42 protein-coding genes are annotated in these 46,639 nt (G+C 56.2%); 28 read left to right on the forward strand and 14 right to left on the reverse strand.

Going from position 1 to position 46,639, the window contains the following annotated elements:
- Positions 1-447 precede the first annotated feature (447 nt).
- Genes QZN75_RS09585 through aroC form a run of 8 tightly spaced genes read left to right on the forward strand, consistent with a single transcriptional unit; the run spans position 448 to position 8,274 of the window.
- Positions 448-1,239, forward strand: a complete 792-nt coding sequence (locus QZN75_RS09585) for a 2-amino-3,7-dideoxy-D-threo-hept-6-ulosonate synthase (RefSeq protein WP_292427960.1) — start codon at positions 448-450, stop codon at positions 1,237-1,239.
- A gap of 13 nt (positions 1,240-1,252) precedes the next feature.
- A complete protein-coding gene (locus QZN75_RS09590) occupies positions 1,253-2,035 on the forward strand; it encodes a 2-amino-3,7-dideoxy-D-threo-hept-6-ulosonate synthase (protein ID WP_292427964.1) in 783 nt (260 codons plus the stop codon).
- A 1-nt stretch (position 2,036) separates the two neighbouring features.
- A complete protein-coding gene (locus QZN75_RS09595) occupies positions 2,037-3,029 on the forward strand; it encodes a 3-dehydroquinate synthase II (protein WP_292427967.1) in 993 nt (330 codons plus the stop codon).
- Positions 3,030-3,031: 2 nt separating this feature from the next.
- Positions 3,032-3,856, forward strand: a complete 825-nt coding sequence (locus tag QZN75_RS09600) for a prephenate dehydrogenase/arogenate dehydrogenase family protein (protein WP_292427970.1) — start codon at positions 3,032-3,034, stop codon at positions 3,854-3,856.
- Complete coding sequence (locus tag QZN75_RS09605) at positions 3,853-4,641, forward strand: prephenate dehydratase domain-containing protein (protein WP_292427973.1); 789 nt, start codon at positions 3,853-3,855, stop codon at positions 4,639-4,641. Before QZN75_RS09600 ends, QZN75_RS09605 begins: the two co-directional genes overlap by 4 nt.
- Positions 4,641-5,906 carry a 3-phosphoshikimate 1-carboxyvinyltransferase gene (gene aroA, locus QZN75_RS09610; RefSeq protein ID WP_292427976.1) on the forward strand — a complete coding sequence of 422 codons (1,266 nt, stop codon included), beginning with the start codon at positions 4,641-4,643 and terminating at the stop codon, positions 5,904-5,906. The genes QZN75_RS09605 and aroA overlap by 1 nt, the downstream gene beginning before the upstream one ends.
- Positions 5,903-7,291, forward strand: a complete 1,389-nt coding sequence (aroE, locus tag QZN75_RS09615) for a shikimate dehydrogenase (protein WP_292427980.1) — start codon at positions 5,903-5,905, stop codon at positions 7,289-7,291. The genes aroA and aroE overlap by 4 nt, the downstream gene beginning before the upstream one ends.
- Positions 7,288-8,274 (forward strand): chorismate synthase, encoded by a 987-nt coding sequence (aroC, locus tag QZN75_RS09620; protein WP_292427983.1) that lies wholly within the window; start codon positions 7,288-7,290, stop codon positions 8,272-8,274. Before aroE ends, aroC begins: the two co-directional genes overlap by 4 nt.
- Positions 8,275-8,304: 30 nt before the next feature.
- Here aroC and QZN75_RS09625 read toward each other — a convergent pair whose 3' ends face one another.
- The gene (locus tag QZN75_RS09625) at positions 8,305-8,928 is read right to left on the reverse strand and encodes a type I 3-dehydroquinate dehydratase (RefSeq protein WP_292427986.1); all 624 of its coding nucleotides are present in this window, start codon (positions 8,926-8,928) and stop codon (positions 8,305-8,307) included.
- 118 nt (positions 8,929-9,046) lie between these two features.
- Between QZN75_RS09625 and QZN75_RS09630 the strand changes: the two genes are divergently transcribed.
- The 3 genes from QZN75_RS09630 (at position 9,047) to tpiA (ending at position 13,019) form a co-directional block, all read left to right on the forward strand.
- Positions 9,047-9,583: a hypothetical protein gene (locus QZN75_RS09630; RefSeq protein WP_292427989.1), complete on the forward strand. Its 537-nt coding sequence runs from the start codon at positions 9,047-9,049 to the stop codon at positions 9,581-9,583.
- Positions 9,584-9,596: 13 nt separating this feature from the next.
- Entirely contained in the window at positions 9,597-12,263 is a 2,667-nt protein-coding gene (locus tag QZN75_RS09635) for a U32 family peptidase (protein ID WP_292427991.1), read from the forward strand.
- 87 nt (positions 12,264-12,350) lie between these two features.
- Positions 12,351-13,019 (forward strand): triose-phosphate isomerase, encoded by a 669-nt coding sequence (gene tpiA / locus QZN75_RS09640; protein WP_292427993.1) that lies wholly within the window; start codon positions 12,351-12,353, stop codon positions 13,017-13,019.
- Positions 13,020-13,323: 304 nt separating this feature from the next.
- On the opposite strand, the gene QZN75_RS09645 is transcribed toward tpiA, so the two are convergent.
- A complete protein-coding gene (locus tag QZN75_RS09645) occupies positions 13,324-13,878 on the reverse strand; it encodes a CBS domain-containing protein (protein WP_292427997.1) in 555 nt (184 codons plus the stop codon).
- Between the two features lie 1,135 nt (positions 13,879-15,013).
- Between QZN75_RS09645 and QZN75_RS09650 the strand changes: the two genes are divergently transcribed.
- The 6 genes from QZN75_RS09650 to QZN75_RS09675 all read left to right on the forward strand — a co-directional run bounded on the left by QZN75_RS09650 (position 15,014) and on the right by QZN75_RS09675 (position 21,734).
- Entirely contained in the window at positions 15,014-15,853 is an 840-nt protein-coding gene (locus QZN75_RS09650) for a RimK-like ATPgrasp N-terminal domain-containing protein (protein ID WP_292428001.1), read from the forward strand.
- On the forward strand, positions 15,850-16,722 hold the full coding sequence (locus QZN75_RS09655; protein WP_292428004.1) for a RimK family alpha-L-glutamate ligase: 873 nt from the start codon (positions 15,850-15,852) through the stop codon (positions 16,720-16,722). Before QZN75_RS09650 ends, QZN75_RS09655 begins: the two co-directional genes overlap by 4 nt.
- 45 nt (positions 16,723-16,767) lie before the next feature.
- On the forward strand, positions 16,768-17,223 hold the full coding sequence (locus QZN75_RS09660) for a YkgJ family cysteine cluster protein (RefSeq protein WP_292428074.1): 456 nt from the start codon (positions 16,768-16,770) through the stop codon (positions 17,221-17,223).
- Positions 17,220-18,332 carry a glutamate-cysteine ligase family protein gene (locus QZN75_RS09665; RefSeq protein ID WP_292428006.1) on the forward strand — a complete coding sequence of 371 codons (1,113 nt, stop codon included), beginning with the start codon at positions 17,220-17,222 and terminating at the stop codon, positions 18,330-18,332. The genes QZN75_RS09660 and QZN75_RS09665 overlap by 4 nt, the downstream gene beginning before the upstream one ends.
- Positions 18,333-19,081: 749 nt before the next feature.
- Positions 19,082-21,172, forward strand: a complete 2,091-nt coding sequence (locus QZN75_RS09670; protein WP_292428009.1) for an acetate--CoA ligase family protein — start codon at positions 19,082-19,084, stop codon at positions 21,170-21,172.
- 82 nt (positions 21,173-21,254) lie between these two features.
- On the forward strand, positions 21,255-21,734 hold the full coding sequence (locus tag QZN75_RS09675) for a hypothetical protein (RefSeq protein ID WP_292428011.1): 480 nt from the start codon (positions 21,255-21,257) through the stop codon (positions 21,732-21,734).
- Positions 21,735-21,851: 117 nt separating this feature from the next.
- Here QZN75_RS09675 and QZN75_RS09680 read toward each other — a convergent pair whose 3' ends face one another.
- From QZN75_RS09680 to QZN75_RS09725, 10 genes are all read right to left on the reverse strand, one after another.
- On the reverse strand, positions 21,852-23,531 hold the full coding sequence (locus tag QZN75_RS09680) for a PAS domain S-box protein (RefSeq protein WP_292428014.1): 1,680 nt from the start codon (positions 23,529-23,531) through the stop codon (positions 21,852-21,854).
- A gap of 178 nt (positions 23,532-23,709) precedes the next feature.
- Positions 23,710-24,234 (reverse strand): hypothetical protein, encoded by a 525-nt coding sequence (locus tag QZN75_RS09685; protein WP_292428016.1) that lies wholly within the window; start codon positions 24,232-24,234, stop codon positions 23,710-23,712.
- Between the two features lie 59 nt (positions 24,235-24,293).
- A complete protein-coding gene (locus tag QZN75_RS09690) occupies positions 24,294-24,638 on the reverse strand; it encodes an Lrp/AsnC family transcriptional regulator (RefSeq protein WP_292428019.1) in 345 nt (114 codons plus the stop codon).
- A 26-nt stretch (positions 24,639-24,664) separates the two neighbouring features.
- Positions 24,665-24,901, reverse strand: coding sequence for an LSM domain-containing protein (locus QZN75_RS09695; RefSeq protein ID WP_292428021.1), 237 nt, complete (start codon positions 24,899-24,901; stop codon positions 24,665-24,667).
- Between the two features lie 140 nt (positions 24,902-25,041).
- Positions 25,042-26,139: a fructose-1,6-bisphosphate aldolase/phosphatase gene (gene fbp / locus QZN75_RS09700; protein WP_292428023.1), complete on the reverse strand. Its 1,098-nt coding sequence runs from the start codon at positions 26,137-26,139 to the stop codon at positions 25,042-25,044.
- Between the two features lie 75 nt (positions 26,140-26,214).
- Complete coding sequence (locus QZN75_RS09705) at positions 26,215-27,354, reverse strand: class II fructose-bisphosphate aldolase (RefSeq protein WP_292428026.1); 1,140 nt, start codon at positions 27,352-27,354, stop codon at positions 26,215-26,217.
- Between the two features lie 22 nt (positions 27,355-27,376).
- A complete protein-coding gene (locus QZN75_RS09710; RefSeq protein WP_292428028.1) occupies positions 27,377-28,279 on the reverse strand; it encodes a class 1 fructose-bisphosphatase in 903 nt (300 codons plus the stop codon).
- Positions 28,280-28,468: 189 nt separating this feature from the next.
- On the reverse strand, positions 28,469-28,930 hold the full coding sequence (locus QZN75_RS09715; protein ID WP_292428030.1) for an Hsp20/alpha crystallin family protein: 462 nt from the start codon (positions 28,928-28,930) through the stop codon (positions 28,469-28,471).
- A gap of 87 nt (positions 28,931-29,017) precedes the next feature.
- A complete protein-coding gene (clpB, locus tag QZN75_RS09720) occupies positions 29,018-31,609 on the reverse strand; it encodes an ATP-dependent chaperone ClpB (RefSeq protein WP_292428033.1) in 2,592 nt (863 codons plus the stop codon).
- Positions 31,610-31,797: 188 nt separating this feature from the next.
- On the reverse strand, positions 31,798-34,221 hold the full coding sequence (locus QZN75_RS09725) for a CDC48 family AAA ATPase (RefSeq protein ID WP_292428036.1): 2,424 nt from the start codon (positions 34,219-34,221) through the stop codon (positions 31,798-31,800).
- A 217-nt stretch (positions 34,222-34,438) separates the two neighbouring features.
- On the opposite strand from QZN75_RS09725, the gene thiC reads away from it, so the two are divergent.
- The 8 genes from thiC (at position 34,439) to QZN75_RS09765 (ending at position 41,606) form a co-directional block, all read left to right on the forward strand.
- Entirely contained in the window at positions 34,439-35,716 is a 1,278-nt protein-coding gene (gene thiC, locus QZN75_RS09730) for a phosphomethylpyrimidine synthase ThiC (protein ID WP_292428038.1), read from the forward strand.
- 189 nt (positions 35,717-35,905) lie between these two features.
- Positions 35,906-36,649, forward strand: coding sequence for an anaerobic ribonucleoside-triphosphate reductase activating protein (locus QZN75_RS09735; RefSeq protein WP_292428041.1), 744 nt, complete (start codon positions 35,906-35,908; stop codon positions 36,647-36,649).
- Complete coding sequence (locus QZN75_RS09740; RefSeq protein WP_292428044.1) at positions 36,609-37,157, forward strand: dephospho-CoA kinase; 549 nt, start codon at positions 36,609-36,611, stop codon at positions 37,155-37,157. The genes QZN75_RS09735 and QZN75_RS09740 overlap by 41 nt, the downstream gene beginning before the upstream one ends.
- Positions 37,154-37,927, forward strand: coding sequence for a sugar phosphate isomerase/epimerase family protein (locus QZN75_RS09745; protein WP_292428047.1), 774 nt, complete (start codon positions 37,154-37,156; stop codon positions 37,925-37,927). Before QZN75_RS09740 ends, QZN75_RS09745 begins: the two co-directional genes overlap by 4 nt.
- Positions 37,924-38,862, forward strand: coding sequence for a ribonuclease Z (gene rnz, locus QZN75_RS09750; RefSeq protein WP_292428049.1), 939 nt, complete (start codon positions 37,924-37,926; stop codon positions 38,860-38,862). The genes QZN75_RS09745 and rnz overlap by 4 nt, the downstream gene beginning before the upstream one ends.
- Positions 38,863-39,070: 208 nt before the next feature.
- Entirely contained in the window at positions 39,071-40,912 is a 1,842-nt protein-coding gene (locus tag QZN75_RS09755; RefSeq protein WP_292428051.1) for a DHH family phosphoesterase, read from the forward strand.
- A gap of 223 nt (positions 40,913-41,135) precedes the next feature.
- Positions 41,136-41,387 (forward strand): hypothetical protein, encoded by a 252-nt coding sequence (locus QZN75_RS09760; protein ID WP_292428054.1) that lies wholly within the window; start codon positions 41,136-41,138, stop codon positions 41,385-41,387.
- 30 nt (positions 41,388-41,417) lie between these two features.
- On the forward strand, positions 41,418-41,606 hold the full coding sequence (locus QZN75_RS09765; protein WP_292428056.1) for a hypothetical protein: 189 nt from the start codon (positions 41,418-41,420) through the stop codon (positions 41,604-41,606).
- A 68-nt stretch (positions 41,607-41,674) separates the two neighbouring features.
- Here QZN75_RS09765 and QZN75_RS09770 read toward each other — a convergent pair whose 3' ends face one another.
- Entirely contained in the window at positions 41,675-42,331 is a 657-nt protein-coding gene (locus tag QZN75_RS09770) for a hypothetical protein (protein ID WP_292428059.1), read from the reverse strand.
- Positions 42,332-42,648: 317 nt separating this feature from the next.
- Between QZN75_RS09770 and QZN75_RS09775 the strand changes: the two genes are divergently transcribed.
- Both QZN75_RS09775 and ade read left to right on the forward strand, forming a co-directional pair.
- Positions 42,649-43,005, forward strand: coding sequence for a hypothetical protein (locus QZN75_RS09775; protein ID WP_292428062.1), 357 nt, complete (start codon positions 42,649-42,651; stop codon positions 43,003-43,005).
- Positions 43,002-44,690 (forward strand): adenine deaminase, encoded by a 1,689-nt coding sequence (gene ade, locus QZN75_RS09780; protein ID WP_292428066.1) that lies wholly within the window; start codon positions 43,002-43,004, stop codon positions 44,688-44,690. The genes QZN75_RS09775 and ade overlap by 4 nt, the downstream gene beginning before the upstream one ends.
- 310 nt (positions 44,691-45,000) lie before the next feature.
- On the opposite strand, the gene QZN75_RS09785 is transcribed toward ade, so the two are convergent.
- Positions 45,001-45,483 (reverse strand): YkgJ family cysteine cluster protein, encoded by a 483-nt coding sequence (locus QZN75_RS09785; protein WP_292428069.1) that lies wholly within the window; start codon positions 45,481-45,483, stop codon positions 45,001-45,003.
- Between the two features lie 176 nt (positions 45,484-45,659).
- Here QZN75_RS09785 and QZN75_RS09790 point away from each other — a divergent pair, with 176 nt between their 5' ends.
- The gene (locus QZN75_RS09790; protein WP_292428072.1) at positions 45,660-46,586 is read left to right on the forward strand and encodes a DUF475 domain-containing protein; all 927 of its coding nucleotides are present in this window, start codon (positions 45,660-45,662) and stop codon (positions 46,584-46,586) included.
- Positions 46,587-46,639: the final 53 nt, after the last annotated feature.

The following is a 46,639-nucleotide window of genomic DNA, read 5'->3' on the forward strand; positions in this document are numbered from 1 at the left end:
ACAAAGTATTTTGGTGTTTTATTAGGGGATAATTATTTTCTTAATTTTTCTCAATCACAATAGAATTTTGTACAGTGCTTGTAGAAATGTCCGAAACACCCGCGTGAGATGGCTCTCTCATTTTCCATACCTCCCCCCACCATGCTACACATTAGCACACACAATTATATACCCCCAGCTCCAACCAATAACCATGCAGGAAGAGTGCAACAGCGCCCGTGAGGGTTTTTTCCCTCGTGAATGTCTTTATCTCTGAAAGCGCAGCACCCGTCCGCAGCATCAGTAATGTCATTTCTGAAAAAGTAAACGCGAGGAGCATTGGCTATCGCGTTTTTGGCTATTTTAGCTTCTTTAGCTATTTCGGTTTCAGGTATTATCCCTGGTACCGGTAATTCCCTTCACAACTGATCTCAATTGTTTCAGGCCTTGAAGGGGGAGTTGTTGATTATGAGAGGTAAAGAAATTCGTCTGGAAAGAATCATGAACCGGAATACGAAAAAGACCGTAATCGTACCGATGGATCACGGGGTCTCGAACGGGCCGATTGCCGGCCTGATCGACATGGGCCAGACCGTGAACCTGGTCGCGGACGGCGGGGCCAATGCCGTGATCGGCCACGTGGGCCTCGCCCTCTATGGCCACCGTCAGGGAGGGCGGGACATCGGGCTCATCCTGCACCTGTCGGCCTCCACCTCACTTGGCCCGGACCCGAACGAGAAGGTGCTCGTGAACTCGGTGACAAACGCCCTCAAGATGGGCGCCGACGCGGTCTCGATGCATGTCAATATCGGGGCCGAGTCCGAGGCCCGGATGCTCTCCGATCTCGGGCACGTGGCGGTCGAGTGCATGGAGTGGGGGATGCCGCTCCTTGCGATGATGTACCCGCGGGGGAAGAACATAAAAAAGGAGAACGATGTCGACCAGGTGAAACTCGCCGCCCGGGTGGCAGCCGAGCTTGGCGCCGATATCGTGAAAACCGTGTACACCGGCGACCCGGAGTCCTTCCGCGAAGTGACCCGGGGCTGCCCGGTGCCGGTCGTGGTCGCCGGAGGTTCAAAGACGGATGACCGCACAACATTGGAATTAATTGAAGGCGCGATGGCAGGCGGGGCGGCCGGTATCTCGATCGGCCGGAACGCCTTCCAGCACCGGACGCCGGACAAGTTCGTCCGGGCAGCGGCATGTATCGTACACCAGAACAAAAGTGCCGAGGACGCACTCAAAGTCCTCGAAGGGTAGTAAGGTGGCAATCATGATTGGAAAAGAGATCAGGATCGAACGGATCATCGACAGGAACACCGGCCGCGCCGTGATCATCCCGATGGACCACGGGTTTTCCATGGGACAGATCGACGGCCTGCTGGACATGACAAAAGTCATCACTGACGTAAGCGAAGGCGGGGCAAACGCGATCGTGCTCCACAAAGGCATGGTCAAACGGGGACACCGGCGGCACGGCCGGGACATCGGGCTTTTCGTGCACCTCTCGGGCAGCACCTCGCTCAACCCGGACCCGAACGACAAGGTACAGGTCTGCTCCGTGGAAGAAGCCATCGCGCTCGGGGCCGATGCAGTCTCCATCCACATCAACCTCGGGGCCCCGAACGAGTCGAAGATGCTCGAGACCGGGGCAAAGATTGTCCGGGACTGCAACCGCTGGGGGATGCCGCTCCTTGTGATGATCTACCCGAGGGGAAAAGGCATCGACCCGGCCTCGCCGCAGACCATCGGGCAGTGTGTCCGGGTCGCAGAAGAACTCGGCGCCGACATGATCAAGACCAGCTACCCGGGCAATCCCGAAGCATTTGCTCGGATCACGAAAGCCTGCTCGGTGCCGGTATTTGTCGCTGGCGGCGAAAAGATCAGCGATCTTGAGTCGCTCGAAATGATCAGGGACGCGGTCGGAGCCGGAGGGGCAGGCGTCTGCATGGGAAGGAACGCCTTCCAGCGCACTGACACCCCGGCGTTTGTCCGGGCCGTCTGCCGTGTTGTGCACCAGAACGTCGACCCGAAAAAGGCGCTGGAGCAGCCGTAACATGAAGCAGTTCTGGGTGGACGCCCGCCCGTGGAACAAGGAATGCGTGACGACAGCGATCGAGAGCGGCGCGGATGCCATTGTCGCCGACCGGGCAGAGGACGTAAAACGGCTCGGCCGGATCACGACCGTTGCACCGGATGGCGACCTTAAGCCCGGAACCGATGTCATTGAATGCAGCATCACGGACAAGGCAAGCGAGAACGACGCGGCAATGAAAGGAAAGAACCGGATCGTCATCGTCACCACAAGTGACTGGACGGTCATCCCGCTCGAGAACCTTGTCGCCCAGTCCGACCGGATCATCGCGACCGTGAAGGACGTGCACGAGGCAGAACTCGCGCTTCACGTCCTTGAAAAGGGCGTCTGGGGGATTCTCTTAAAGACCTCCGACCCGTCCGTGGTAAAAGCGGTCGCAGCGCTCATCAAAAACCAGGCCGGCACCGTCAGCCTCGTCCCGTTTACCGTGACAAAGATCCAGCCGGTGGGCATGGGCGACCGGGTCTGCGTGGACACCTGCTCGATGCTGGTGGACGGCGACGGCATGCTGATGGGTAATACCTCATCTGCCATGCTCCTTGTCCACGCCGAGACGCTGGAGAACCCGTACGTCGCGCCCCGCCCGTTCCGGGTGAACGCCGGCGCGGTGCACGCGTATATCCTGCTTCCTGACGGGAAGACCGCGTACCTTTCTGATCTCTCCATCGGAGGACAGGTACTCGTCTCTGACAGCCACGGTGCAGCCCGTTCCGCGATCGTGGGCAGGACCAAGATCGAGCGCAGGCCCCTGCTGCTCGTCGAGGCGAAGGCAGAAGCCGGTGGCGCAAAGGCGAGCCTCATCCTCCAGAACGCGGAGACGATCCGGCTGGTCACGCCAAACGGGAATGCCATCTCGGTCGTGAACCTCTCGGCCGGCGACCGGATCCTCGGCTGTACGCTTGAAGGCGGCAGGCACTTTGGCATGCCGGTCAAAGAGACGATTTGCGAGAAGTGAGCATGAAGGCAGGCATCATCGGCGGGACCGGAAAGATGGGGCAGCTTTTTGCCCCGGTCTTTGAGCGGGCCGGTTACGAAGTACTCGTCTCGGGCAGATCAACAGCACTCACGAATGAAAAACTTGCAGATACCTGCGACCTCGTGATCGTCTCGGTCCCTATCCGGGACACGGTCAGGGTCATCGGCGGGATCGCGCCGCTCATGAGGGAGGACCAGCTGCTCTGCGATTTTACCTCGCTCAAAGTCGGACCGGTTGCCGCCATGCTCCGGTCAAAGGCGGAAGTAATCGGGCTCCACCCGATGTTCGGGCCGACGGTCTCGTCAATCTCGGGCCAGACCATCGTTGTGTGCCCGGCCCGCACGACCGATGCGGCGCTCAGCAACTTAACCGCAGTCTTTACCCGCGAAGGTGCCGTCTGTACGATAACAACACCGGAGGAGCACGACCGGATGATGGCCGTCGTGCAGGGGCTCACCCACTTTGTCACGATCTGCATGGCCGACTCCATCCGCAGGATGGGCATCGATATACAAAAAACCGAGGAGTTCATGAGCCCGGTCTACCAGATCGAACTCGGGCTTGTCGGCAGGCTGCTTTCGCAGGACCCCGCACTCTACGCCGACATTCTCCAGCAGAACCCCTTCGTGCCCGAAGTGATTGCCGCGTGCCGGTCGGCCGCGGGCGAACTCTCGGAGATCGTTACGCGAGGCGACCCGGAGGCTTTCAGGGATTTCTTTTCCCGGGACACCCGGCACCTTGGCGCCTATTGCGAACGGGGGCAGGACCTCACCGACGCCCTGATCGAGTGCATGGTGAAGAAATGACGGTCATCACGCTCGGCCCCGAAGGGACTTTCTCCCACGAGATTGCGATAAAACTCGGGTGCGACCCGGTCGTCCTCGAACCAACCATCCACAGCATCTTCGCAGGAGTGGTGGCGGGCACTGGCGACGGCATTGTCCCGATCGAGAACTCCGAGGCTGGGGGAGTGGGAGAAACCCTCGATGGTCTTATGGTGTACCCCCTCTCGATCACTGCGGAGATGTACATGCCGATCCATCACCACCTCGCCTCCCTCGTCCCGCTTGACAAAATCCGGGTGATCTATGTCCACCCACAGACCCACGAACAGTGCAGCGGGTACATCGAACACTGGAAGGTCCCGGTGATCCATACGAGCAGTAACGCATCAAGTGCCATCGAAGCAAAAAAGACCCCGAACGCCGGGGCGATCATCTCGTCATCGGCAGCCGTGATCTACCGCATGCCCATCGTTGCAGAACATGTCGAGAACAACCCGGAGAACACGACCCGGTTTGTGCGGATCAGTAAAAACTCCGGTCCCGATTGCCGGCCCGGCAAGTGCAGCATCCTCATCGACCCGGACACCGACCGGGCCGGGCTCCTCTACGATCTCCTTGGGGTCTTTGCCCGGCGGGGGATCAACCTCACCCGGATCGAGTCGCGACCGTCAAAGCGGGGCATGGGAAAATACGTATTCTTCCTTGATTATGCCATAAACGGGTGCACAGATGAGGCACTCCGCGAACTTGAAGCGATAACCACGGTCCGGAAACTGGGGTGCTACCCGAGAATTGAGGTACCATAATGATCGTCACCCTTCCCCAGCGGCACGGTATTGATCTTACCGTGGCCGCCCCGCCGTCCAAGAGTTTCACGCACCGGGCCCTCATCGCAGCAGCGCTTGCCCGGGGCACGAGTACGATCATCCACCCGCTTATTGCCGACGACACGAAGCTCACGATGGCCGCGCTCCGCCGGCTCGGCGTTCACCTTGAGGCAGGGGCCCATAGCGTGACCATCGAAGGTTGCGACGGTGCGTTCTCCTGCCCGCCGGGCACAGTGCTCGATCTTGACAACTCCGGTACATCCCTGCGCCTGCTCACCTCGGCGGCATTGCTTTCCGATCACCCGGTCACCCTTACCGGTAGTACACGGATGCAGGAACGGCCGGTCGGGCCGCTTGCCGATGCGCTTGTCGCCCTCGGTGGGCGGATCTCGTTTGAACAGAAAACGGATTTTCCCCCCATAACAGTCCGCGGCAGGCTGGAAGGCGGGAATGCCACGATCGACGGCTCGGCCAGCAGCCAGTTCGCCTCGTCGATCCTGATGGCCGCACCCTATGCACAGCACGAGGTCACGCTTTCGATCACGGGGACACCCGCATCACAGTCCTACCTCGACATTACAGCCGGCGTCATGACCGATTTCGGCGCCGTGATCCGGCGCGAAGGGTATACTCAGTTCCAGATCAGCAACCAGAACCGGTACACCGGCCACACGTACGTCATCGAAGGTGACTATTCATCGGCCTCGTACTTCTTTGCGCTCGCAGCGATCTGCGGCGGCAGGGTAGCGGTTACGGGCCTCAACCCGGACTCCGTGCAGGGCGACCGGCTCTTTCTCGATGCACTCCAGGAGATGGGCTGCCAGGTCACGTACGCCCACGACGGTGTCACGATCGAACACGAGGGTTCCCTTGCCGGGATCACCATAGACATGTCCTCGGCACCCGACACAGTCCAGACGCTCTGCATGGTGGCGGCGGTGGCAAAGACCCCGACCGTAATCACCGGCATCGGCCACCTGAAGTACAAGGAGAGCGATAGGCTCGCAGTCACCGTGGAACGCCTGCGGCAGCTCGGCGGGATTGCAAATACTGACGACGACCGGATCATCATCCAGCCGGCCACCCTCCATGGCGGCACCATCGACCCGGCAAACGACCACCGGACCGCGATGAGTTTTGCCGTCCTCGGTCTTGGGATCGGTGGCGTCTCGATCACCGGCGCTGAGTGCGTGAACAAGTCTTTCCCCGGTTTCTGGGATGCAATCAAGGATGTGATGGGATGAGACGGATTGTGCTTTTCGGTTATCGCGGGACCGGCAAGACGGCGATTGGTACCATCCTTGCCCGCGGTTTAAACGTGCCGTTTCTTGACACCGACACTCTCATCGAACAGGAAAGCGGCCGCACGATCCCCGATATCTTCCGTGATGACGGAGAGGAGCGGTTCCGGGCGCTGGAACGCGACGTGATCGCCACGCTGCCTGCCCGCGACATTGTCATCGGCACCGGGGGCGGTGTCGTGATGGACCCCGTCAACATGGAGCACCTTCGGGCTGCAAGCGTGTGCGTGCTGCTGACTTCAGACCTCGCAACAATCGGCAGACGGCTTGCCCGGGCCCCCCGCCCGCCGCTCACGAACCTTCCCCAAAACGAAGAGATTGCGCAGGTGATTACCAGTCGGCGACGGCAATACGCCGCATCGGCGGACTTCTGCGTGGACACGAGCCGTACATCGACAAAAGAAGCGGCGGACCGGATCCTTTCCCTTCTCGAAAAGGGTGTCGTCCCTGCCCCGGAGCGGGCAGCCGCGTTCCGGTGGTTTGCGGCCGGCCCCCTCCCGGCACCTGAACATGCACGGCTCGAAGCCCTGCTTACCGGCCCGGACCGGGACGTGCAGACACGGTTCCTCGGTGTCGCCGGCTTCCCCTGCAGCCACAGCAAAAGCCCCCTGCTCTTCAACCGGCTCTTCAAACGGTACGATCTCAACTACCATTATACCCGATTCGAGGACCCGTCGATCAGGACCATCATGCAGGTTGCCCACGATATCGATGCAAAAGGACTCTCGGTGACAATCCCCTTCAAAAAGGACGTGATGGCCTGTCTCGATGAGATCGATGAGGCGGCACAGCAGATCGGTGCGGTCAACACGGTGGTCTTTTCCTGCGGGATCGCCAGAGGCTACAACACGGACTGGCTTGGCATACAAAAACCGCTTGCCGGCCATAAAGGCGACCGTGCGGTGCTGCTCGGCGCGGGAGGAGTCGCGGCGGCGGCTGCCTACGCGCTTACAGATCTCGACATGGAGGTCACGATCTTAAACAGGACGCCACAGAAAGCGCAGGAGCTTGCGGAGCATTCAGGCTGCCGCTGGAAATCATGGGATGCTTTTTCCGGGATCAACCCGGACCTGGTCGTAAACGCGACGTCGATTGGTATGCAGCCGGACACAGGAAACCCGCTGCGGGACGATCAGCTAAAAAAGGAGATGACCGTATTTGATCTTGTGTACACACCTCCGGTCACCCCCCTGATCGCGGCCGCACGAAAAGCCGGCTGCACAACCATCACCGGTACCGAGGTCTTTATCCACCAGGCACGGGAGCAGTTCCGGCTCTTCTTTGGGATCGATGTGCCCGATACGGCGATTAGGGAGATACTGGCATGAACACCTTTGGCAGAAATTTTGCAGTCACCACGTTTGGCGAGAGCCATGGCCCGGCTGTCGGCGCTGTTATTGACGGATGCCCGGCGCGGCTCGAACTTTGTGCAACAGATATCCAGCCTCTGCTCGACCGGCGCCGGCCGGGTACGTCCCCGTTGACATCAGCACGGAGCGAGACCGACACGGTTGAGATCCTATCCGGAGTATTCGAAGGAAAGACAACCGGCGCGCCCGTCGCGCTCCTGGTGAGAAATCGGGACATACAGTCCAAAGATTACGAGACGATCAGGGAGAAATTCCGGCCCGGCCACGCGGATTTTACGTACCAGGAAAAGTACGGCATCCGTGACCACCGGGGCGGCGGCCGGAGCTCAGGCAGGGAGACGGTCGGCCGGGTCGCAGCCGGGGCCGTGGCGATGAAGTACCTTGCGATAAAAGAAGTCGCCGTCACCGGGAAAATCCTCGAAGTGCACGGCAAAACCGCCCCGCATGAGATCGGGCAGGAGATCCTCGCAGCAAAAAAGGCGGGAGACTCCGTGGGTGGCATTGTGGAGATCACGGCAACCGGCTGCCCGGCAGGGCTTGGCGACCCGGTCTTCGGCAAGCTTGATGCGGCGATCGCCGGCGCCATGATGGGGATCGGTGCGGTCAAAGGCGTGGAGATCGGCGATGGGTTTGCCGTTGCCGGAAAGTTCGGGAGCGAGAACAACGACCCGATGACAGCGACCGGATTCTCAAGCAACCACGCGGGCGGCATCCTCGGCGGGATCTCGTCCGGGCAGGACATCGTCGTGCGCATCGCGATAAAACCGACGCCGTCCATCGCAAAAGTCCAGCAGACCCGGGATATTCACGGGAATGTCGTGGCAATCACGGTCGGGGGCCGGCACGATCCCTGTATCGTGCCCCGGATCCTCCCGGTGGCAGAAGCGATGCTCGCGCTCGTGCTCATCGACGCGGTGCTGGAGCAGGAAAAATATCGGTAAATCCATTTTTCCACCCGACGGGTCCCGGCGTCAGGTCAGAAGTTTTGCCAGTGTCACGAACTCTTCGACCGAGTACTGCCCGACTGCGGTCGGCACACCGGTGTGGCAGTACACAAACTCCGAGCCAAAGAGCGGGAGGATCGCCCGGGCGTACCGGAACTGTGCTCCCATGACACCGGTGCAGATCGGTTTTTTTGCCGCACGGGTAAATGCGATGAGATCGATAAGGTCATCTTCGTTGTTGGGGATGACGACTATTTTCGGGATGTCGCCATACGATCGGAGTTCCTGTTCCAGCATAAAAAGAACATGGAGCGGCATCATCTGCGCCGCATGGTGCGAGGCAATGATCGTTTTTCCCGCCGCTTTTACCGGTGCTGCCTGCTTTGCAAACTTCTGCTCGACATCCACGTAGTCCACGAGCGGGATGACCGGCGCGATCTTTTTTGCCCATTCCTCCGGGCTCCCGAAGTACCGGCCGCCTTCCTGTGCGGAGCGGAACGTGGCGATGATCGGGAGGGGACTCGTCATTCTGCACTGTTGCACTACCTCCACCGGATTACCATCCATCAGGTCGAAGCGGAGCTCGATGATATCTGCACCCTGTGCGAGAGCGGCCTGTGCGGGATCTGTCAGGGAAGCAACGATCTGCATGTACGTGACGGTTGGCCGCGAGGCCACAAAAAGATACGCCCACCCGGGAATCATTTGACCGGGATTTCTTTTTAAGGATACCGGTTTATCCCCTTCCGGGTAGAAGATATCCCCGGATATGGAACATGCGGCAGTTCTGGCAGCGCTCCGGCTCGTCTGCGGGGCGCTCGGATGGTGTGTCCTTCTTGCACTTGTCCTGCCGATTGTTTCTGCATACCTGCTTGGCCTGTCCTTTGTCTCCGCCTTTGCTCTGATTACGAGTGCATTTCTGATCGAGTACGGAGCGGTACCGATCGGGATCGGCCTTGGCCTCCCTTCCCTTTATGTCCTCTGTGCGGCTATCAGCATCGAGGCCGGGATCTTCCTTGGGATCTATGGCATTATTGATACCTTTGGGCAGACCTCAAAACGGGTTGCCGGGTTCCTGGAAAAGACAAAAACAATCGCGGGCCGCTCCAGGATATTCAGCCGGTACGGCATCCTCGGCCTTTTCCCCTGCGAGATCCTCATAGGTGTGTATGTATGTGCGCCGGTTTCCCGGCTGTTCGGCTGGCAGAAGAGCCGGTCGTTCGCGATTACCATGGCCGGCTACTGCGTCGCTGCCACAATGACGACCCTTGCCACCCTCGGCCTGATCCGATTTTTAGTTCCCTGAAAACGGAGTGATTATGTCCAGAAATGCAATGTCCCCGCAGCAAAGAAAAATTCCCGAACTGCTCGCACCCGCCGGGTCAATGGGTGCTTTCCGGGCCGCTGTCGCCGCCGGGGCCGATGCGGTCTACCTGAGTGGGAAACAGTTTGGCGCACGGAAGTTCGCGCAGAACTTTTCCGATGAGGAGATCAGAAAGGCCATCGCGTACGCCCATGCCCGGGGAGTGAGGGTATACGTAACGGTAAACATCCTCATCCACGACCGGGAAATCCCCGGGGTCGCGAAGTATCTTGTCCAGTTATACGCGATGGGTGCCGATGCGGTGCTTGTGCAGGACCCTGCCGTGGCTGTGCTTGCACGGGAGATCGTGCCCGGTCTTGTGCTCCACGCTTCGACCCAGCTCACGATTCATAACGCAGACGGGGTGCGGTGGGCACACGGACTGGGATTCTCCCGGGTGGTGCTTGCACGGGAACTCCCCTTGTCCGAGATTGTGCAGATCGCAAGGGAAACAGAGGATACGGGCGTCGGCCTTGAAGTCTTTGCACATGGGGCTCTCTGCTACAGTTACTCGGGCCAGTGCCTGCTGTCGTCAGTGATAGGCGGCCGGAGCGGGAACCGGGGCATGTGCGCCCAGCCGTGCCGGAAGAAATATTCGCTGGTGACCGCCGATATTGACAAATTCGGTCGGCCGACCGGCGCAAACGAGGTGCCGTTACAGGAACAGTATCTCCTCTCGCCAAAAGATCTCTGTACATACCGCGAGATTCCCCGGCTCGTGAACTCTCCTGTCACATCGTTAAAAATCGAGGGCCGGATGAAGTCCCCGGAGTATGTGGCCATTGTTGTTTCCACGTACCGGCGTGCACTCGATGCGGCAGCCGCAGGCACCTTTGTCCCGGACAAAGCCGTGGAACGCGACCTGGTGCTTGCGTTCAACCGGGAATTCACCCGGGGCTACCTTTTCGGCGACAGGAACGAGAAACTCATGGGCAGGGACCGGCCGGATAACCGGGGACTGCGCATCGGGACGGTTGCCCGTTATGATCATTCCAGAAGGACCGTAACCATATCTCCGAACCAGCCTATCACCCTGCATCCCGGGGACGGGCTTCTCTTTTCCCTCCCGAATCATCCGGCAGCAGCATGGGGATATGCCCTCAACAGCGAACCCGATGTGCAAAAGGAGGGGATCGTGCTTGCCGTCCCCCGCCCGGTGCTGGAAGGCGCCCAGGTCTTTCTTACCTCGTCCCAGGACCTTGCCGCCCGCGCCCGGCAGATCACTGCACAGGCTCCGGCAGACCTGCGTCATCCGGTGCCGGTCGACATGGTCGCATCGGTCGCTGCTGACGGGCACCTGACCCTCGCGGGCACGATCCATCCCCGGGGGAAAGAACCGGTTGCCGTGGAAAATACTTCCGATCTCCATCTCGTTCCTGCCCGTTCCCACCCGCTCTTAAAGGAACAGCTTGCCGCACAGCTGGCAAAAACCGGGGGAACGCCATTTGTTATCGCGGATCTGGCGCTTCTCTATGACGGCACCCTGTTTACCCCGGTCAGCGGGATTAACCGGGTGAGACGGGAATTTTTCGCCCGCGCCGAAGAGATCCTTGTCACCGCATCCCGACCCGGACCTGAAGATGTGAAGGCCGCAGAACTGCGTCTCGGCCGGTTCATTGCGAAATATCCGGCATCCTCATCTCACTCAACACCCATCCCACAAAAAATTCCTGACCGGCGCATAAGTATCTGCCTGTTCGCGGACAGTTATGAATCCGTGGACGCCGGCATCCGTGCCGGGGCAGAAATAATCTGTTTTGAACCCTGCGGGTTCCCGTACCCAAAAGGAAAAGATGCCGATGCGGAAAAGGCCCGGGTTGAGGTCGTGATCCGCTCCGCACTCGAAACCTGCCGGGCACACAATTCCCGCCTCATCTGGAAACTGCCCCGGATCACCCGACAGGCAGAAATTGATGCGATCCGTTCTCTCCTGCCCCGGTTGCATGCGGCAGGCCTTGGTGGGTGCATGGTTGAAAACCCGGGAATCGCCTTCGCTGTGGCAGCGGCTGCACCGGGTCTTACCCTCGCAGGCTCATGTGCGCTCAACGTTTTTAATGCAGAGACCGTCCGGGTTTTTACCCGGCTGCCTTTTGGGATGCTCCTGCTCTCCCCGGAGTTATCCGGAAGTGAGATTGCCGAACTCGTTCGTGCCGTACGTCTGAAGGGGGACGGGCCGAAACTCGCCGTGTTCGTGCAGGGGAATATTGAGACGATGGTAACCGAGGATTGCCTGCGTGCGGTGATAAACAAGTGCCGGCGCACGTCAGGTTCCTGCAAAAATACCCGCTGGCTTGGGATCCGGGACGAAACCGGACATCTGTTCCCGGTACGGATTGACGATGCCTGCCGGAGTCATATTTTCAACGCGGCCGAGACCTGCCTTGTCGATGCGGTACCGGAACTGGTGCAGAGCGGGGTCGATGCGATCGCGATCGATGCCCGGGGGCGGCCAGCAGCGTATGCAGGTGAGATGGTCCGGATCTACCGCGACGCGATCACGCTTGCCGCACAAAAACCCGATGTGCATGTCCGTGATTTTGCAGCACTCAAGGATCGGGTAAAAGCGATCTCGCTGGGGGGCATTACCGCCGGCCACTACACGAGGGGATTAAAAGAGGAATAGTGGAATCCGCCCGCGGGGCCCTCGTACGGGAGCGAAAGGTTGAATGGAACCGGGGTGTAACACCTCAAGCACGAGGAATGATGTAAGATGCCGTCACCCCTGATCCTGGTAAATCTCAAGACGTACAAAGAGGGCACGGGCAACCGCGCCCACCAGATTGCCACCGCTGCACAACTGGTCGCACGTGAGAGCGGTGTGACGATCGGTATCGCGCCCGGGTACATCGATCTCCACCCGCTCTGCCACCATTTCGCAATTCCTGTCTACGCCCAGCATGTGGACGGATATGAACCCGGCGCCCACACCGGCCATATCACGGCCGATGCGCTCAAGGCGGCAGGAGCGGCCGGGTCGCTTATCAACCACTCTGAACGGCGCCTGACCCTTGCGGAGATCGAATCATCGGTCCGGGCACTTCAGACTCACAAGCTCACAGCGGTTATATGTTCGAATAACGAGGTCACGAGCGCCGGTGCCGCGGCGCTTGGCCCGGAATACGTGGCCATCGAACCACCGGAGCTGATCGGGAGCGGTGTCTCGGTCTCAAAGGCAAACCCCGAGATCATAAAACGGTCTGTCGCAGCGGTCCATGCGGTGAACCCGAAGGTCAGGGTCCTCACCGGCGCAGGTATCCAGAGCGGTGAGTGCGTGAAGATTGCCATGGATCTCGGGACTGACGGGGTGCTCCTTGCTTCAAGCGTGGTAAAAGCCACAGATCCGGCCACAGTACTCCGGGATCTCATCTCAAAACTCTAAAAAGGGAAATATTTTTGGGTGCCTGTTTTACTTAAGGAAGAGGTACCAGAAACCTACGACGACCACGAACAGTACAACCCCTATTCCGATAACCGTTGCACTGCTGATATCTGTGGGCTCTGTTTCTTCTGCCATATGACAAAACCCCTGGTGTGGCATCAACCACAACAAGAATTTCTCTTTTATAATACTTTATATATGCTTTGATCAGTTTGGCAGAATATCCCCTGAAAAACGCAGAACGGTGCAAAACAGGGGCGGTTCCCGTGCCTCACACTCCCGCGTGGGATCCGGTATCGCACAATCAGACGATAAGCGTGATCAGGTCGTGCTTGGTGATCACACCCTTAACGACCCGCCCCTCGACAACAAGCACCGCGTGATTCTGCTGGAGGATGTTAACCACCGTCTCGACATCCATATCCGGGGGAACCGTGGGAAAGCCGGGCTCCATGAAGTCTTTTACCATGAACAGGTGCGTGTGATGGAGGCGCTGTTGCTCGATCGCTTTTACGATCACTGATTCGGAGATACATCCGACCGGCGCACCCCGCTCGATCACCGGCAGCTGGGAGATGTTGTTCTTTTCGAAGATGTCCACGGCCTGCGAGATACTCGCCTGTGGCAGGACGGAGAGCACCGGCGTGTGCATGATTTGGCCGGCAGTTATTTTCTTTGGTTCGGCATTATTGAGCACCACGATGATCTTGTTTAAGGTGCTGACCCTGGGGTCGACGCTGCCTGCCTCGATCCGCGCCACCATGGACTGGCTGATCCCTGCCCTCTTTGCGATCTCGGTCTGCCTGAGCCCCAGCGATTCGCGGCGGGAACGGAGCTCTTCAGGACTCGGTATGTGCATATGCAATTACTGATAGTGATATTGCAATATCAACTTTAGGATTGTGGTAAAAATGACCCGGGAATTTCATGGGCAACATTTTTTTTGTCAGGAAAGGTGGCCTGCACTGTCGTAGATGAGAACCAGTTTTATGTAATACGAGCACGATGCGGGTGTGGGGGGCGTTGTCTACCCAATCTGAGGAGTTGAGGGTGTGGGAGGGGGACTTAATGCCTCCATATCACCATAAAGAGGGTGTCGCCGCCCCCGAAGAGCGCCCCGGTGGCGGTTCGATTACCTGTCTGCATCCAAAAAGAGAGTTTCGGCTGTTTTCTAAACCCGTAGGCCAGCGCGAAAACCCGACTGGTGTTTTCTCGCGTAATCCCTCATTCACGGGAGGTTCCCCTGCGGCTGGGGCGACAGCCCCAAAGGGGGTTCTCTTCCTGAATAACTGGTTTCATGCCTGGCTCAGCATCTAAACATTTCAAAAAAAGACTGGCTGATTTGAGGATTCCGGAAAATGCCCAGCCCGTTGGGGTATCCCTAGCTCCCTCCACTATACACAAGGGAGGTTACTAACCCCTCGTTTAGATCCACAAAACATGAATTTCGCAGGGTGTCCTCTGCCTGAAGTCTCAGTTTTTCGGCCAGTGTCAGATAAGGAGAGTAGTCCCCTGCCTCATCATGAGGAGGAGCTACCCCCATGATTCCTGAACGAGGAAGCAGTGGGTTCACGCTCATGACCGCCCGGACCGTGCGCGGCATGACCCTGCAAATCCACCCCGTTCCCAACCCCGTGACACCAATTATGAACCGTAGTCATTCCAAGGTATGGTCACGTGCAAAATTCTTTTAAAGCCCTGCACCTATAGAGGAAGATAGAATAATCCACACTCCGTGCTGGATTAGTGTTGAACATGACCGTCAGTGTCAGCAACGACGATGATGATGAAGTGGCTAAACGGTTGGCGTTTTCCCGCTCTTTTGTAATGACACGCTGCAATCGCTATGCGGGTGCAGCGCGTGAGTATATAGATCATGCTTTTGCCCTGTTCATTCATTCTGCCCGGCATTACTGTTCCACGGGCAGGTCTGTACCGGGAATCCCCGGCCCCCGGGGTACCTCTGCGAGGGTGGAAAGCGAGCTGATCTTCGGATGAACGATCGGGAGGGTTACACCCCGCAGCCCGACGACGAGCTGCAGACAGAGAGTCCCATCGCGTCCGGTCCCGCAAACCCCTTCGCCCGGCCGGGTATGAGCCGGCGGGCGTCAGCACGGGCGGCGATGCTTGCCCAGACGCCCGCAAGAGCCGGGACAGGGGGTGGCAACCACACAACCCATGCCCATCTCGTCCCTAAAAAGGAACCGGTGATGACCCGGGATTCGCTTGCCATTGTCACGCGGGACCATGCAACCCATGTCATCGCGGAGGACTACTCGTATAAGACCGAGGCCTACTACACCATCCTTGAGCGTGAACTGGCCGGGGAGGATATCCACCCGTCCAGCCGCAACGTCCTCGACGCATTTGTGGTGCCCATCTGCCTTGAGCGGGCAAAACTCGCCGGCATCCCGGTCATGGAATGGGGCATCTCGCAGGCCTACGTCCCGCTCCCGGCGATCCTCTATGGGCTCAACTACTTTGCGACTGCGTCCGACTTCTTTGTCGTGCAGGACAACGAGCAGGCAAAGGACGTCGTCAAGCATATCACCAACAAGGGCAAGTACCCGTTCTGCTACCAGAAACTCGACGATGACGCAACCATTCATACCTGCACGGCGGTCTTTGGCCGGATCACGGGGAGCTGCTCGGCAATCGGGGGATACGCGGAGAAGATCTACGAACTCTTTTCCATACCGCTCGTGAGCATGGTCTTTGTAAAAACCGGAACCGGGGTCGTGCTCTCGTCGCTTGCTCCCACGCGCTACACCCACCTTACCGAAAAGGAGCGGGCGCTCCTTGCCGCATACCGGGACGAGCAGGAGTTTTTATGAGCAGGCTTGGCATTTTTGTCGACAGGAAAACCCTCTCCAACGCCGAGCAGCTCAGTGCCCTGATCCACTGCCGGGACGTGGCCGAAGGCCGGGGACACAATGTGGAGTTTCTCTTCCCGGTCGACATCAACAAGATCCCGAAAATGGACGCGCTCTTCATCCGTGCCCGGACCGACCCGATGAATATCACGTACGTCGCCGCCCGTATGGCCGACTTTCACGGTATCCCGGTCATCGACGACTCGGATTCCATCCAGATCTGTGGCGACAAGATCAACATGTATTCCCACCTCCAGAAAAAGAACGTCGCGCTCCCAAAAACCGTCTTTCTCTCAAAAAACGACCTGTCGGTCGAACGGGTCTCGCAGCTCTTCGACAGAATGGGGACCCCGCTGATTCTCAAGGAGCCTTCGACCTCGTTCTCGCTCCGGGTCGAAAAGGTCATGGACATCGCCGGTTTCTTCCGGGTCGCCCGGCGGTTCATCAAGATGTCGGACTGGATCGTCGTCCAGCAGTTCGTGGAGAGCACGTACGACTGGCGGGTTGGAGTCCTTGGCAGAAAACTCCTGTACGTCTGCAAGTACACCATCCCCTCGGTAACGTTTAAGATCCAGGCATCCGTGAACGGCCATATCGTGTACTGCGGCGTGGAGAGCATGCCCGAAAGTGCAGTACCGCCCCATGTCATCCAGCTCGGGATCGATGCGGCAGACGCGATCGGAAACGGGCTGTACGGCGTAGATATCAAGAACAACAACGGCGATGCCTGCGTGATCGAGGTAAATGACAACCCGTCGCTTGAGAGCGGCGAGGATGCCTACTACCCCCATGTGTACGAACGGATCGTCGACCACCTTTTTGCAGCGTGATCATATTTGACGGAAAACTGGCCGCTTCGTGCCGAAGCTATCTGTATGAAATGCGGGGGGCGCTGCTGCGATGACGCACATCCCCCCATATCCATGAACTGCCAACAGAGACTGATCACAGCGGGGGTATCCCTGACTGCATTTGAGACCCGTGGCTACCGGCGGCTCCGGACAAATCCTGATCATACCTGCATTCTCATGAATGACAGCATGTGCATGATTCACGCGATAAAACCCGAAACCTGCCGGGCAGGGCCGTTTACCTTCGATGTGGACGGTGACACAATCCGGATCTTCCTAAAGCACGCGTCTATCTGCCCTATCGTAACGCTCTTAAAAGAGGTGCCCGAAGCGTACGGGCAGCAGTACGACCTGGCCATAGAGAATATCACAAATCTCGTCGCACACCTCACGGATGCGGAGATTGACGCAATCAACCGGATCGACGAACCCGACACGGATCTGGTTGTGGCAATTCCCCGGGGACACCGGTTCGTATGACGATTGGAACAGAACACGAATACTCGGTGAACGATGCACATTTTACTGCGCTTCCCGTCTCCGACCAGATCATCAAATCGATCTGCGGGAGTTTTTCAGGCGAGATCCTCTTTGGCGAGGTCAAACTGGGAAAGGAACTCCAGAAAACCGTGCTCGAATTTGTCCCGCGTGTCCCTGCATCCGGCCCTGCGGCGCTGGAATCGATGCTCATGCAGGGGATCCGGAAATTCTACCATATCTTTCCCACTCAGTACCACCTGCTCGGCCTTGGGATGCACCCCACCCTGACGCTCGACCGGACTGCTGTCTGGGATCATGACGAGGGGGAGTACTACGAGGCCTACGACCGTCTCTTTAACATCCGGCAGCACGGGTGGCTCAACATCCAGGCGCTCCAGATCAACCTCTCGTATGCGGGAGAAAAAGACCTGCTCATGCAGTACAACCGGATCCGCACCCTCCTCCCGTATCTTATCGCGCTTACGGCATCTTCCCCTATGGTGGAGGGCCGTCTGACCGGGACAATGGATAACCGGCTTATCTATTACCGGGAGAACCAGAAGGAGATCCCGGCAATCTGCAACGGCATCATCCCGGCGCGGCTCCGGTCGGTGGCGGAGTACCAGATGGCGCAGGAACGGATTTTTTCAGAGCTCCGGGCCCGTCATGCTGGGATCCTCTGCGAGGAATGGCTCAATTCGAGCGGGCTTATCATCCGGTTCTCCCGGGGCTGCCTTGAGATCAAGGCACCGGACGAACAGGAGTGCATCCGCTCCGATATGGCAGTCGCTGCGCTGGTGACCTCACTCCTGCGCTGCCCGACGCTCCCGGTCGAGAGCGACCAGGATGCGCTGCTCGCACTCACGGAAACAGCGATTCAGGACGGCACGGCCGGGCTCCGTCCGGAACTTGAAGCGCTGTACCGCTGTGCATGGCAGAGGGCAAGCGCTGAAGAGCGGCAATATCTCCCCGTTATTGAGAGCAGGATCACGAAAGGCAGCCTTGCCGAACAGATGGCGGAGCGGTACCGTAAGGAAAAAACAATCGAGCCGATCCTTGCCGACATGGCGCACTGCCTCCGGGTGAATAAGCCATACGGCATAGGGTGAGATTTTATCCGGGAACAGGGCCGGATTTTTTCTTTTTTGGATTTTGGAGAATGGAGCCGGCATTTTTCCGAAAACATTTATTTTTCCTAGATTGCGGTGTTTGTTCCGGGAAAGGTGCGGACATTACCGCTTGTCAGAAAACCTCTTATTTACACCGGTTTTCCCCCATACGACTCTTCACGAGTACCTTCAATCCGGGCTCAATTTAAGCCCCGATCGCCCTTCCTGAATCCTAAAAGAAGCCCGCATAGGGCTCCGTTTAAAAATACCCTCAAATTGGGTTTATTTTGGAAAACGGACAAATTAAAACGGATTCGATAGTGCGGTTCTTTTGGCTGATCTCATGTGGAATTGCCACTTGGACGATTCGGAAAACAGGGGCCGCCAGAACGCGAATATGGGGCTGCAAAGGGCATTATATGGGGCTCAATTTGGGCGTATTTTGCAAAACAGACAAATATAAACACTCAAACTATCGGGGTAGGAAATCTGACCGTTTTACGGGCGTTTTTTGGCCCCCTTCAGGATAGAAAAATGTTTTTCATTGTATGAACGTCACTGATCCGCCGCGGGGGCGTCCCTCCGGGGGCGGCGACGTTCATCGTTCCTTGTGAGGGAAGAAGCAACAATATCTTCATACATTCATAATGATTTTCATTGAAAATTCCACAAAACCGATACTGACTGCTCCCTGCACAATCCTCATTAACCCCTCACCGGCAATATCACTACAGGAGCAACCTATCCCCATGTCACGCACCCTCCTTTCCGAAGCGGACGGCTATGAACTGCTGAAACAATACGGTATCCCGGTGCCCCGTTCAACGGTCGTTCATACCGCTGAAGAGGCAGGACGGGCAGCAGACGGGATTGGGTTCCCGGTGGTGGCAAAGATCGTCTCACCGCAGGTCGTCCACAAGAGCGATGCGGGCGGCGTTATCACCGGCATCACGTCTGCCGCTGCTGCAGAAAAGGCGTTTACCGCCATCACACAGAATGTCCGGGTGGCGTATCCCGAGGCAGAGATCGAAGGAATTATCATTGAAGCGGAGCAGAAACCCGGCCTCGAACTGATCATCGGGGGAAAGACCGACCCGGCGTTCGGGAAGGTGATAACGATCGGCATGGGCGGCACGCTCGTCGAACTGCTCCGTGACGTTGCGATCCGGATCCTGCCGGTCAGCGATGACGAGATCCGCACCATGATCCACAGTCTTAAGGGATACCCACTGATCGCCGGCTTCCGGCACGCCGCTCCCCGCGATGAGGCAGCGCTCGTCACCATCGCCGGGGCGCTGGTTCACATGTTCCTTGAGCATCCGGAGATCCGGGAGTTCGATATCAACCCCGTTATCCTGTACGGCGAGGGCGGTTGTGCGGTTGACGCACGGATCTACACCGACGATGCGGTTGAACCGGCGCATGATGCAGAGGCAGCGGGTGCGGCGCTGCCGGACATCCTGCTTAATATCCGGTCGGTCGCAATCGTCGGTGCATCGCAGGATCCAGGCAAAGTCGGGTACGCGATCTGCCGGAACATGCTCAGCTTTTCCGGCGCCCTTTACCCGGTCAACCCGAAAAGCCCGGAGATCCTCAGGAAGACTGCGTATCCATCCCTTGCCGCAATACCGGGGCCGGTGGATGCAGCGGTGATCGCGATCCCGGCACCGGGCGTCCCGGCAATCGTCGAGGAAGCAGGAAAAAAGAAGATACCGCTTGTAATTATCGTCTCTTCAGGGTTCCGTGAGACCGGGCCGGCCGGAAAAGCGCTCGAAGATCAGGTGCTTGCCACCGCACAAAAGTACGGGTGCCGGATCATGGGCCCCAACTGCCTTGGGTTTATGCTCCCGGCACAGGGCATTAATACTACCTTTGACTCGGTCTCCCCCCGGCCCGGCTCCATTGCGTTTATCTCCCAGAGCGGGGCTATCATCACCACAATCGTGGACTGGAGCCTGCCCGAAGAGATCGGGTTTTCCGCTGTTATCTCGGTGGGCAACCAGCTGGATCTCACGTTCGAGGATTTTATCACGTGGGCCGCCGCCGATCCCGCGACAAATGCGATCATCCTGTATGTTGAGGAGATCCGTAACGGCCGGCGCTTCATGGAGACCGTCAGCCGGATCACCCCGGAAAAACCCGTGATCGTGCTAAAATCCGGCTCGTCTGCAATCGGGCAGAAGGCCGCCTCATCGCACACGGGTTCCCTTGCCGGCAGTGAAATGGTCTACCAAGCCGCGTTCCGGCAGGCCGGGATGATCCCGGTCCGGTCGATCCGGGAGGCGTTCCAGGCAGCCGAACTCCTCGCGTCCGAAGGGTACCCCAAAGGTACCCGTGCAGTCGTGATCTCAAACGCCGGCGGATTTGCGGTGCTCTCCTCGGATTATGCCGAGCGGTTCGGGATCCAACTGGTGGAGTTCCCGGAGGCGCTCACCCGGGAACTGGACGCAGTACTCCCCACAAACTGGAGCCGGGCCAACCCGATCGACATGGTGGGGGATTCCCATCCCGACCGGTTTGCAAAGACCTTCGACGTGATGATCCGGCACCAGGACCTCTGGGACCTTGCCTTCGTCATTACAGTCCCGACCGCAATCTCCGATCCGCTCCGGGTTGCAAATGAGATCGTCCGGTTCTCGACGCATACTCACAAGATGATCGTAGGCTGCATGATTGGCGGTGATTCCATGAAGACGCCACAGCGGATCCTGCGGGAGGCACACATTCCGAACTTCCCGGACCTTGAGGACGCGTTCCGTGCGGTTGGGAACATCTGCCAATACACGTGCCATAAAAATGACGGATCATGCGGGTGCCAGCAGACACCCCGTATACCGTAAGGGAGTGGCAGAAACTATCAGATAGATCACCGTACTTCTGCCATCATACCATCATAAATACCGGTCAATGAAACCTTCAGCTATGAATTCCAGACTTATCATCTGCTCCGCACTCCTGCTCTCGCTGCTGCTCGCAGTAGCAGGCTGCACGGATCCGGCAAATCTTATGCCCCTTCCGACCACCCCCACGACATCTGCAACCCCTCTCCCCACCATCCTGCCGACACTATCCGTTACTCCGGGACCGACAGAAATCCTGCCTGCTATCTGGGAAGTTGATGTCCAGGTCGCGAGCAACGGACAGGCCATCAACCCGCAGATTATCATGACCTTCCGTGGCGGTAAGGGTCTGAACTTCATTCCCGAGCTCGATCTCGAAGTCATCCGGTCTGACGGGGTTGTCGAGACCGGTACGATGCTCCAGCCTCTCTATGTGGGTAAGACCGTCACGTTACGGGGAACAACACAGAACTATGACCGTGCCATCGTCTGGGCGATCACACCGCAGGGTGATCGGGTCAAAATCGTCGACCAGTATGTGCCGTTCCGGTCGTATAACTAAAAGAGTCTGAAACACTATCTGAAATACGCGCCACCTCAAGGAAAATCCCGGGGGCTCCCCTTTTTTACACCGGTTCACCGGCACGATACCCGTTGGGACATAAAAAAAAGAGCGGGATCACAGCGTGATCTTCTTTAAGATCTGCCCGTTCTTGAAGATCGTGATCCCCCCGCCACTCTGGGAAACAACGATCCCGACGGCTTTTGTTACGCTGGTAATCGCAGCAACTGAGTTATGCCGGGTGCCCATGCCTTTTGGGAGCGTCACCTTGCTTGAGTCCACTGTGATGTACCGTCCCGAAGCCTCGATAAAACCGTCGCCCGAAATCACGAATGCCCCGTCGAGCTGGGCGAACTCCTTGATATTTTCCTTGAGGTCGGGATTCGTGACCATTCGCATCTCGGGCTGGTGACCCTCGAATGCATTAAGCATGATCTGCCGGGATTTGGCAAGCACGTTTTTGGTATCGCCGATCAGGAATGTCGTACCGACCGCCTTTCCTTCCCGGCCTTCGATCGAGATCTCGGTTGAGATATGGAAGACTGCATCAAAGACCTCGTCCCGCACATCGGTATCGGACACCACCTGGTCCTTCCATGTATCGGTGCTGATCCGCACCTCGCCGGTCCGTTTCCTGTCGGTGATATCGTGACCGATACAGAGGATTTCAACAATGTGGCCCTGCGGGTCGCGGATCGCCTTGTTGATCCATGCGATCCAGACGATGTCCCCGTTCCGGCGGGTGTTCTCGCTTACGTTGATGGCATACCCCTCGGCGTTAAAACCCAGGTCGTTTGCCATCATTGAGAGATCGTGGCCGCCCCGGTTCTTCTCCGGCACGATCGTCCCGACAACATTCTTTCCGACAAGGTCGCTCACTGAAAAATCGAAGAATGCCGCTGCGTAGGTATTGGTGTAGGTGATGACACCCTGCATGTCCATCCGTATGATGATGCTCTGGGCGTTCTGCATCATCTCCCGGTATTTCGCTTCGCTTTCCTTTAAGGCATCCCGCATCTTTTTCCTTTCAGATATATCGGTCACGACTAAGGTGCCGCCTTTTTTTGCGTCAAGCGGGTCGATCAGGCGGGCCTGGAGGGTACAGGCAACGACACCGCCACCAGCCCGCACGAGCTCGCATTCCGCACAACCATTTCCGAGTGCGTCCCGGTGGATCTGGAGATCCCGGCAGACCTGCCCGAACTCCTCCTCGCTCTTAAAGAGCGCCCGGACCGGTTTTCCCACAATATCGGACTCAGACATGCCTAAAAGTGCGGAAAGCGGGTGGTTTACCCATTCGACCGTGGCGTTCCGCATCTGGAAGATCCCAAGCGGCGTTGCCGAGAGGATCGCGATCAGCTGCTCGTTCTGGAGTTTGATCTCGCGCTCCGACTTCTTGCGCAGCGCTGTCTGCTTGATCAGCGTGACAAGATCTGCTGCCGGGGAACGCAGATCGGCAGTACGGGGGATGACGATCTCGGTGCCGTTATTAACCTCCTCAAAGGCAACCCGGTTCTCGCTCATACGGTTGAAGAGGATGACCGGTGTGGGGTTTCCCATGGAGCGAAGGTAGAGCAGAAACCCGATGCCGTCCATGTCAGAGACAAACTCGATCCCGTTGACTGCCGACACTTTCTCGTAGCAGACAATGACATCAAATCTCCGGCTCTTGAGTTTCTCGATTGCCAGTTTTGCGGACTGGACCACGTCCAGCTGAACTTCCCCGGTCTTCTCGAGGAACGGGCGGAACTGCACGAGAAAGTCGGTATTGTCATCGACAAACAGGACGGATATCATCTGGAACTCCCGGGGCGTGGGCTCCCGCCTCCGGTGTATACCTATAATCTGGATATTTTGCAATAAATAGTTGACTGGACGCAGGGGAAATTGCAGATTTCGCGCAATTTATGGCCGGAATACACATGTTTCTACCGTGAGGGTCATGCACCGGCACGATGTCATTCTGCCACTCCCTTCAGGTGCAGTCGCAGTCATGGTCTTCCGCATCACCGTCGCCCCGGGTGTCTTTTTCGTTGTCACAGAATTTCCCCCACGTAAACCAGCCCCCGGTAATAAGGATGAGCGGGACACCGAGGGGAAGGGAAAATCCATGGTCGCCGTGAAGGGCAGGGCCGTACTGGACCAGCATCGCAGCCAGAAAGAGGATGCCCCCGGTAACCGTGAGCAGGCCGGCGGGTTTTACCAGCCGTGCGTCGTTCTGTACGGCGGCATAAGCGAGGAGGAGCAGGGCAGCAACAAGGAGAATCGCCCCAAGAAACCAGATGAGGATTGAATAAGCACTTGTCCCTTTCAGGATCCCTTCAAGCACATAGGAGAGATCTCTCTGGAGGGTAATCAGGCTGTTCCCGAGGTAACTCTGCTGGTACCGGAAGAGGGCCCACTGGACACCGGTGGCAAGATTGTCCCCGATACCATAGATATTGAGCGGGACAAAAAAGAGCAGGCACTCGCAGATGAGCGGCAGTCGAAGACGAGTCATGAGTGGTAAAAAACGTTTTAGGAAATGTATCAAAAATGCCGATGATAACCGGGAACCGATCACTTGTTGCCGGTCCCGACAATTGCAAGCTGGTACATCCAGTCCATCAGGGGATGGCAGTCCTGCACGATACATTCCAGATCGCAGGCAATGCACGGGATCAGTTCGTCCCCGGCAAGCAGGTTTTCAGGGTGTACCGGCTGGCGTCTTGCCCGAAGAAGATAGGTCTTGATCCCGTCTTTTTTGAATTCACTCCGATCGATAAGTCCGCTATCTTCCAGTTTCTTTACGATCCTTGAACATTTCCGGCTGTCCACACCCAGTTCCTTCCAGAGTTCGCACTGGAGGACACCCTCCGGTCTTGACTGGATCAGGGTAAATGCTTCGTCTTCAGGTTCAGGCATCGCAAGTCAAGCCCCCGTTTCGCATTTTAGAGAACCGGGGCAATGGTAAGGATATTATTGCCCCGGATGACGACTGTGCCCAAGCTGCGCCCGCGCACGTTGTTGACATACTCGATCGTCTCGTCCATGTGGATATTCAGATACTCGTCCACCGCGACAAGCCGGCCCTGCAGTTTGCGCCCCTCGTCTTTGATCTCAACAGTAATCTTGGAATCTACGAGTGAGAACACTTTCTTTATGGGCAAAACAATTCCGTTAACCATCTGTCCTGATTAGGGTCGTAAGATAATTAAAGTTTGCTAGAACAGGTGGTGATACGGGAGAAAATGACACCCTGAAAGAGGGGGGCTTGCCGGGATCCCCTCTCCCATTTTATCAGAGCACCCGGGGCATCTAAAAAAAATCAGTCTCCTATAGATTCCCAGCGCGTTGCCAGTTTCTTTTCAACAGCCGGAAGCGTGGTGTACTCCATCTCTTCGAGTGAGAGCCGGTGAGGTTCGAAGGGACCCTGTGCACGGATCGTGTCCGCGAGCTCATTGCACCGCGCCCTGACCCGGTCAAACCCGGGGTCATCGAACATGTCGGCCGGACCGATCAGGTTCCCATTGTTTATCTGGAAACCGAAGCAGATGACCCGGGGCGGGCCGTCAAACCGGGTGCAGTTGGCATCGCAGAGGCCGACCGGCATGAACGGGCCGTGGTGCGATCCGCGCATCCAGCCAGCGACGAGCACGGGGATGGTAAACGGCTCGATCACCTCGCCCATCGAGGGAAAGCCGCTCTGGGCCCGGACAATCATGACCGGGTCGTCCTTTCCCACGTACCGACCGGCCAGCATATTGAGGCGCTGGGTGCTTGTCGATGCAGCGATGGTCCCGTCCTTTTTAAACACGTGCTTGATCACGTACCGTGACGGGGCGCCTATGTAGGCGAGCAGGCTGTAACTCTCTTCGGGGCAGGTGAATTTGATCCTGCGCTTTTTGATGAGATCGTGGACCTCAAAAACAAAACCCTCGTGCAGGGACGGGTCGATGACAAGGCCGGCGGTGTTGAACGGGTCGGCAAAGATCTTGTACAGGTAGAAGTTCCACGCGCCGGGTTCGGTCTTGTCGGCCATAAAGACCATGACCGGATCGGAACCACGCTCCTCGAATTCCATCTCGGCAACGCCCGGGCCCATGCCCTTGACATTCCCCGAGAACGCATCGGCGAGCATGTCCTGGCCTGCACCATAGAGCTTGAGGCTTTTTGCGATCTTCGTGCATTCCATGAAGACTTCCCACGCAAGCTTGTGGACCTTCTCGTTGTCGACCCCGTGGGTGTGGGTCATGATCAGTTCGAGGTCGTCACCGCAGTGGGTGACAAAGGAGTCGGTTAAGAGTTTGCCCTTCTCGGCCCTGAGCATCTGTGCCGCTTTTTCAAGCAGCTTGGGGTGGGTGCGGGAGTGGCCGGGAAAACTCCCTACATCCGCTTTAATGACAGAGATCGTGGTCTTTGGCATAAGCGTTCACAGTATGAGATAGCCCCTACACACTAAAAGATTGTGGAAAAAATGAGATGTTGGGATATGGGGGGGTCAGTGTAAAACTTTCCTGATGACTGACGCCGTGTCGTACGACCCGAACGCCCTGAAAAAGACCAGGCTTTCCGCGTAGGCCATTGCCTGCATGGCCTTGTTGGTCTCTTCATCGACAGAATAAATTTCTTTATAGAATTCCTTTATGGCGTTCTTGCAGTTGCCGTCAATGATCTGGCGATCTTTTTTGCCGGGATTTGTGGGCCGGTATTTCTCCAGTGTCCAGTCCATGATATCCTTGTAGAGGACAGGTTCATAGATCTTCAGGGTGCCAAACGCCACGTCCTGCCAGAAGGTCCCGACATTGCCCTTGATGATGTCGCCTTTGGGGAAGTGCAGGTTGATGAGATCCCGGGGGGTGCCGGTGATGCCGTGCTGGGCGATGCCGACATGCAGGTTGTTGTCCCGGAGGGCTTTTGCAATTGCCTTTGTCTGGGGGATATCGATGGAGAGCTGTTCGATGACGTTCCCGTTCGCGTCGTATGTGTGGCCGTGCGAGCTGCCGTTTGCGATGGCAAGCACGTGAGGGTGGACATCGTTTTCGCTGAGGGCTTTGATGAACTCGACGGCCTCCTCCGGCCGGGTCAGGACAAGACCTTCCGTGTCTTTTCTCCCGATCTCCCCAACTTCCACTTCAAGACCGAATTCCTTCCCGTACATTTTCTGCCGGATATAGCGGGCAAGGTCCGAGGTGACCCGGATATTCTCCTCCAGCTCTTCCCGGACATTTTTCCCTTCGAAGTTAAAGATGTGCGACGCATCGATGGCAAAAGAGGTGTACCCGGCTTTTACCTGCGCATCGATCAGCTGCTTTGTCCCCTCGACTTCAGCGGCATCGCCTTTCTTGATTGTGATGTGATCCGCGTGGAGCGCCCAGACGTCACAACCGGTCGCCTTTGCCGCTGCATTCATCTTTTCCGAGAATACCTGTGGCGTCATCCCGGTGTATCCCCCTTTGAGATCGGATTCGGACCGGGCAAGTTCCATGAAAACCGCAGAATCGGAATCTTTTGCTGCCTTGAAAATTCCCTCGGCGACGGTTGCGATCCGGGTATTTGCCGCCATGATAATGGCTTTCTTACCGGAAATTCCGTTGAAAATGGTCGAACCGGGGATTGGACCAAAGGTTTGTGCGTTCATGCTGATCCTCACTTGAGTATACTTATCCTTCCCTCATATATTTTTCAATCTGGCCAATCTCTTTTTTGCCACCGATGTAGATGGGCGTTACCTGATCGATCGCTTCCGGTGTAATCTCCCGGTAATCGGTTCTCCCGTTGCTGACTGCCCCGCCTGCTTCGCAGACAATCATACCCATGGGGTTTGCCTCATACAGGATCCGCAGTTTTCCCTTTTCCTTTCCCTTGTATCCCGGATAGGTGAACACCCCACCCTTGTGGAGGATCTGGTGGACGTCTGCGACAAAACAGCCGCTGAACCTGAGCTTGTAGCCGGCGTTTTCAAGATCGTTGATCCACCGGGCGTGAGCCGGGAGCCAGTCCCTGCGCAGCGCCCCGGGCGCGTAAATCTTCCCGTCCGGGATCCGGATATCTTTCCCGCGCAGCACAAATTCGCCGGACTCATCTCTCACAAATTCATGGACGCCGTGTCCGGTGGTAATGGTCAGGAGAGTGAGGGGCCCGTACAGCATATACAGGGCGGCGATCATGGCCGAGCCTTTTGTAAGGACATGGCCGGGATAAATGCCGATGATGGAGCCAACGCAGAGGTTCACATCAAGGAGCGAGGAGCCGTCAAGGGGATCGATAACGACGCCGAAATTATTCTTTGCGTTGTTGACCTCAATGATCGTATCCTGCTCTTCGGTTGCGATGTACCGGACAAGGCGGGATTTCTTGAGACTTTGGACAAACACGTCATCGGCATACTTGTCAAGGGGCTTCTGGTCTTCGCCAAACATGTTCCGGGTACCGCAGGCCGAGATATTCATGCAGGTCGTAAGGAAGCCTTTTTTTACCGGATCTGCCTGTTCGCTTAAAAACAGGATGAGTTCAGCGAGGGTTTTTTCCGTTCCGGATTGTGTAAGGAAATCTTTGAGAATCATAACTACCACCGGATCCCGCCACTATGGGCGTTTCTCCCCGAATTACCCGGACCGGTGTCCGGGTCTGTGGGTAGTCGTTTGACCCGGAGGTTTATCAGGATTATTATTAGTTTGATCCGTGGATTTCCTGTGCAAACCCCAACAAAATTATTCCTGACCCAAGGAAGAGTGCAAAACGTGTTAAAAAAGTTAACTGGTCTTTTCCGGCTCTGAGGTTATGCCGGTATCCACCGTTTCCGGCAGGGCTTTAAACGTTACCTCAAGCACGCCATGTCTGAGGGCATGCTTCATGGTTACCGGGTCAACGGGCGGCAGGGCTGCGGTGGTATGATAGGAGCGCAGGCTGCTGCTGCTCTCGATGACCAGTGTCTCGCCGTCGAGATTAAGGTTCAGGTTCTCCTCACTTACCCCCGGGAGGCTTGTGACCACGCAAACCTCGTCGCCGATCCGGTACACCTCGGGTGCCGGTTCATCGGCCCCGTCGGTCGGCGCTGATCCGGACGTCCCGGGCGCTACCGGCACGCCATCGATGACGATGCGGTAACCGATTATATGCGGCTGGATTGAGGGAGAATTCTCCCCCATTTCAGCAATCAGCCGGTCCATCATTCCGTTTATCGCATTGAAAAGATCCTTGTTGTCGATGCTCATTACAGGTTCTTCCGTTAGTTTTCTTCTTTGATATGCTTGTCCAGTGCTTCTGTTTTTTTTTACTGCTTCGGCTTGCAGGTTTTAAGATCAGGTGTTCCTGAATATCAGTTTTCCTTCTTTCTCATCAACCACGATCTCCTTATCTTTATGTACTGTTCCTTCGAGGATCATTTTCGATAATTCATTCAGCAGGTTTTTCTGGATCACACGTTTGATCGGCCGTGCACCGAATTGCGGGTCAAAGCCCTGGGTAGCGATGAACTGGATGGCTTTCTTTGTTGCCCTGAGCCTGATATCGCTCTTCCCAAGCATTTTCTGGACGTTTCCCAGCTGGAGCTCGACAACCGTCTGGATCTCATCCTTTGTAAGCGGTTTGAACATGATGACTTCATCGATCCGGTTGAGGAATTCGGGACGGATGGTCTTTTTGAGCAGATCGAACACCTCTTGTCGGGTACGTTCGAATACCTCGTCCCGGTTTTTGTCAGTGACATTTTCCATGTTTTCCTGAATGAGGTGCGACCCGATGTTCGATGTCATGATGATGATGGTATTCTTGAAATCCACCGTGCGGCCCTTGTTGTCGGTCAGGCGTCCGTCGTCAAGGACCTGCAGCAGGATGTTGAACACATCCGGGTGGGCTTTTTCGATCTCATCCAGCAGTACCACGGAATAGGGCTTTCTCCGGACCGCTTCGGTCAGCTGCCCGCTCTCTTCGTACCCCACATAGCCCGGCGGTGCGCCGATCAGCCGTGACACGGTATGCCGTTCCTGGTATTCCGACATATCGATCCGCACCATGCTGTTCTCGTTGTTGAACAGGAATTCTGCGAGCGCCTTTGCCAGTTCTGTCTTCCCGACACCGGTCGTCCCGAGGAAGATGAAAGAACCGATTGGACGTTTTGGGTCCTGCAACCCGGCACGATTCCGGCGGATTGCATCGGACACTGCCCCAATGGCTTCATCCTGGCCTACGACACGCTTGTGGAGTTCGGCCTCGAGGTTCAGCAGTTTTTGTTTTTCACTCTGCAGCATCCTGCTCACGGGGATCCCGGTCCAGCGTGAGACCACTTCGGCAATTTCCTCTGCATCTACCTCTTCGTTCACCAGCGCGGAATCCTTTTGCAGCCCGGTCAGTTTTTCCTTCAGATCCTCCATGACCTTTTCGTTCTCCGGGATACGACCGTAGCGGATCTCTGCCACCTTGCCGAGATCGCCGTTGCGTTCGGCAACTTCGGCCTTATATTTCAGGTTCTCGCTCTCATCCTTACGCGCCTGTATCTGGTCTGCAAGTTCTTTTTCCGATTGCCACTTCGCCTCCAGCCGGTTTCGTTCCTCGGTCAGGTTCCCGATCTCTTCATTTAATACCTTCAGCTTTTCTTTATCCTTCTCACGTTTGATGGCTTCCCGTTCAATTTCCAGCTGGCGGATCCTGCGCTCAATCGTTTCCAGTTCTTCCGGTTTCGAGTTTCTCTCGAGGCGGAGTTTTGCAGCAGCCTCATCGATCAGGTCGATCGCTTTGTCGGGAAGGAACCGGTCGGAGATATAGCGTTGCGAAAGTTCAACGGCGGCAATGATCGCCTCATCCTTGATTCGTACATGGTGATGGGTTTCGTATTTCCCTTTAATCCCACGAAGGATTGAGATAGCATCCAGTGTATCCGGCTCATTCACCATCACCGGCTGGAAACGCCGCTCGAGCGCTTTGTCCTTTTCGAAATATTTCTGGTATTCTTTTAAGGTCGTTGCGCCAATGACATGCAGTTCTCCCCGTGAAAGCGCGGGTTTCAGGATATTGGCGGCGTCCATTGCGCCCTCGCCACCTCCGGCCCCGACCAGGGTATGAATCTCGTCAATGAAAAGGAGGATCTCCCCTTCAGCGGATATCACTTCCTTGATCACGCTTTTCAACCGTTCTTCAAATTCTCCCTTGAACTTGGCCCCGGCGATCAGGGCTCCCATGTCGAGGGCATAAATCTGCTTGGTTTTCAGGTTCTCCGGTACATCCCCGTCAATGATCCGGTGGGCAAGACCTTCGGCAATGGCTGTTTTTCCCACACCCGGTTCCCCGATGAGGATCGGGTTGTTCTTCGTTCTCCGTGAAAGGATCTGCAGCACCCTGCGGATCTCTTCGTCACGACCGATGACCGGATCGAGTTTCCCGTTCCGGGCAAGATCGTTAAGGTTGCGGGCATATTTTTCCAGGGCATTATAGGTTGCTTCAGCATCCTGGCTCTGCACGGGTGAACCCTTCCGCAGCTGGATGATGGCTTCACGCAGGGCCTTTTCCGTAACCCCGTTCTCCTTCAGGAGCCGCGACGTGCTGTCATTCACGGAATAAATTGCAAGGAGAATCTGTTCAAGAGAGACAAATTCATCCTTGAACTCCTGGGAAAGGGCAGTGGCTTTCTGCATGGCCTTTAGGGCATCTCTGGAGTAAACCTGCTCTCCGCCACTGACTGTGGGATATGCGTCAATGATGCGGTCGAGCGCCGGGATGAAGACATCGAGGTTCACCTGCAGCTTTTTGAGGAGATACGGGATGACGTTCTTATCAACCATCAACATCCCTTTCATGATATGGGAAGTCTCAACAGCCGGGTTCTCTTTTGCCGTTGCTATTTCCTCGGCTTTCTGGATGGCTTCCTGTGATTTGATGGTGAAATTATTGAAGTTCATGATAACCGGCGCTCCTTACAGGTGGTTCCTGATTCAGCATTCCGTACAGTCAGTTTTACGCCGTTGGAATCTGTCATAATCATAATCCTCCTTTCGGATGGTTTACCAATGGTTAGTATAAAATAGTATATAAAGTTATTTCATCCTGTCACGATTGGCGGCAGATAGACTGCCCGGCACATTCCCGTTCAGGCTGCCGGGTTCTTCCGGACAAATATCTCAAGCGCCTGCCTGAGCTCATCGGTGCGTTCCTGGATCGCGTCGAAGGATTTTCTCTGCCAGTAGACGAGGTCCCTGAGCTCGTCGGCCTGCCGGACAATCTCATCGCCGAGTGCATGTTTTCCTTTCAGGTACTCGATCTGGTTGACGAGGTTGACGGCCTGGTACAGGAGGTCGCGCTTCCCTTTCGCGTAGAGAAGATCCCAAGACTTCTGCTCGAACCGCTCGAAGTCAGTGCCGTCGAGCGTGCCTTTGATATTCTCAAGCGCGGTGTCGAAATGCTGTCGCGTAATTTTAATGACATATTCCGGCGTTTTCTCATCTTCTCTGGAGATAGCGTCCCGGGTCAGTTCGTCAATCACGAGCGCCTTTACCTCGCGCACCAGCGCCTCCAGATCGGCCCCGACAAAGAACCGGGTCTTTGCGGCCAGTTCATCGATGTTTACATCAGGATCGAGAACCTCTTCCAGATCCTTGAGGTACGTTGCAAGGATCGCTTTTCGTGCCGCTTCATCGGGTGGGGGAATGTACAGGTGTTTTTCAAGCCGGCCCGGGCGCAGGAGGGCAGGATCGAGCAAGTCAGGACGGTTGGTCGCGCCGATGATAAACACCTCTTTTAATTCCTCGACACCATCGAGTTCGGTCAGGAACTGACTTAAGACACTCTCCGTGACATGCGTGGAATCGTTGACCGTACCCCTTTTAGGGAACAGCGCGTCTATCTCGTCAAAGAAGATGATGCAGGGCGCGGACTGTCGCGCCTTTCGGAACGCTTCCCGCACATGCTTTTCAGAATCGCCCACCCCTTTTGAGAGCAGTTCGGGCCCTTTTACCGAGATAAAGTTGAGCTGGCGCTTGCTCGCGATGCCTTTTGCAAGCAGGGTTTTTCCAGTCCCCGGCGGGCCGAAAAGCAGGATGCCTTTTGGCGGTTTGTAGTTTAATTTTTCGAAGATTTGGGGATAATGCAACCGGCCTTCGATTATTTTGATGAGGGTGCCCTTGATCTCGTCAAGACCTGCGATATTTTCCCACGAGACATCAGGAACTTCGATGAGGACTTCCCGCAAAGCACTGGGCTGGACAATTTTTCGTGCGGCGTCAAAGTCACTTTTCGTGAGCTTGAGCTGGTCGATGACCTCGTTTGGGATCTCCTTGTCGATATCGATAAGGGGGATAATCTTCCGGATCGCGTTCATCGCCGCTTCTTTCACGAGAAGCGCAATATCCGCGCCAACGAACCCGAAAGTTGTTTCGGCAAAGGCAGCGATATCGACATCCTTTGCAAGGGGGACACCCCGGGTATGCACCTGGAAGATCTCGAGCCGGCCCTTCTTGTCCGGGATACCGATCTCGATCTCCCGGTCGAACCGCCCGCCCCGACGCAGCGCCGGATCGATGGAATTCGGGAGGTTTGTCGCAGCAATCACGATGACCTGCCCCCGCCCGGCAAGACCGTCCATCAGCGCGAGCAGCTGCGCAACGATGCGGCGTTCTACCTCGCCCTGCACATCCTCACGTTTCGGGGCGATCGCATCGATCTCGTCGATGAAGATAATGGATGGTGCATTCTCCTCCGCATCGTGGAACTTGTCGCGCAGGGCCTTCTCGCTGTCCCCGTAGAACTTGCTCATGATCTCGGGACCGGAAAGAGAAATGAAGTGGGCATCGACCTCGTTTGCGACCGCTTTTGCGATCAGGGTCTTACCGGTGCCCGGGGGACCGTAGAACAGGACACCCTTGGGGGGTTTGATCCCCAGTTTTTCAAAGATCTCCGGGTGGCGCAGCGGGAGCTCGATCATTTCCCGGACGAGCTGGAGCTCGCGTTCGAGCCCACCGATATCCTCGTACTGGATATTGGAAATCTCCCGTTTGCCCTCTTCGGGATTGAAGGGTTCCTCTTTGAGTTCGATCTCCGTATCATCGGAGACGATAGCAATGGCCCTCGGGGAAACCCTTACGATGACAAACGTGACAGAGTTGCCGATGATATCGATGCGCAACATCTGCCCTTCTACGACCGACCGACCGCGCAGGACCCTCGATAGGTACTGCTCCCCCCCTACAAGGCGGGTCTGCTGGGCCGACTGGATCACCACCTTTGTGGCGTACACAGCTTCCGATTTGCGGATTTTCACCTTTTCATCAATACCAGCATTCGCATTCGCCCGGATACTCCCATCTATGCGCAGGATGGCAAAACCGATATCCTCGGCAAAACCCGGCCAGACAATCGCAGCCGCATTCCGCTTTCCCATAATTTCTATAACATCGCCGGACACAAGCCCGAGTTTCTTCATTACATCAACGCTGAGCCGTGCAATCCCGCGGCTTGCGTCGTTGTGCGCCGCCTCTTTGACCGTTACCTCGAAGAAATCCGTATCTGTATCTGACATCGGAGACCCGTGATATTTTTAATCCTTTGATTTGCTGTGGCGACCTATAAAAACACCAGTCAGGGCAGCGGAGTGCCATGATACCTGCGTGCCCCTTTCACCACAACCACGGCTTATTTTCCTAAAATCAATTTTACTTGTTCACATAACAAGTCAGATTTCGCCAGGAAATGCAAAACCGAGCCTTTATTTTGTCCTTTCGTGCTACCGGTAATGTATGAGTATTATTGCTGATGCCAAGCGCGGCATCGTGACGGATGAGATGAAGCAGGTCGTAGCGCAGGAAGGAGTCACCGAAGACTTTGTCCGGCGCAGCGTTGCCGAAGGCCATATCGTGATCCCGGTCTCTCCTTACCGCAAAGTGAAGATCTGCGGTATCGGCGAGGGCCTCCGCACCAAGGTGAATGCCTCAATTGGGACCTCAACAGATATTGTCAATATTCCCGAGGAGATTGAGAAAGCAAAACAGGCCGAACTGGCCGGTGCCGACACCCTCATGGAACTCTCGACAGGCGGGGATTTTGCCGAGATCCGAAAACAGATTATTGCCAATACCACCCTCTCCGTAGGGAGCGTCCCGCTGTACCAGGCATTCATCGAGGCGGTCAAGAAGAACGGCGCCGTTGTCGACATGAAAGAGGACGACCTCTTCCGGATCACGGCCGAGCAGGCAAAACTCGGCACGAACTTCATGGCGATCCACACCGGCATCAACTGGGAGACGGTAAAGAGACTCCGCAACCAGGGCCGACACGCAGGGCTTGTCTCCCGGGGCGGGGCATTTATGACCGCGTGGATGCTCCACAACGAAAAGGAGAACCCGCTCTATTCAGAGTTTGACTACCTGCTCGAGATCATGAAGGAACACGAAGTTACGCTCTCGATGGGAAACGGCATGCGGGCAGGAGCCATCCACGATGCGACCGACCGGGCGGGCATCCAGGAACTGCTCATCAATGCGGAACTCGCGGACAAGGCGCACGCGCAGGACGTGCAGGTGATCGTTGAAGGTCCGGGCCATGTGCCGATCGACGAGATCGCAACAAACGTCCAGCTCATGAAGCGGGTTACGAACAACAAACCGTTCTACATGCTCGGGCCGATCGTGACCGATATCGCGCCGGGCTATGACGACCGGGTCGCCGCCATCGGTGCGGCAATCTCGTCCTCGCTGGGCGCCGATTTCATCTGCTACGTGACCCCCGCCGAGCACCTTGCTCTCCCGAACCCTCAGGAAGTGTACGAGGGTGTCATGAGCTCGCGGATCGCCGCCCATGTCGGAGATATGGTAAAACTCAAGAAGACAAGGGCAGCAGATCTCGAGATGGGTCATGCCCGCCGGGATCTCGACTGGGAACGCCAGTTCGCTGTCGCCATGAACCCGGCCCGGGCAAAGCAGATCCGGGCGGAACGAATGCCGGCCGATACCGATGGCTGCACGATGTGCGGGGACTTCTGCGCCATCAAGATTGTAAACCGGTATTTCAAATTTTAATAACGATCTTTCTTTTTTTCCTGCCACAGGATTTTTCCCTGATGCAAACGGGCAGCATTATGCGTTCCGGTCACCAATAATAACAGGAATACGCGGCTTCGAGGGAACTATGAGCAGAACAAAAAAGGAAACCATTCGTGGCATGGCAGCAGCGCCGCCACCCAGTACACTAAATAATCCCGTCTCAAAATGATCCTTAACGGTGATGCTATCCAGCTGAATTACGGTGGTTTTGTTCCGCTCTCAACAGTCGACTGGCGGGGCCGGTCGGTCTGCACTGTCTTTTTCCGGGGCTGCCCGGTCCGCTGCACCTACTGCCAGAACGCCGCGATCCTTAACGGACAGGATTTTCGTGAGATCGATGAGGTTATCGCGCTTATCAACGGCTCGAAACTTGCGATTAGCGGCGTGGTCTTCTCCGGAGGAGAGCCTACCATGCAGAAGGACGCGCTTGTCGCGCTCGCCCGCGCGGTACGAAACCTTGGGCTAGCAACCGGTGTCCAGACAAACGGCGTCTTTCCTGACACACTTGAGACACTCATCAGGGACCGGTTGCTCGACCGCGTAGCGCTCGATATCAAGGCCCGCTGGGCGCGGTATAATAACCTTCTCGGGGGAAATTATGTAAAGAACGTGCAGCGCTCCCTTGCCCTCTGTACCGAAGCGCACAAGAACGGGGCGCTGCCCGAATTCCAGGTCGTCGTCACACTCTTCCGTGGCTACGATGACGAGGTTGCCATCATCGCATCCGAAATCGGCGATGTCGATCTCATCCTCCAGCAGGGTGTGACCGAAAGCGTTCCCCCGCTCTCGGAAAAAGAACTAAAAAACGTTGCGGACGGACTCCCGCGCAGGGTCCTGATCCGTACGCGCGAAGGAGGTGAAATTGTCTATGAAAGTGATCGGAGTCGTCGGGCTTCCCGCAAGCGGTAAAGGTGAGTTCTCAAAGATAGCGGAGAGGCTTGGGATCCCGGTCGTCGTCATGGGCGATGTGATTAGGAAAGCGGTAAAAAAAGCCGGCCTCCCTCCCACCGATGCAAACCTCGGGGCGACGGCAAACCGTCTCCGTGCCGAAAGGGGCATGGATGCGATTGCCAATCTCTGCGTTGACGCAATAAAAGAGCAGTCCGCCCCGCTTGTCCTTGTTGATGGTATCCGGGGCGACGCTGAAGTTCAGGTCTTCCGAAAAAATTTCCCTGATTTTCATCTTATTGCCATTGAAACATCGTTTTTAAAACGGCTGGAGCGTCTCTGCGAACGAAAGCGCAGCGATGATGTGGGATCCGCAGAGGGCTTGAGGACCCGGGACGAGCGCGAACTGGGCTGGGGTCTTGCAAACGCACTGAAACTGGCAGATATCACGATCAACAACGATGGCAGCCTCGACGAATTTACCGCACGCGTTACGGAGCTGATCAGAAGCATGGAGCGTAATGCATGAACCTCCGCCCGTATTTCTCATCATCGGCAAAAGTCTGGGACGACATCCAGTGGGTGTACGGCATTGAAGAGGCCGGTTATGCTGGCTGGGAGATCGTCGCGGATGGAAACTACAGGCTGGAAAAACCGGAAAATCTTGAAAAGATCAAAGAGGTGATCGCAAGTACCCAGCTTGGGATTACGGTGCATGCACCCTACGGCGATCTCAACCTTGCAACCCTCAACGATCCGATCTGGCGCGAGTCCATCCGGCAGATCGAGGTCTGCATCAAGACTGCAGGAGATCTCACCGACCGGGTCACCATCCATCCCGGTTACCTCTCCCCCGCAGGAAAACTCCTGCCCCAGAAAGTCTGGGAACTCCAGAAAGAAGCCCTGCGCCGGATCGGGAAGTGTGCAACAGAGCACGGGGTACTTGCCTGCCTCGAGAATATGATAAGCCAGAAAGAATTTCTCTGCCGGGACGCCGGGGAACTCATGGGGATGGCAGAGGGTATTGAAGGCATCGGTCTCACGTTCGATTTCGGGCACGCAAACACGTTGGGGAAAGTGCCTGAGTTTCTTTCCAATATCGGGCATGCGAACCACGTCCATATCCATGATAATCACGGGGTCTCCGACGAACACCTCCCGCTCGGTGACGGCACCATCGACTGGAAGACCGTGGGGAAAACCATTGCCACCCGGTACAGCGGCGTGATTGTTGTCGAAGGGCGTTCGGTTGAGGAAGCAAAAAAGAGCCTTGCCGTTTTTTCGAAGGTGTTTGTATGAGCGGTGAGACTCTTCAGGTCTATTTCCTCGGGACTGCCGGGGCTCTCCCGACTCCGGTGCGCAACCCCTCCTGCATCATGATACGGCGCGGTAACGACACACTCCTCTTTGACTGCGGGGAAGGGGCGCAGCAGCAGATGATGCGGGCCCGGTGCGGATTTACGGTCGATGCCATCTTTGTGACGCACTGGCACGCAGATCACTTCCTTGGTATCTTCGGACTTGTCCAAACCTTGTCGTTCAACGGTCGCACCGAGCCGCTGACTATCTACGGCCCGAACTGGGTACATGAGTTTGTCGAGACCCTCAAAAAGATCAGCCGGTTCAACCTGAAATTTACCCTTGATTCGGTCGAACTTTCGGACGGATCGTGGGTACGCTTTAACGGCTACACAGTGACCGGTTTTGCCGTCAGCCACGGCATGCCGGCACTCGGGTACGTGTTCGAAGAAGACCCGCGGCCGGGCCGGTTCGACCGGGACCGTGCAATTGAACTCGGCGTGCCGCCCGGGCCGCTTTTTGGTCGGCTCCAGCGCGGGGAGACGATCCGGGTGACAAAAGACGGTTCTGAACGGGAGGTTGTGCCTTCTGATGTGATGGGAGCTCCGCGCCCGGGGCGGAAGATTGTCTATACCGGTGACACACGCCCCGTGATCCCGGCACTTCTGGGATACGGAAAGGAAGCGGATCTCCTCATCCACGATGCAACGTACGATGAGAGCGAGGCAAAACGCGCCGCTGAATTCTACCATGCGACCGCTGCGCAGGCCGGGCAGGCAGCAGCAGCAATCAACGCACGGACACTTGCCCTTACCCATATCAGTTCCCGGTATACTGATACTGCGAACCACGCAAATGAGGCCAAGGCTGTGTTTGCCGGGACGGTTCTTGTTCCCGAAGATCGGTTTATGCTGGAAGTCACTTGGCGGGACTGATGTCCCCGGACTCCCCGTTTTATACCATTTTTCCATACAGTTTCCTTCCCGCAAAAACAGGTGCGGGAATGGGAACTAACATAATCTTCAGGTAACCATTCATGGTACACGCAGCACTGCCGCGTGCGTACAACGTTGAACGATACAACATATAAAAAATAAGCCGCTTACCTATATCGTCCGTTTCGCTTGCGTGTGGAGAGAGAAAATGCAGACAGATACTGATATTATCGTTTACCGGCTGGCCGCGGGCTGCGACCTGTCCGATGTCGAAGAAGGAAAAATCTATCTTGGGAAAGTCCAGGGTTTTGCAACATTCGGGATGTTTGTCCAGCTCAACGACCGGATCAAGGGACTTGTGCACAAGACAAGCATGAAAGCCGATCACAAGGAAAAAGACAGCGTCCTCGTACGGGTCCGACAGATCCGCCCCAACGGAAATATCGATCTTGAAGAACTGCTGATCCCGGTCTACCAGGTCCAGCAGGTCGAACGCACGTCAACGACTGTCAGGATCGCAGATCTTGCTACAAAACAGGGAAAGACCGTGGCCATTGAGGGCGAGGTCGCCCAGATCAAACAGACAAGCGGGCCCACGATCTTTACCATTGTGGATGAGTCAGGTACCCAGAACGTTGCAGCATTCATTGAAGCCGGTGTCCGGGCCTATCCTGAGGTCGAGCTCAACATGATCGTGAAAGTTATCGGCGAGGTCATGATGCGCAACAATCAGCTCCAGATAGAAGCCGATGCGGTTGCCGCACTCGCCGGTGATGAAGAGACGACCGTCCGGGTGCGGATTGATACAGCGCTCGATGCACGCGCCGAACCGGAGACCATTAAGCCGCTTGTGAAAAGCGACGTGCTCGACAGCCTGATGCCCGAGATGCGGAAGGTTGCAAAGATCATCAGAAAAGCGGTCTTTACTGCGCAGCCGATCATCCTTCGGCACCACGCGGATGCTGACGGCATCTGTTCGGCGGTCGCCATAGAACAGGCGGTTGTCGCGCTTATCAAGGAGTCGGGCGGGGACTTTGACGCCGACTACTACCTCTTCAAGAGGGCCCCGTCAAAGGCTCCATTCTACGAGATTGAGGATATCACAAGGGATCTTGACTTCGCGCTCAAAGACCACGCACGGTTCGGCCAGAAGATGCCTCTTGTGATCCTTACCGACAACGGTTCGACAGAGGAGGACGAAGCGTCCTACAAGATCGCAAGCGTCTACGATATCCCGTTTGTCGTTATCGACCACCACCACCCGGATGCGACCATCGACAAGTACCTTGTCGGGCACGTCAACCCGTACCATGTTGGCGGGGACTTTGGGGTAACGGCCGGGATGCTCGGGACCGAAGTCGCTCGGTTGATCAACCCCAAGGTTGAGCCCATCATCAAACACCTCCCGGCGATTGCCGGTGTCGGTGACCGGAGCGAGGCGCCCGAGCGGGCCCTGTATCTCGCGCTCGTAAGCGACCAGTACTCCGAGCAGACCTGCAAGGACATCGCGCTTGCGCTTGATTACGAGCAGTTCTGGCTCCGGTTCAATGACGGTCGGGAGATCGTCAAAGACATACTTAACCTGGTCGGGAACAAGGAACGCCATACAAAACTGGTCAACCTCCTTGTCGAAGGGGCAAATAAGATGATCGAGGACCAGTTGAGTGCCTGCATGCCGCATGTCGTCTCGAGGATCCTGCCAAACGCTGCGCACCTCTTCCTGATCGATGTGGAGATCCACGCCCACAAGTTCACCTTCCCGCCACCCGGTAAGACTTCTGGTGAGGTTCACGATCTGCTCTGTAAACAGAACGAAGGAGAGTCGGTCGTCACGATCGGTTTTGGCCCGGACTTTGCCGTGCTGCGCTCCAAGGGCGTGCATATGAACATCCCCCGTATGGTCCGTGACCTGCATAACGAGATCCCCGGCGGCGGAATCTCGGGCGGCGGACATCTGGTGGTCGGCAGCATCAAGTTCGTGGAGGGCATGCGCGAAGTGGTGCTCGAGGCTCTTATCAGGAAGATCGGCGACGCACCGGTACAGCAGTGAGGATTTGTTCCCTTTTTCCGGTTAAACTTAATTAAATCCCCGGAATCACGGAATTTACAAATATCTTATCCGGATAAAATTCCGCCCCAGATTTAGCCGAATAATATAGTTTCTGGTCAGATCTGTGGCAAAGTTGTAAAAAAAAAGGATAAGTTTTACCAGTATCGTCCGCTATATATATATAGAAGTTGATCTATATGATTTGCTAATGCTGAGGCGAAACATGTCTACAGGTAAGAAGATACGAGAGAAGTATAACGAAACCCAGCACAAAATTGTTTCCTATCTCACCTCAGGGATAACCAAAGGTAAACACTACTTCAAGTCCAAATACATTGCAAAGGACCTCGGTTTATCCCCCAAGGAAGTGGGAACCAATATGGCGATCCTTGCCGATATGTGCAAGGAGTTATCTATCATCCGGTGGAGTTATTCGAACAGCACGACGTGGATGGTCACGCCCCGTGCCATGTAAATTTTTTAATCATCACCTCCTTCTTTTATTATGCCAACATTAGAGTTTGAATCATCCATTGAATTTGTCGCGGATATCAATGAGCAGAAGGACTGTCTGATGTCACAGGACCCGACACAGGATACACCCGGTGTCCTCTGGTTCAACATCGACATCCCCAAAGGGCATCTGTTCAAAGCCGGTGACCGCGTCCGGGTAATTGTGGAAAAGATCGACTGAAAATCCTGATGAAAGCGTACGCCCACTATTAATTATCCAATTACATTCACGGGATTGTATCTTAAGGGTCAGGTACTGGTACGGTCTTTTTCATAGAACCGCAGCGGTGTTTCCAGGCTGATCCGGAACGAATCGACAGAATCGGTGCTGATGATCATATACATCCCCTTGCCCGGGGTCCGGACAACCTTATACATGGTACCGGGATACTGGATCTCGGCACCCTGCAGGAAATTCCCTTTTGCATCGCAGAGCACCATGCGGAACATCGTATACTGAGGCTGCCGGTCTGCAGTGACACTGATATTTAATACCCAGACTTCGTAGGGCACCGAAAAGATCTGGGTGAGGCCGCCCCGCGATTCCTCGATATAAGCAAAGGGAATAATGGGAGACGTCTCACGCAGGGGAATATCAGACGCCCCAAAAGTCTCCATGTGTGCGGGCAGGTGAACGACCGGGTACGTGAACGGGTTGCTCGTATAAAAGATCCGATACGGTGAATCCGGTGACCGGGGAGTCATGTTCACTTCAGGAATAGGCGTGGGTGACGATGTCACAACCGTGACCTGATAGGAAGGTACTTCGGTTGCATGTACGGCGGGGGTGCTCCCGGAAAACGGCAGTGACGGAACTTTTGAAAGTGCACCGGTATGTGCGATCACGGCAATCACCAGAATTACCACAAACCCACCAATAAGTGTGTAGAGATCCCCTTTGTCCACACATAATTCTGGCGTGTTGCGTATAAAAACCGTGATGTTTTATGCTGGCGGGCCGTACGATCACGGAGATAATTTCTGAATATTCGGCATATGGCTCAGAAAGGAGACTAACCTCTTTGATCGCTATCCAAAGGGGACTTTTTTTAAAGAGACAAAAAAATTCCCGCTTGAACATACATGGATTCCCATACTGGTATACCTGTCCCTGCCGAAAGATGATCCGGATTCTCAAAAGACATACCAGAAATTCAGGATCAAAACGGAACTTGCATCTACAAAGCTATAACTTTTTATGGATATAGCCTGACAACAGAAGTATGACTGGACGTTCGTGCCTGCTTTTTGGTTTTTTACTGGTCCTGCTCCTTGCGGCAGCCGGCTGTACAACCCTCTCGGTCGGGAACGTATCGTACGGGGCCGGCAACCTGACCGTAAAAATCACGAACAACCGCGACCCGGTCGATACCGGAATCCAGGTGCGGATCTATAAACTGAACGAGTTCGAGCAGCACGAACTGCTGACCACCGGGACGACGGTCACGCTGACCGGTACTGATAACACGGTCACGATCCCGCTCCGTCTCGACCCGGGCAGGTACAAGATCTACGTGTACCTGACCACGAACGGCCAGCGCGAGACTGCCGTCATCCGGGATATTACAGTTAAACTATGACCCCGCCATATGCAGACCTGATCCCGGCAGCACGTGGCACGGAGCCGGCGGACGTGGTGTTCCGTAACGCAGAGCTTTTCGATGCCTTTTCCTGTACCTGGGAGCATAACGATATTGCGATAAAATCCGGTATCATTGTGGGGATCGGCCGCTCGTACCGGGGCATCCGCGAGCGGGATCTCAACGGAGCATACGTTGTCCCGGGCCTGATCGACGCTCACGTCCATATCGAGAGCTCGCTGCTTGTCCCACAGGAATATGCCCGGCTTGTCGCTTCCCACGGGACGACAACCGTGATCGCCGACCCCCACGAGATCGCAAATGTTGCCGGGAAACGGGGGATCGAATACATGCTGACCGACCGTACCGGTGCCCCGGTGGATATCCGATACATGCTGCCGTCCTGCGTGCCGGCAACCCTTCTGGATATTGGCGGTGCCTCGCTTGATGCTGAAGCACTTGCCACATTTACCGGGCGCGAGGGTATCCTTGGTTTGGGCGAGATGATGAACGTTCCGGGGGTGCTCGCGAGAGACCCGGCAATCCAGCAAAAACTTGTGCTCTCGGGTATCCGCGACGGCCATGCACCCCTTCTTGCCGGCATGGACTTAAACGCCTATATTCTTGCCGGGCTCCAGAGCGACCACGAATGCACGACACTGGTAGAGGCAGAAGAGAAACTCCGGCGCGGGATGTATATTTTTGTCCGTGAAGGGTCGACCGAAAAAAACATCGCGGCGCTCGTCCCCATGGTCACACAAAAGAACGTGTCCCGGTGCAGCTTTGCAACCGATGACTGCCATGCCGATCTTCTCGCGCAGGAAGGGCACATCGACCGATGCATCCGGACTGCCGTTGGCTGCGGGCTGGACCCTGAGCTTGCAATCCGGATGGCGACGCTTTCAGCTGCAGAACGGTTCGGGCTTTTGGATCGGGGGGCACTCGTACCGGGCCGGCGGGCAGATCTCTGTATTGTTGACGACCCCGTTTCGTTTATCGTAAAAGAAACACTCCACTTTGGAAAACCGGCAGCGGCATATCCCGTCCCAGCTGATATTGTTTCCCTGCCTGCCACGGTCCGGTGTACCACGCCAACATGGGAACAGATACACCTTGATGGGCGCGGGCCGGCGCGGGTTATTGGGCTTGTATCCAACCAGATCATCACTGAATCGTTGCGCTTCGATCTGGATACGGCCGCACTCCCCGACCGTGAACGGGATCTTCTCAAAGTCGTGGTCTGCAACCGGTACGGCAGGCCGGGGATCGGTACCGGGATTGTGCACGGATTCGGCTTTAAGGTGGGTGCGATTGCCGCAAGCGTTTCCCACGATGCGCACAACATCATCGCCACCGGCACGGAAGATGAGGAGATCCTTGCCGCCATCGATGCGGTGATCCGGGCGCAGGGTGGGATGGCAGCAGTAAACGGAACTGAGGTAACCGTACTCCCGCTGGACTGTGCCGGCCTCATGTCGACGCTACCCGCCAGCGAGGTCGTTACGAGGCTGAATGCCCTGCGGGAGGCAACCGGAAAAATGGGGGGCATCGCAGAGCCGTTCATGTACCTCTCGTTTCTGGCGCTCACGGTGATCCCGGCGCTGCGGATCACGGACCGCGGGCTCTTTGATGCGGTCGCGTTCCGGGACATACCGGTGTTTGGCGACGGAACCCCGTCTGCCTGACGCGGGGGGATAATGATAGTATCCCACAGGATATCACAAAATAATGCACGGAAAGGTGCTCACTTACGCTCTTTTGATCGATCTGCCTCCTTTACGGTACCGCTTGGGCTCCACTGGAAACACCGGATTTACATATAAGGAGCCACTTGCGGGAAACTCTCGCACTCACACCCCAAGAAGGAAGAGAGGGAGGTATACTCCTACCATGATCGTGGGGGTACCTCCTTCCCAATTTTTTCTGAACATGGTAGCTGCCATCAGAAATCCACAGGAAACGGTGGCCTGATGGGTGGGACCGAGGGGCTACCCTTCACTTCCTCACCACATACCCCCGCTCCGTGAGCACCCGGATCACCAACTCGTCCCACCGGGCGTCATCCGGTTCATTCACCGGGTCGATACACTCCTCAAAAATCCGGGAAACCAGCGGGTCTTCCCAGCAGAGATACCGCGAGAACATGATCCTGCCCACCCGCCGGCCGGACCGGTTGAGGATAAGCATCCGCCAGCAACCGTAGTCCCGGCAGATTTCAGGGCGGGTGAAGTGCACCGTGCAGAACGCCTTCTCCGAGCCCGGCTGGTGCCGGAAGAACGAGCAGGCCTCGGGGAGTATCTCAAAGATGCTCTTGTCATCAAAAATGGCCTTCTTGTCAGTATCCACGGTCACGACATCAGACTCGTTCGTGTACCGGTTGAAGACCACGAACTCGTAGTTCCCGTGATCTTCGGTGATACTGTGCACCAGCCCCAGGTGGCTGCAGCATTCCCCGCACTGCTCGCAATAAAAGACCATGCGATTTTTTAGCTCCTGATTATAGTCCGGAGTAAGCCGTCTGCCTTTTTAAGAGCACCGGTACCACGTGTGCCTGTCGGCGCAAAGGAGATCAGAAGACGGGAGAAAATGAGGCTGAAAAAAAGGATATTTCACCAAGGATTTATACCGGTATGGTGCCAAACTGATCCTGTTTCATGGATATTTTTTCCATAATCCTGATCATTGCCGGGCTCTGCCTGTTCGAGACCATCGCGAGCATTGACAATGCCATTATCAATGCCGAGGTCCTCTCGACGATGTCGCAGAAGGCGCGGCGCTGGTTCCTCGTCTGGGGACTGTTGTTTGCCGTCTTTGTGATCCGGGGTGCGCTGCCGTGGCTGATCGTCTGGATGTCCACCCCGTCTCTGGGCCCCGTCGGAGCGTTCACCGCGACGTTCTCAAGCGATCCTGCCGTGGTAGCCGCAATCGGACAGTCTGCCCCCATCCTGTTGATCGCCGGCGGTATCTTCTTAATCTTCCTCTTCTTCCACTGGCTCTTTTTAGAGGAGAAGGCGTTTGGTCTCCGCGGCGAGCGTTATATCGCCACAAAAGGCGTCTGGTTCTTTGCCATCGTTTCCATCCTCCTTGCTGCCATCGTCTGGCTGGCGCTTGGGAAAAACCCGATGATGGCCTTCGGGGCAGTGATCGGGTCAACCGCATTTTTCATCGTCCACGGTTTCCGGCAGAATGCCGAGGAACAGGAGCGGAAGATGGTCTCGGGCAACATCACGGATGTCAGCAAGATTTTCTACCTCGAGATCATCGACGCGACGTTCTCCATCGACGGGGTGCTGGGCGCCTTTGCTTTTACGATGGCAGTCCCGCTCATCATCATCGGCAATGGTATCGGGGCGTTCATCGTCCGGGAAATCACGATCAGGAACGTGGACTCGATCAAGAAGTACCGGTACCTGAAAAACGGTGCGATGTACTCGATCTTCTGTCTGGGTATTATCATGATCCTCGACAGTTTCGGCTTTGAGATCCCCAGTTTCGTATCGCCCATTATCACGTTCGGGGTCGTCGGGTACTTCCTGTATATGTCCATCAGGGCCGGGCCGAAGGAAGAAACCGCGTGCTGATACCAAAAACAACCTTTTTTTTTAAAACCAAATTTAAAAGCCACTAAAATTTT

Origin of the sequence: Methanoregula sp. (genome assembly GCF_003170075.1) — an archaeon.
GTDB lineage: Archaea > Halobacteriota > Methanomicrobia > Methanomicrobiales > Methanospirillaceae > Methanoregula.

Bases quoted from the DNA above. Each gene is read 5' to 3' on its own strand.
- QZN75_RS09655 (WP_292428004.1), top strand. From the start codon at position 15,850: ATGAGCAGGCTTGGCATTTTTGTCGACAGGAAAACCCTCTCCAACGCC.
- QZN75_RS09790 (WP_292428072.1), top strand. From the start codon at position 45,660: ATGGATATTTTTTCCATAATCCTGATCATTGCCGGGCTCTGCCTGTTC.
- QZN75_RS09635 (WP_292427991.1), top strand. From the start codon at position 9,597: ATGTCCAGAAATGCAATGTCCCCGCAGCAAAGAAAAATTCCCGAACTG.
- aroA (WP_292427976.1), top strand. From the start codon at position 4,641: ATGATCGTCACCCTTCCCCAGCGGCACGGTATTGATCTTACCGTGGCC.
- QZN75_RS09630 (WP_292427989.1), top strand. From the start codon at position 9,047: ATGGAACATGCGGCAGTTCTGGCAGCGCTCCGGCTCGTCTGCGGGGCG.
- QZN75_RS09645 (WP_292427997.1), bottom strand. From the start codon at position 13,878: ATGCACATACCGAGTCCTGAAGAGCTCCGTTCCCGCCGCGAATCGCTG.
- QZN75_RS09775 (WP_292428062.1), top strand. From the start codon at position 42,649: ATGACTGGACGTTCGTGCCTGCTTTTTGGTTTTTTACTGGTCCTGCTC.
- QZN75_RS09715 (WP_292428030.1), bottom strand. From the start codon at position 28,930: ATGAGCATCGACAACAAGGATCTTTTCAATGCGATAAACGGAATGATG.
- QZN75_RS09625 (WP_292427986.1), bottom strand. From the start codon at position 8,928: ATGCAGATCGTTGCTTCCCTGACAGATCCCGCACAGGCCGCTCTCGCA.
- aroC (WP_292427983.1), top strand. From the start codon at position 7,288: ATGAACACCTTTGGCAGAAATTTTGCAGTCACCACGTTTGGCGAGAGC.
- QZN75_RS09590 (WP_292427964.1), top strand. From the start codon at position 1,253: ATGATTGGAAAAGAGATCAGGATCGAACGGATCATCGACAGGAACACC.
- QZN75_RS09675 (WP_292428011.1), top strand. From the start codon at position 21,255: ATGAATTCCAGACTTATCATCTGCTCCGCACTCCTGCTCTCGCTGCTG.
- QZN75_RS09605 (WP_292427973.1), top strand. From the start codon at position 3,853: ATGACGGTCATCACGCTCGGCCCCGAAGGGACTTTCTCCCACGAGATT.
- QZN75_RS09670 (WP_292428009.1), top strand. From the start codon at position 19,082: ATGTCACGCACCCTCCTTTCCGAAGCGGACGGCTATGAACTGCTGAAA.
- thiC (WP_292428038.1), top strand. From the start codon at position 34,439: ATGAGTATTATTGCTGATGCCAAGCGCGGCATCGTGACGGATGAGATG.
- QZN75_RS09740 (WP_292428044.1), top strand. From the start codon at position 36,609: ATGAAAGTGATCGGAGTCGTCGGGCTTCCCGCAAGCGGTAAAGGTGAG.
- ade (WP_292428066.1), top strand. From the start codon at position 43,002: ATGACCCCGCCATATGCAGACCTGATCCCGGCAGCACGTGGCACGGAG.
- QZN75_RS09745 (WP_292428047.1), top strand. From the start codon at position 37,154: ATGAACCTCCGCCCGTATTTCTCATCATCGGCAAAAGTCTGGGACGAC.
- QZN75_RS09660 (WP_292428074.1), top strand. From the start codon at position 16,768: ATGAAATGCGGGGGGCGCTGCTGCGATGACGCACATCCCCCCATATCC.
- rnz (WP_292428049.1), top strand. From the start codon at position 37,924: ATGAGCGGTGAGACTCTTCAGGTCTATTTCCTCGGGACTGCCGGGGCT.
- QZN75_RS09755 (WP_292428051.1), top strand. From the start codon at position 39,071: ATGCAGACAGATACTGATATTATCGTTTACCGGCTGGCCGCGGGCTGC.
- QZN75_RS09735 (WP_292428041.1), top strand. From the start codon at position 35,906: ATGATCCTTAACGGTGATGCTATCCAGCTGAATTACGGTGGTTTTGTT.
- QZN75_RS09785 (WP_292428069.1), bottom strand. From the start codon at position 45,483: ATGGTCTTTTATTGCGAGCAGTGCGGGGAATGCTGCAGCCACCTGGGG.
- QZN75_RS09650 (WP_292428001.1), top strand. From the start codon at position 15,014: ATGAACGATCGGGAGGGTTACACCCCGCAGCCCGACGACGAGCTGCAG.
- QZN75_RS09585 (WP_292427960.1), top strand. From the start codon at position 448: ATGAGAGGTAAAGAAATTCGTCTGGAAAGAATCATGAACCGGAATACG.
- QZN75_RS09760 (WP_292428054.1), top strand. From the start codon at position 41,136: ATGTCTACAGGTAAGAAGATACGAGAGAAGTATAACGAAACCCAGCAC.
- QZN75_RS09695 (WP_292428021.1), bottom strand. From the start codon at position 24,901: ATGGTTAACGGAATTGTTTTGCCCATAAAGAAAGTGTTCTCACTCGTA.
- QZN75_RS09705 (WP_292428026.1), bottom strand. From the start codon at position 27,354: ATGAACGCACAAACCTTTGGTCCAATCCCCGGTTCGACCATTTTCAAC.
- QZN75_RS09680 (WP_292428014.1), bottom strand. From the start codon at position 23,531: ATGATATCCGTCCTGTTTGTCGATGACAATACCGACTTTCTCGTGCAG.
- QZN75_RS09685 (WP_292428016.1), bottom strand. From the start codon at position 24,234: ATGACTCGTCTTCGACTGCCGCTCATCTGCGAGTGCCTGCTCTTTTTT.
- QZN75_RS09725 (WP_292428036.1), bottom strand. From the start codon at position 34,221: ATGTCAGATACAGATACGGATTTCTTCGAGGTAACGGTCAAAGAGGCG.
- QZN75_RS09665 (WP_292428006.1), top strand. From the start codon at position 17,220: ATGACGATTGGAACAGAACACGAATACTCGGTGAACGATGCACATTTT.
- fbp (WP_292428023.1), bottom strand. From the start codon at position 26,139: ATGCCAAAGACCACGATCTCTGTCATTAAAGCGGATGTAGGGAGTTTT.
- clpB (WP_292428033.1), bottom strand. From the start codon at position 31,609: ATGAACTTCAATAATTTCACCATCAAATCACAGGAAGCCATCCAGAAA.
- aroE (WP_292427980.1), top strand. From the start codon at position 5,903: ATGAGACGGATTGTGCTTTTCGGTTATCGCGGGACCGGCAAGACGGCG.
- QZN75_RS09595 (WP_292427967.1), top strand. From the start codon at position 2,037: ATGAAGCAGTTCTGGGTGGACGCCCGCCCGTGGAACAAGGAATGCGTG.
- QZN75_RS09690 (WP_292428019.1), bottom strand. From the start codon at position 24,638: ATGCCTGAACCTGAAGACGAAGCATTTACCCTGATCCAGTCAAGACCG.
- QZN75_RS09765 (WP_292428056.1), top strand. From the start codon at position 41,418: ATGCCAACATTAGAGTTTGAATCATCCATTGAATTTGTCGCGGATATC.
- QZN75_RS09710 (WP_292428028.1), bottom strand. From the start codon at position 28,279: ATGATTCTCAAAGATTTCCTTACACAATCCGGAACGGAAAAAACCCTC.
- tpiA (WP_292427993.1), top strand. From the start codon at position 12,351: ATGCCGTCACCCCTGATCCTGGTAAATCTCAAGACGTACAAAGAGGGC.
- QZN75_RS09600 (WP_292427970.1), top strand. From the start codon at position 3,032: ATGAAGGCAGGCATCATCGGCGGGACCGGAAAGATGGGGCAGCTTTTT.